Annotated in this window: 46 protein-coding genes and 4 pseudogenes (1 of these 50 running past the window's edge); 31 read left to right on the forward strand and 19 right to left on the reverse strand. The window is 69.5% G+C overall.

From position 1 onward, the window contains the following. The first annotated feature begins 22 nt into the window (after positions 1-22). Positions 23-1780: a PucR family transcriptional regulator gene (locus AAW13_RS30995; protein ID WP_071659738.1), complete on the forward strand. Its 1758-nt coding sequence runs from the start codon at positions 23-25 to the stop codon at positions 1778-1780. A 215-nt stretch (positions 1781-1995) separates the two neighbouring features. Beyond that, positions 1996-2376 carry a DUF2267 domain-containing protein gene (locus tag AAW13_RS31000; protein WP_046734309.1) on the forward strand — a complete coding sequence of 127 codons (381 nt, stop codon included), beginning with the start codon at positions 1996-1998 and terminating at the stop codon, positions 2374-2376. A gap of 31 nt (positions 2377-2407) precedes the next feature. Here the strand turns inward: AAW13_RS31000 and AAW13_RS31005 are convergent, their stop codons facing one another. Then, positions 2408-3298 (reverse strand): LysR family transcriptional regulator, encoded by an 891-nt coding sequence (locus tag AAW13_RS31005; RefSeq protein WP_046734308.1) that lies wholly within the window; start codon positions 3296-3298, stop codon positions 2408-2410. A 224-nt stretch (positions 3299-3522) separates the two neighbouring features. On the opposite strand from AAW13_RS31005, the gene AAW13_RS31010 reads away from it, so the two are divergent. The 3 genes from AAW13_RS31010 (at position 3523) to AAW13_RS31020 (ending at position 6282) form a co-directional block, all read left to right on the forward strand. Further along, positions 3523-4716: an MFS transporter gene (locus AAW13_RS31010; protein ID WP_046734307.1), complete on the forward strand. Its 1194-nt coding sequence runs from the start codon at positions 3523-3525 to the stop codon at positions 4714-4716. 98 nt (positions 4717-4814) lie between these two features. Continuing rightward, positions 4815-5660: an aldo/keto reductase gene (locus tag AAW13_RS31015; RefSeq protein ID WP_046734306.1), complete on the forward strand. Its 846-nt coding sequence runs from the start codon at positions 4815-4817 to the stop codon at positions 5658-5660. Between the two features lie 13 nt (positions 5661-5673). Further along, on the forward strand, positions 5674-6282 hold the full coding sequence (locus AAW13_RS31020) for an NADPH-dependent FMN reductase (RefSeq protein WP_046734305.1): 609 nt from the start codon (positions 5674-5676) through the stop codon (positions 6280-6282). A 41-nt stretch (positions 6283-6323) separates the two neighbouring features. Here AAW13_RS31020 and AAW13_RS31025 read toward each other — a convergent pair whose 3' ends face one another. Both AAW13_RS31025 and AAW13_RS31030 read right to left on the reverse strand, forming a co-directional pair. Further along, entirely contained in the window at positions 6324-7379 is a 1056-nt protein-coding gene (locus AAW13_RS31025) for an LLM class oxidoreductase (protein WP_046734304.1), read from the reverse strand. Positions 7380-7621: 242 nt separating this feature from the next. Beyond that, positions 7622-7999, reverse strand: a complete 378-nt coding sequence (locus tag AAW13_RS31030) for a DUF2267 domain-containing protein (protein WP_046734303.1) — start codon at positions 7997-7999, stop codon at positions 7622-7624. A gap of 410 nt (positions 8000-8409) precedes the next feature. On the opposite strand from AAW13_RS31030, the gene AAW13_RS31035 reads away from it, so the two are divergent. Further along, the gene (locus AAW13_RS31035; protein ID WP_046734302.1) at positions 8410-8859 is read left to right on the forward strand and encodes a DUF1931 family protein; all 450 of its coding nucleotides are present in this window, start codon (positions 8410-8412) and stop codon (positions 8857-8859) included. 126 nt (positions 8860-8985) lie between these two features. Then, a complete protein-coding gene (locus AAW13_RS31040; protein WP_046734301.1) occupies positions 8986-9552 on the forward strand; it encodes a type 1 glutamine amidotransferase domain-containing protein in 567 nt (188 codons plus the stop codon). Positions 9553-9692: 140 nt separating this feature from the next. On the opposite strand, the gene uvrA is transcribed toward AAW13_RS31040, so the two are convergent. Beyond that, complete coding sequence (gene uvrA / locus AAW13_RS31045; RefSeq protein ID WP_046734300.1) at positions 9693-12161, reverse strand: excinuclease ABC subunit UvrA; 2469 nt, start codon at positions 12159-12161, stop codon at positions 9693-9695. Between the two features lie 367 nt (positions 12162-12528). Here uvrA and AAW13_RS31050 point away from each other — a divergent pair, with 367 nt between their 5' ends. The 5 genes from AAW13_RS31050 to AAW13_RS44360 all read left to right on the forward strand — a co-directional run bounded on the left by AAW13_RS31050 (position 12529) and on the right by AAW13_RS44360 (position 20145). Next, the gene (locus AAW13_RS31050; RefSeq protein ID WP_206306297.1) at positions 12529-13650 is read left to right on the forward strand and encodes a hypothetical protein; all 1122 of its coding nucleotides are present in this window, start codon (positions 12529-12531) and stop codon (positions 13648-13650) included. Positions 13651-13949: 299 nt separating this feature from the next. Further along, complete coding sequence (locus AAW13_RS31055; protein WP_046734299.1) at positions 13950-15125, forward strand: glutathione-independent formaldehyde dehydrogenase; 1176 nt, start codon at positions 13950-13952, stop codon at positions 15123-15125. A 307-nt stretch (positions 15126-15432) separates the two neighbouring features. Next, the gene (locus AAW13_RS31060; protein ID WP_046734298.1) at positions 15433-17610 is read left to right on the forward strand and encodes an FUSC family protein; all 2178 of its coding nucleotides are present in this window, start codon (positions 15433-15435) and stop codon (positions 17608-17610) included. A 632-nt stretch (positions 17611-18242) separates the two neighbouring features. Beyond that, positions 18243-18701 (forward strand): hypothetical protein, encoded by a 459-nt coding sequence (locus AAW13_RS45650; RefSeq protein WP_143145050.1) that lies wholly within the window; start codon positions 18243-18245, stop codon positions 18699-18701. A 490-nt stretch (positions 18702-19191) separates the two neighbouring features. Continuing rightward, positions 19192-20145, forward strand: a complete 954-nt coding sequence (locus AAW13_RS44360; RefSeq protein ID WP_052768756.1) for an SMI1/KNR4 family protein — start codon at positions 19192-19194, stop codon at positions 20143-20145. A gap of 71 nt (positions 20146-20216) precedes the next feature. Here the strand turns inward: AAW13_RS44360 and AAW13_RS31070 are convergent, their stop codons facing one another. Next, positions 20217-21374 (reverse strand): hypothetical protein, encoded by a 1158-nt coding sequence (locus tag AAW13_RS31070; protein WP_143145051.1) that lies wholly within the window; start codon positions 21372-21374, stop codon positions 20217-20219. Between the two features lie 153 nt (positions 21375-21527). Beyond that, a complete protein-coding gene (locus AAW13_RS31075; RefSeq protein ID WP_046734296.1) occupies positions 21528-22175 on the reverse strand; it encodes a hypothetical protein in 648 nt (215 codons plus the stop codon). Positions 22176-22839: 664 nt separating this feature from the next. Here AAW13_RS31075 and AAW13_RS31080 point away from each other — a divergent pair. After that, a complete protein-coding gene (locus tag AAW13_RS31080; RefSeq protein ID WP_046734295.1) occupies positions 22840-23109 on the forward strand; it encodes a ribosomal protein L7/L12 in 270 nt (89 codons plus the stop codon). Positions 23110-23519: 410 nt separating this feature from the next. On the opposite strand, the gene AAW13_RS31085 is transcribed toward AAW13_RS31080, so the two are convergent. After that, entirely contained in the window at positions 23520-27272 is a 3753-nt protein-coding gene (locus AAW13_RS31085) for an nSTAND1 domain-containing NTPase (RefSeq protein ID WP_052768755.1), read from the reverse strand. A gap of 314 nt (positions 27273-27586) precedes the next feature. On the opposite strand from AAW13_RS31085, the gene AAW13_RS46095 reads away from it, so the two are divergent. From AAW13_RS46095 to AAW13_RS31120, 8 genes and pseudogenes are all read left to right on the forward strand, one after another. After that, the gene (locus AAW13_RS46095; protein ID WP_167391751.1) at positions 27587-27733 is read left to right on the forward strand and encodes a hypothetical protein; all 147 of its coding nucleotides are present in this window, start codon (positions 27587-27589) and stop codon (positions 27731-27733) included. Between the two features lie 8 nt (positions 27734-27741). Next, on the forward strand, positions 27742-28743 hold the full coding sequence (locus AAW13_RS31090; protein ID WP_079179037.1) for a peptidoglycan-binding protein: 1002 nt from the start codon (positions 27742-27744) through the stop codon (positions 28741-28743). A gap of 43 nt (positions 28744-28786) precedes the next feature. Continuing rightward, entirely contained in the window at positions 28787-29191 is a 405-nt protein-coding gene (locus AAW13_RS31095; RefSeq protein WP_046734293.1) for a hypothetical protein, read from the forward strand. An 86-nt stretch (positions 29192-29277) separates the two neighbouring features. After that, positions 29278-29898, forward strand: a complete 621-nt coding sequence (locus tag AAW13_RS31100; RefSeq protein WP_046734292.1) for a hypothetical protein — start codon at positions 29278-29280, stop codon at positions 29896-29898. Between the two features lie 392 nt (positions 29899-30290). Beyond that, positions 30291-30889 (forward strand): annotated as a pseudogene (locus tag AAW13_RS31105) (helicase associated domain-containing protein); the annotation flags it as partial. Positions 30890-31134: 245 nt separating this feature from the next. Beyond that, on the forward strand, positions 31135-32250 hold the full coding sequence (locus tag AAW13_RS31110; RefSeq protein WP_046734290.1) for a hypothetical protein: 1116 nt from the start codon (positions 31135-31137) through the stop codon (positions 32248-32250). Between the two features lie 7 nt (positions 32251-32257). After that, a pseudogene (locus AAW13_RS31115) lies at positions 32258-32461 on the forward strand (helicase associated domain-containing protein); the annotation flags it as partial. 238 nt (positions 32462-32699) lie between these two features. After that, the gene (locus AAW13_RS31120; protein WP_046734289.1) at positions 32700-33644 is read left to right on the forward strand and encodes an acyl-CoA--6-aminopenicillanic acid acyltransferase; all 945 of its coding nucleotides are present in this window, start codon (positions 32700-32702) and stop codon (positions 33642-33644) included. Positions 33645-33766: 122 nt separating this feature from the next. On the opposite strand, the gene AAW13_RS47510 is transcribed toward AAW13_RS31120, so the two are convergent. Continuing rightward, positions 33767-33949 carry a hypothetical protein gene (locus tag AAW13_RS47510; RefSeq protein ID WP_046734288.1) on the reverse strand — a complete coding sequence of 61 codons (183 nt, stop codon included), beginning with the start codon at positions 33947-33949 and terminating at the stop codon, positions 33767-33769. 214 nt (positions 33950-34163) lie between these two features. Here AAW13_RS47510 and AAW13_RS31130 point away from each other — a divergent pair, with 214 nt between their 5' ends. The 4 genes from AAW13_RS31130 to AAW13_RS47865 all read left to right on the forward strand — a co-directional run bounded on the left by AAW13_RS31130 (position 34164) and on the right by AAW13_RS47865 (position 36842). Continuing rightward, positions 34164-34676 (forward strand): Mu transposase domain-containing protein, encoded by a 513-nt coding sequence (locus tag AAW13_RS31130; protein WP_240528790.1) that lies wholly within the window; start codon positions 34164-34166, stop codon positions 34674-34676. Positions 34677-34686: 10 nt separating this feature from the next. Next, complete coding sequence (locus AAW13_RS31135) at positions 34687-35082, forward strand: MerR family transcriptional regulator (RefSeq protein WP_046734287.1); 396 nt, start codon at positions 34687-34689, stop codon at positions 35080-35082. Positions 35083-35188: 106 nt separating this feature from the next. Further along, positions 35189-36112, forward strand: coding sequence for an NADP-dependent oxidoreductase (locus AAW13_RS31140; protein WP_107483450.1), 924 nt, complete (start codon positions 35189-35191; stop codon positions 36110-36112). Positions 36113-36563: 451 nt separating this feature from the next. Beyond that, positions 36564-36842, forward strand: coding sequence for a DUF6959 family protein (locus AAW13_RS47865; RefSeq protein ID WP_046734285.1), 279 nt, complete (start codon positions 36564-36566; stop codon positions 36840-36842). A 75-nt stretch (positions 36843-36917) separates the two neighbouring features. On the opposite strand, the gene AAW13_RS44365 is transcribed toward AAW13_RS47865, so the two are convergent. The 3 genes from AAW13_RS44365 to AAW13_RS31160 all read right to left on the reverse strand — a co-directional run bounded on the left by AAW13_RS44365 (position 36918) and on the right by AAW13_RS31160 (position 39047). After that, positions 36918-37130: a hypothetical protein gene (locus AAW13_RS44365; RefSeq protein WP_079179038.1), complete on the reverse strand. Its 213-nt coding sequence runs from the start codon at positions 37128-37130 to the stop codon at positions 36918-36920. 105 nt (positions 37131-37235) lie between these two features. Then, positions 37236-37535, reverse strand: a complete 300-nt coding sequence (locus tag AAW13_RS31155) for a putative quinol monooxygenase (protein ID WP_046734312.1) — start codon at positions 37533-37535, stop codon at positions 37236-37238. Positions 37536-37781: 246 nt separating this feature from the next. Further along, complete coding sequence (locus tag AAW13_RS31160; RefSeq protein WP_079179040.1) at positions 37782-39047, reverse strand: alpha/beta fold hydrolase; 1266 nt, start codon at positions 39045-39047, stop codon at positions 37782-37784. 137 nt (positions 39048-39184) lie between these two features. On the opposite strand from AAW13_RS31160, the gene AAW13_RS31165 reads away from it, so the two are divergent. After that, positions 39185-39802 (forward strand): TetR/AcrR family transcriptional regulator, encoded by a 618-nt coding sequence (locus tag AAW13_RS31165; protein WP_046734282.1) that lies wholly within the window; start codon positions 39185-39187, stop codon positions 39800-39802. A gap of 118 nt (positions 39803-39920) precedes the next feature. Here AAW13_RS31165 and AAW13_RS46105 read toward each other — a convergent pair whose 3' ends face one another. From AAW13_RS46105 to AAW13_RS45160, 3 genes and pseudogenes are all read right to left on the reverse strand, one after another. Beyond that, on the reverse strand, positions 39921-40097 hold the full coding sequence (locus AAW13_RS46105) for a hypothetical protein (protein WP_167391753.1): 177 nt from the start codon (positions 40095-40097) through the stop codon (positions 39921-39923). Positions 40098-40704: 607 nt separating this feature from the next. Next, positions 40705-43011: an ArnT family glycosyltransferase gene (locus AAW13_RS31175; RefSeq protein ID WP_046734280.1), complete on the reverse strand. Its 2307-nt coding sequence runs from the start codon at positions 43009-43011 to the stop codon at positions 40705-40707. A 173-nt stretch (positions 43012-43184) separates the two neighbouring features. After that, a pseudogene (locus tag AAW13_RS45160) lies at positions 43185-43274 on the reverse strand (transcriptional regulator); the annotation flags it as partial. Positions 43275-43526: 252 nt separating this feature from the next. On the opposite strand from AAW13_RS45160, the pseudogene AAW13_RS44375 reads away from it, so the two are divergent. Continuing rightward, positions 43527-44030, forward strand: a pseudogene (locus AAW13_RS44375) (SDR family NAD(P)-dependent oxidoreductase); the annotation flags it as partial. A 256-nt stretch (positions 44031-44286) separates the two neighbouring features. On the opposite strand, the gene AAW13_RS31185 reads toward AAW13_RS44375, so the two are convergent. Beyond that, positions 44287-47736, reverse strand: coding sequence for a glycosyl hydrolase family 95 catalytic domain-containing protein (locus AAW13_RS31185; protein ID WP_167391754.1), 3450 nt, complete (start codon positions 47734-47736; stop codon positions 44287-44289). A 1371-nt stretch (positions 47737-49107) separates the two neighbouring features. On the opposite strand from AAW13_RS31185, the gene AAW13_RS31195 reads away from it, so the two are divergent. After that, positions 49108-49452, forward strand: coding sequence for a hypothetical protein (locus AAW13_RS31195; protein ID WP_046734277.1), 345 nt, complete (start codon positions 49108-49110; stop codon positions 49450-49452). A 73-nt stretch (positions 49453-49525) separates the two neighbouring features. Here the strand turns inward: AAW13_RS31195 and AAW13_RS31200 are convergent, their stop codons facing one another. Further along, a complete protein-coding gene (locus AAW13_RS31200; protein WP_052768752.1) occupies positions 49526-50107 on the reverse strand; it encodes a helix-turn-helix domain-containing protein in 582 nt (193 codons plus the stop codon). A gap of 62 nt (positions 50108-50169) precedes the next feature. Between AAW13_RS31200 and AAW13_RS31205 the strand changes: the two genes are divergently transcribed. Continuing rightward, entirely contained in the window at positions 50170-51081 is a 912-nt protein-coding gene (locus AAW13_RS31205) for an ornithine cyclodeaminase family protein (protein ID WP_167391755.1), read from the forward strand. Further along, a complete protein-coding gene (locus tag AAW13_RS31210) occupies positions 51078-52205 on the forward strand; it encodes an aminotransferase (protein ID WP_046734275.1) in 1128 nt (375 codons plus the stop codon). Before AAW13_RS31205 ends, AAW13_RS31210 begins: the two co-directional genes overlap by 4 nt. A gap of 533 nt (positions 52206-52738) precedes the next feature. On the opposite strand, the gene AAW13_RS31215 is transcribed toward AAW13_RS31210, so the two are convergent. The 3 genes from AAW13_RS31215 to AAW13_RS31230 all read right to left on the reverse strand — a co-directional run bounded on the left by AAW13_RS31215 (position 52739) and on the right by AAW13_RS31230 (position 57072). Continuing rightward, on the reverse strand, positions 52739-52942 hold the full coding sequence (locus AAW13_RS31215) for a DUF4177 domain-containing protein (RefSeq protein ID WP_143145053.1): 204 nt from the start codon (positions 52940-52942) through the stop codon (positions 52739-52741). Positions 52943-53539: 597 nt separating this feature from the next. Further along, entirely contained in the window at positions 53540-55630 is a 2091-nt protein-coding gene (gene ligA, locus AAW13_RS31225) for an NAD-dependent DNA ligase LigA (protein WP_046734523.1), read from the reverse strand. Between the two features lie 455 nt (positions 55631-56085). Further along, on the reverse strand, positions 56086-57072 hold the full coding sequence (locus AAW13_RS31230; protein ID WP_046734520.1) for an alpha/beta fold hydrolase: 987 nt from the start codon (positions 57070-57072) through the stop codon (positions 56086-56088). 143 nt (positions 57073-57215) lie between these two features. Between AAW13_RS31230 and AAW13_RS31235 the strand changes: the two genes are divergently transcribed. After that, positions 57216-57671, forward strand: partial view of a helix-turn-helix domain-containing protein gene (locus tag AAW13_RS31235; protein WP_107483452.1) — the 5' portion only. It continues 150 nt past the right edge of the window; the window shows 456 of its 606 coding nt (coding positions 1-456); it begins with the start codon at positions 57216-57218; its stop codon lies off the right edge, out of view.

Here is a 57671-nt window from a genome sequence, read left to right on the forward strand (position 1 = left end):
GGCCGGCAGTCGGGCGCACCGCCTGCACCACCGTCCCTCCCATCGGAAGGGCAGCCCTCCACGGGGCAGCGCCGGGCGGCGCCCCACGGGCGCACGCGGAGCGCCCCGCCCGCCCGCCCGCACCCCGGCCGACCCCGCCCTCCACGATCTGGTCGCGCTCTCCGGCGCCATGTTCGGCGCTCCGGACGAAGTCGAGATCCTGCGCCTGGCCATGAACCACGTAACCGCCGCGGGGCCGTACAGCGCCGAGGCCGGATACCTCAAGGTGGGCGGCGACCTGGTCCCCAGCCCGAGGAACGGGCAGACGCATGCCTCGGCCGTGGGCAGGAGAGTGCAAGAGCTGGCCGGGCAGGACGGTAACGTGGCCTTCCCTGGCAGGCGCTGGGGCCGGGCCCTGGGGCTACGCGGACCTGCGGGACTCATCGGCTACCTCGTGGTCACGTCCCGCTGCCGGCCCACCGAGGCCGAGCGATACCTGCTCGCCATGCTCGTCCGGCACACCGCCGCCGCACTGTCAGCAGCCTTCGCACACCGCCGCCAACGCGAGGACGCGCGGGAGCTGCACCGGCTGAGGGCGGAACGCGCGGCCCTCCAGGAGCAGCTGATCTCTGTGGTGGCTGAGCTGGCCTACGAGCGAGCCGTTCACGCTGTCATGGCCGACGTCGCTGCCTCGGGTGGCGGCGAGGATGCTGTCACCCGAGCACTGCACACGCTCACTGGACTTCCCGCGCTGGTCGAGGACCGCTTCGGTCGGCTCAGGTCCTGGTCCGGCCCCAGCCGCCCCGTCCCCTATCCCGAACCAGACCCCGTGCACCGGGACGAGATGCTGCACGCCGTCGCCCGTCAGACCGGGCCGGTGCGGATAAAGGACCGGCTGATCACCCTGATCCGCCCGCACGGCGAGATCCTCGGCGTGCTGGCCCTGGTCGATGCCCGGGACGAGGCCGACCAGCACACCGTACTCATGCTGGAACACGCCGCCGCGTCGCTCGCACCGAAGCTGACGCACGTGCGCGATCTGGCCGAAGTGGAGCTCAGACTGCACCGGGAGCTGACCGACGACCTTCTGGCAGGGACGGACGAGACGAGCGCCTACGCCCGGTCCGAGGCAGTCGGACACGACCTGCACCGCACCCACTACATCGTCGTTGTGCAGTGGGCGAACCGGACTGCGGACGATCTCTTCGCGAAGACCGTGAGCCGGGCGGCCACCGCCGTGGGCATGCGCTCGCTGCTGACCCGACGTTCCGGCTACGTCGTCCTCATCGCCGACGGCAGGCCGCACACCCGCGCGTTGTACGAGGCGCTCGCCCGCGAGACCGGGACACGGTCCGGGACGATCGGAGTGAGCGCCCCCTGCGACTCCGTGGACGACATCCCCCGCCGCTACGAGGAGGCGCAGCGCGCCCTGGAGGTGCGCCGCCACTGCCGCGAGCGCTACGGCACGTCGTTCTTCGACGAACTCGGCCTCTACCGGATCCTGGGGCCCGGCAGCGATTACCGGGAACTGGAGACATTCGTACAGGAGTGGCTCGGGCCGCTCATCGACTACGACTCCCGGCACCACGCGACCTTGGTGGAGACCCTCTCCCGGTACTTCGACTGCGGCGGCAACTACGACGAGACCGCCGACTCCCTCGCGATCCACCGCAGCACACTGCGCTACCGGCTCCAGCGCATCCGCGACATCAGCGGCAATGACCTCGCGAACGTCGAGGACCGGCTGAACCTCCAGGTGGCGACCCGGGTGTGGAGGATCGTGCTGGGCGGGCCCGGCTGACGCCTCGCTGGAAGTCATGTGACCAGCACCGCCCGGAGGAGAACGGGGCATCAGATGCCCGCGGTGCGCTCCTGGTGCCGACGCAGCGCGTACGGCCGGCCAGTGCGAAGAGCTCTCACCGCCGTCCGTGGGCGGGCGCGGGCCGGGTCGGCGTGGCAGGCTTGCAGGGGAATCCGCGCCGTTCGTCGCAACACAGCAGCGAAGGAGGACGACGCATGGATGAGCAGGAATTCGTCCGTACCGTCGCCGAGCGCACCGGCCTGAGCCGGCAGGAGGCGGCGGACCTGACCTGGGCCACGCTCGAGACGCTGGCCCACCGGCTCAGCCCTGGTGAGGCCAGGGACCTAGCCACCGAGCTCCCCAAGGGTCTCGCGGAGGCGGTGCGCCGGGGAACCACGGACCGCATCGAGCGCTTCGGCCACTTGGACAGCGTGCTGCGCGTGGCCGAACGCACCATGCTCAAGAGGGAGGAGGCCGACCGCGGCGTGCGAACCGTACTGGCCGTGCTCCGGCAGGCGATCAGCGAGAAGGAGTTCAACGACCTGATGTCGCAGCTCGGCAAGGACTTCTCCCAGGCCCTCGAATCCGCCGGGTGACCCTTCGGCCTCTCCGTGACGGACACCCGCGTCACAGGGCGATGACGTGGAGGTCGACCAGGTCGAGCAGCGCCCTCAGGGCCGAGCTGGGCCGCCGGGTCGACGACGTGCCGAGATGCATGCTCCAGCGGAGCATGGTGTCGTACACGTCCAGGACGTGCAGGCCGGGGGTGCGGGCGACGGTGAACGCGGGCAGGAAGGCGATGCCCAGACCGTGCCGGACCAGTGCCGCTCCCATGTCGATGTCGGGCACTTCCAGTGCCACTCGGCGTACGACGCCGGCCGCCGCGAACGCCCGGTCGACCACCTCGCGGTTGCCGTAGCCCGGCGGGAAGTCCACGAAGGGCTCCCCCGCGAGGTCCGCAAGTGACACCCTTCCCTGCCGCGCGAGCGGATGGGCGGCGCTCACCACCGGGACGAGCGGCACGGTGGCCAGCTCCCGCGCGTCGATCCCGGCGGGCCTGCGTTCGGGCAGCGACAGGAAGGCCACGTCGAGGTCCCCGCTGAGCAGCGCGCGCGCCAGTCCCGCCGAGCCAGCCGTCGCCAGCCGCAGGCGGACATCGATCGCCGCATGTCGCGCGTGCAGCTGGCCGAGGAGCGCAGGGAGGTCCACCACCTCGACCGAGGCCATGGCCCCCACGTTCACCGTGCCGCTCAGTGTGTCCTGTGCGGCACGCACGGCGTCCTGGGCCGCCTGGGCGGCTTGCAGGGTGGCCCGAGCCTCCGGCAGCAGCGCCGCGCCCGCCCCGGTGAGCCGGACCTGCTGCGACGTGCGCTCGAACAGCGCACAGCCGAGCTCGCGCTCCAGGGAGCGGACCGCGGCGGACACCCCCGACTGCACCACGTGCAGCCGGCGGGCGGCACGCGTGAAACTCAGCTCCTCGGCGACGGCGATGAAGTGCTCCAGCTGACGTAGCTCCACACCAGAAGTATCGCTCACATTGCTGGAACTCAGCAAAAACATTCGTTGGCACTGATTCTCCCTGGTGAGGAGAATGGAAAACGTCATCCACTTCCATTCGAGGAGGGGTACTCCTGCCTGCCGTACCGACGTCGCTGAGCCGTCCCACGACCGATGCTTTCCCCGACCTGCCGCCCCGCGTCCCCGCCCGCCGCCGCGCCCCGCACACGACCGGCTTCTGGTTCGTGGCGGTCTCCTTCGCCGTGCTGATGGCCTTCGGTACCGCACCGACCCCGCTGTGGCCGTTGTACGGTGCCCGGGACCACTTCGGCGCGACCACGGTCACGGTGGCGTACGCCTCGATGGTCGTGGGCGCAGCGGCCGCCTTCCTGGGACTGGGACACCTGTCGGACCGGCTCGGCCGGCGCCGCATCATCGTCCCGGCGCTGCTCGTCGGCATCGTCGCGTCGGTCGTACTGATCGTGTGGCGGGACCTGCCGGGGCTGATCGCGGGCAGGGTCCTGAACGGTGTCGGACTGGGGCTGATGGCCTCGACCGCGACGACGTACCTGCACGACCTCCACCGGGAGGCCCGTCCGGACCGGACGGGTTCGGTGCTGCCCGGCATCGTGGCCACCGCCGCCAACCTGGGCGGCCTGGCCTCAGGGCCCCTGGTGGCCGGAGCCGCCGCCGAGTGGCTTCCCACTCCTCTGATCACCGCACAGGCGATCTTCACGCTCGCCATGGCGGTGTGCCTGGCGCTGGTGCTGTGCACCCCGGAGACCGTGGACCGGGAGCTGCCCGCGGCCGAACCGGCCAGGAGGTTCGTCCTGCGCCCCGGCGGCCGGCGGACGTTCGGCGCGGCTGGCGCGCTGGGCGCCTTCGCCTTCGCGATCCTCGGCCTGATCTCGTCACTCGGGGCGAGCGTGCTCCACGGCACCCTGCACACCGACTCGCATTTCGTGGTCGGCCTGGCGGCCTTCCTCATGTTCGGTTCCGCGGCTGCCGCCCAGCTGGTGCTGGGACGCCTCCCGCTGCCCCGGGTCCTGACCGTGGGGGCAGTGGTCTTTCCGGTAGGCCTGGTCCTGTGCGCCGTCGCCCTCTACCACCCGGCGCTCTGGCTCTACCTGGTCGCCGTGTCCCTCTCGGGAGCCGGCTCCGGGCTGCTCTTCAAGGGCGGAGTCGACCGTGCCGGTTCAGTGGCCGAGCCCGCCTCACGCGCGGGGGTCCTCGCCGTGTTCTTCGTCGTCGCATACCTCGGAATGGGCCTGCCCTCCGTGCTGTTCAGCATCGCCCTGCGGCACTTCGCCGTGCAGACCGCGATGATCGGCTTCGCGACGGTCCTCTCCTGCGGCGCCGTCGTGTCGGTGGCCGTCGCTCTGCGCGGTGGCGCACCCGGTCCCGGCGAGCGCTCGGCGCAGTCCGCTCGGCGCTCCTGACCTCACTCTCCGGCTCATCAGACACCTGTTGTCTGGGAGGCGCGGACCTGGGCACCCGGAGCGGGTGCCGCGGATCCGCGGCAGACGGGAGGCCCGAGATGTCCGTGGAATCGGCCAGAACGGTAACGCTCCCCTCCGGTGAGGAGATCGCGGCGCTCGGGCAGGGCACCTGGTATCTGGGCGAGGACCCGGCCCGGCGCGAACAGGAGATCGCCGCGCTGCGGCTGGCCGTGGACCTGGGCATGACCCTCGTCGACACGGCGGAGATGTACGGCGACGGCGCGGCCGAGGAGCTCGTCGGGGAGGCCCTCCGGGGACGCCGGGAGGAGGTCTTCCTCGTCAGCAAGGTGCTGCCCGGAAACGCCGACCAGAAAGGCACCGTCGCCGCCTGCGAGCGCAGCCTGCGGCGGCTCCGTACGGAACGGCTGGACCTGTACCTGCTGCACTGGCGGGGACGGTGGCCGCTCGAGGAGACCCTTGCCGGGTTCACCGACCTGATGGAGGCGGGGAAGATCCGTTACTGGGGTGTGAGCAATCTGGACGTCGCCGACATGGCCGAGCTGACCACCCTCCCCGGTAGTGACGCCGCGGCCGTCGACCAGGTGCTGTACAACCTCTCCCGGCGCGGCATCGAGTGGGATCTGCTCCCCTGGTGCCGCGAGGCGGGGGTGACGGTCATGGCCTACTCCCCGGTCGAGCAGGGGCGGCTCCTGGAGGGCGGGGCACTGGATGCCGTGGCCCGGCCCCTCGGAGCGACGCCCGCCCAGGTGGCACTCGCCTGGGTGCTGGCACAGGGGGTGGCCGCGATCCCGCGTTCCGGATCACCCGACCACGTTCGGGAGAACCGCGGCGCGGTGGACCTCCGCCTTCCCCCCGAGGCGCTCGACGCCCTCGACGAGGCGTTCCCGCCACCCAACGGGCCCACGCCCCTGGAGATGCTCTGAAGGAGTTGACAGGATGACGCGCCCGCTCGTCGTCGGAATGGGAGGGTCGCTGCGCACGCCGTCGACCAGCCTCACCGCACTGTGTGTGGCGGTCGAGGGGGCGGCCGACGCGGGCGCCGGCACCCTGGTGATCGACCTCAAGCGGCTGGCTCTTCCGTTCTACACGTCCGAGCACGGGATCCCTGCGTCCGCCCGTCGGCTCGCGGACACCGTTCAGGCCGCCGACGCCCTGCTGTGGAGCAGCCCGACCTACCACGGGTCGGTCAGCGGCGCGTTCAAGAACGCGGTGGACTGGCTCTCCCTCCTGGCCGACCACGACCCGCCCTACCTCAGCAACAAACCCGTGGGGATGCTGACGACCGCCGGTGGAGTGCAGGGCCTGCAGGCGATCAACGCGATGGAGTTCATCGTGCGGTCGCTGCGCGGCTGGGCCGTGCCGCTGGTGTTCGCGGTCCCGTGGTCCTCCAGGGTCTTCGACGGCGACGGACGCCTTACCGACCAGGCGGTCGGGGACCAGTTGCGGGGCCTCGGCGCGGAGGTGACCAGGGCGGCCCTGCAGTTCCGGGCGGAGGGCACGTGCGACTACGCGCAGCAGTTGCCGTCCGGGGCGGTCCGGGACTGAGCGCGGCCTTGTCACACAGGGGGCGCCGGGGTCGTACTTCCTCAGCGCCCGGTCCGCTCCACGGGCCGCCGGTGTTCCCCGCGCGCCCCGGGACGCCCGGGCGGGAAGTGCGGCAGCACGTGTTCGGCCAGTTCGTCGATCACTTCGGCGACCGGGCGGCGGCTGTGCTTGAAGTTGATCATCAGCTGGTCGATGCCGATGTCCTGCCAGGCCCGCATCATCGCCAGGAACGACTCCCGGCCCACCGAGAATCCCTGGTGGATGCGTCTGGGCAGGGCCAGCGGGTCCTTGGTCAGATCCAGATAGGTGGCCTGTGCGTACGGCTTGAACCCACCGCCGTCGCCCCGGGTCAGCTCCCGCCACCGCTCGATGTTCTCGGCCTGCTGCTGGAGCGGCGGGGTGTAGTACAGCCAGCCGTCCGTGTTGTCGGCGATCCACCGGAGGTCCTGCCTGCCGTGTCCCGTCATCAGTACGGGGATCCGCCGGTACACCGGCTTGGGCAGCAGATCGGTGCCGCGCATCCGGCCGAGCGGCGACTCCACGTGGGGGAAACGGTGCTCGAGGACGATACGGAAGTACTCCAGCGACTGCCGGAACGTCTCGGCCCGGCTGCCCAGGTCCTGGCCGAAGGCCGGGAACTCCACGGGCCGGTCACCGGTGGCCACCCCGAGCAGGAGGCGTCCGCCTGACAGCCGGTCCACCGTGGCGGCCGCCTTGGCGGTGTGCAACGGATGCCGCAGCGGCATGACGATGCTGGCGGTCCCCAGGGTGATCGAGGTGGTGCGGGCACTGAGCTGCCCCAGGTACACCCACGGGTCGAAGACCTGCCCGGCGTCCCCGAAACTCGGGTCCAGCAGCGGCACGTCACGGACCCACACCGAGGCGAAGCCGGCCCGCTCGGCCTGCTGGATCCGCTCGAGATGCCCGGCCAGGCACGGCACGGGCCCGTCGAAGCCCTCGAGGGGCGTGATGGCGCCCACGGTCATCCTGCCGCCGGGATACGCCCTGGCCATGGCCGCGTGCTCGGCGAACGGCAGCTGCGCCCCGCCTTCGACGTCCACGGGTGCGCCGGCTGAAGGAACTGTCGATTGTGTCATGCGATCCTCCGGCGATTTCATGCCGAGTCTGCGTCGGACGTGTGCCGAGGCCGCCCGACCGGAGGTCCTCGCGCATCCCCTCGCCGACGTAGCGCCGACGTTCCAACAGGAGTTCGCTCTGCGCGCCGTGTGGCGGGACGCGGAGCGAACATGGTGCTGTCGTGGGGGAAGGCACGGCGAGGTGATGCGCCGCTGGACGTCGCGGAAGAACAGCCCCCGCGGTACGTCGGTCATGACTCCTTTCAGCCCGGGGCGCCGACGACGGCCTCGAAGTCCCGGGGCAGCTGGGACATCACGTGGCGGAACTCGCCGTCACTGACCGCGTCCCTCAAGGTGCTCAGCTCCGCCCGTACGCCCTCGCGGGCCTCGTCCGGGCTCACCCCTGCGCGCCTGCTCACCCGGTTGATGAACTCGTCGAGTCCGAAGGGCTCGGCCTGCGGAGTGGGTGCGACCAGCGGTTCCTTCAGCTGCTTGGGGAGTTCGGACGCGAGGTCCTCCGCCTCACCCCTGGTGAGCCGCTCGGCCAGGGTTTCCAGGGTGGCACGGGTGAGGGGCTCCGCCTTCTCCGGGGGGACAGGGGCCCGCCGGGTGATGGTGTCGAGGAAGGTGTTGTAGTCCATGAGCCGTTCGCTCTCCGTCGTGCGAGTGGGGATGGCGGGCTGACGCGCGGCGTGGTGCGTGCGCGTCAGCGGAGGCCATCTCCATGCTCCGGCTGTGGGCCGTCACCCTGCCTGCTCCCGGCGGGCGGAAAAGCGGCCGGCTCCATGGGCCTCCGAGCACAAGTGCAGACGGCCTCCGCCACGGGAAAGGGGACACCGGCGCCTGACGGGCGTCAGGGCGCCGTGTTCGTCCAGCGGCGGGGTGATGCCATTTCATGCTGCTCTGCCAGGGCAGGAGGGGGCGTTCTTTTTCGGCCTGGAGTGCGGAGGCGCTCAGCAGGGGGCTCTGCGAATCTCGACCGGTAACAGCCGATGGCGACGCCGGCGGGAGCGAAGGACGCCGTCCGGTTCCCGGTGAGGAGGCGAGAGGCATGACCGTGATGGGTGTGTCGAAGTTCGAGAGGTTCTTCCGCGCCGCCGCGGGCCTCGACGTGGACAAGAACGACCTGAAGCGGTACGGCGACTTCGTCGACGCCAAGCTCTACGACCTGCTGGTAGTCGGCCAGGCATCGGCCAAGGCCAACGGCCGGGACACCGTCGAGCCGTGGGACCTGCCGATCACCAAGGGCCTCCAGGAGAGCGTCCACCGGTTCCGGCGGCTGGACGAGGAGGTCGAGCTGAAGCCGATCCTGGAACAGCTCGCCACGCACCCTCCCCTCGACAGGACACCCACCCAGGAGACCGAAGAGCGCTACCCCGAGATCATCGGCGGTCTCAGCGTCGCCCTCGCCGATACGTTCAAAATCATGTATCCGGACATCAAGAACCCGCAGACCAGCCACTGGGACGGCGTGACCGCGGTGTTCGACCGGCTGCTGTAGCAGTCGCGTCCCGTTGCATGTCACCGGACTCGTCCTCACCCGGACGGCGGGGAGGCGGACCGGCCCTGCCGGGTCTCCCGACCGCTCGCGGCCCGCAACCAGCGACTCGTGAAGGGAGCCTTGACCATGACACAGGAACTCCGGGGGATGCGGGTGGCGATTCTGGCCACCGACGGCGTCGAGCGCGTGGAACTCGACCAGCCGCGCGGTGCGCTGCAGGGAGCAGGGGCGAAGACCGAGATCGTCTCGCTCCACCCCGGCGAGATCCAGGCCCGCCAGTTCGACCTCAACGCGGCCGGAACCTTCCCGGTGGACCGCCTGGTCGCCGACGCCTCCGTCGACGACTACCACGCGCTGCTCCTGCCCGGCGGGGCCATGAACCCCGACCAACTGCGCATGGACCGCGACACGGTGCAGTTCGTCAAGGACTTCATGGCCAGCGGCAAACCGGTCGCATCGATCTGCCACGGTCCGTGGACCCTGGCGGAAGCCGACGCCGTGCGCGGCCGCCGTCTGACGTCCTGGCCCAGCATCCGCACCGATCTGCGCAACGCCGGCGCGGAGGTCGTCGCCGACGAGGAGGTGGTCGTCGACGGGCAGCTGGTCACCAGCCGCGGCCCGGCCGACCTGCCCGCCTTCTGCGCCGCCGTCGTGGAACAGTTCGCCCGGGCGCACCACCCCGTACCCGGCTGACTCGGCGGCCCGACCGCGGGCGCTGCACAGTGGGGCGGGCCCCGCGGCCTGTTCCGTGGTGCCGCGCAGCCGCGTCGAATGCCGCCGCACCCCCGCGCCCCGACCGCGGCTGAATGGTGCTCAGCCCCCCCGCGCTGTCGTCAGGAGCGCGCGAGCCGGGCCGCGAGATAGGGCGCGGTGGCGCTGCGGCGGGCTCTCGCCACCTTGGCCGGCGGGCCCGCCGCGACCACCTGCCCGCCCGCGTCGCCGCCGCCCGGACCGAGGTCGATGACCCAGTCGGCGGTGGCGATCGTGTCCAGGTCGTGTTCGACGAGGACGACCGTGTTGCCGGCGTCGACGAGCCGGTGCAGCTGTCGCAGCAGCAGGGCGATGTCCGCCGGGTGCAGCCCCGCCGTCGGCTCGTCGAGCAGGTAGAGCGCGTGCCCGCGGCGGGCTCGCTGCAGTTCGGTCGCCAGTTTGATGCGTTGCGCCTCACCGCCGCTGAGTTCCGTCGCGGGCTGGCCCAGTCGCAGGTAGCCCAGTCCCACCTCGCGCAACGTCTCCAGACTGCGGGAGGCGGCCGGGACTGCGGACAGGAACTCGGCGGCGGCGTCGACGGACAGCGCGAGTACTTCCGCGATGTTCCTGCCGCGATAGGTGACTTCCAGCGTTTCGGCGTTGTACCGGGCGCCTTCGCAGGCCGGGCACGGGGCGTAGGTGCCGGGCAGGAACAGCAGTTCCACCGCGACGAACCCTTCGCCCTGACAGGTCTCGCACCGTCCCTCGGGCACGTTGAAGGAGAACCGCCCGGCCGAGTAGCCGCGCGCCCTGGCCTCGTCCGTCGCCGCGTACAGCTTGCGCACCGCGTCGAACATCCCGGTGTACGTGGCCAGGTTGGACCGAGGGGTTCGGCCGATGGGCCGTTGGTCGACCCGGACCAGCCGGTCGAACGACTCGACCCCCGAAGCGTCCTGGACGTCGACCTCCAGCCGCGCCTCGTCGGGCTCCTCGGGCACGAGTCCGAGGTGGCCGCGGACGACCTCGGCGAGCACCTGCGTCACCAGCGTCGACTTTCCGGAACCGGACACGCCCGTCACCGCCGTCAGTACGCACAGCGGTACGTCGACGGACACGTCGTGCAGATTGTGGCGGGAGACGCCGCGCAGGTGCAGCCACCCGTGCGGGGTGCGCGGGCGGTGATCGAGCGGCTGGGCGCGCCCGAACAGGTACCGGCCCGTGGCCGACTCCCCGATCCGCTCGAGACCGGCGACCGGGCCGCTGTACAGCACGCGTCCGCCGCCCTCGCCCGCACCGGGGCCGATGTCGACCACCCAGTCCGCCCGCCGTACGACGTCCATGTCGTGCTCCACGACGAACAGCGAGTTGCCCGCCGCCTTGAGTCGGTCCAGCACCTCCAGCAGCGGTTCCGCGTCAGCCGGGTGCAGGCCCGCGGAGGGTTCGTCGAGGACGTAGACGACGCCGAACAGTCCCGAGCGCAGCTGGGTGGCGATCCGCAGGCGCTGCGCCTCGCCGGGTGACAGGGTCGTCGAGCGGCGCCCGAGGCTGAGATATCCGAGGCCCAGGTCGAGCAGTACGTCGATCCGCGCGACCAGATCACCGCAGATCCGGACCGCGACCTCGGTCGTCTCCCCGGTCCGGGCGGTCGAGGTGGTGGCGTCGGCCTCGGACCGCCCCGCGACGGGCCGCAGCAGCGCCACGACCTCGGTGAGCGGCATCGCGTTGATCTCGGCGATGGAACGTCCGGCGAAGGTCACGGCGAGAGCCTCGGGCCGCAGTCCGCTGCCGTGACAGGCAGGGCAGGGCACACTCCTGACGAACCGGAGCGCCCGCTCGCGCATCTTCTCGCTCTTGGAGTCGGCGAGGACGTGCATGACGTGCTTGCGGGCGCTCCAGAACTTGCCCTGGTAGCCCCAGTCGATCCGGTCCTCCTCCGGCTCGATGTACACGGCGGGCTGCTCGTCCGTGTACAGCAGCCAGTCCCGGTCCTTCTTCCTGAGCCTGCGCCACGGCCGGTCGATGTCGATCCCCAGGTTGCTCACGACGCTGCGCAGGTTGGCGCCCTGCCAGGCGCCCGGCCAGGCGGCGATCGCCCCCTCGCGGATGCTCAGCGAGGGGTCCGGGACGAGCAGGTCCTCGGCGACGTCGTGCACGACGCCCAGTCCGTGGCACTCCGGGCAGGCGCCGGCCGCGGTGTTGGGGGAGAACGACTCGGCTTCCAGCCGGGCGGCCCCGGGCGGATAGGTGCCGGCGCGGGAGTACAGGATGCGCAGCAGGTTGGACAGCGTGGTGAGGGTGCCGACCGTCGAGCGCGAGCTGGGCGCCCCGCGTCGCTGCTGAAGGGCCACGGCCGGTGGCAGTCCGGTGATCTTCTGCACGTGCGGTGCGCCGACCTGTTGCAGGAGCCTTCGGGCGTACGGTGCCACGGACTCGAAGTAGCGCCGCTGGGCCTCCGCGTAGAGCGTGCCGAACGCGAGCGAGGACTTGCCCGAACCGGAGACGCCGGTGAAGGCGACCATCGCGTCCCGCGGAACGTCGACATCGATGTTGCGCAGGTTGTTCTCACCGGCGCCCCGGACATGCACGAAGGGGTCGGTCGCGTCCTTGTTCACCGTTCCTGATTACCTGATCGTGCCGGGAACCGCGCGACAGGCGCCGTCACGGGGCCCCGCTCCCGAGGCACATTCCAGAGTGCTTCACCGTCGCCTGCCCCCTGCCTGCGCACTTCCGGGCAGGACACCGAAGCGGGTGTCCGGTGGCGCGGCGTGCGGTGCCGCCCGGGTGGCGCGGAGCTGGTGTTCGCGGTGGCGCATGTAACCGTGTGGCCTGATGGTAGAGCAGGCCCTACGCAGGAGGTCGAGGAGATCTGACTGTACCGATTGCGCCTGCTGGCGGGGGCCTGCGTGTCACGCGGTGTCGGCGTTACTTGGGGGCAGCCTGTGGGCACTCGCGATCGCGGGGTAGCCGACGAGAGGAGTCATGCGGGTGTCGTCTCAGGACGTTACGGTCGTGGCTCTTCTGGCGGATCCGGACGCGCCGACGGAGATCGCGCAGCGCATGGCCCAGATGCTTCCTGATCGACTCGCCGACAGGTCAGGCCCGGGACGACGGTTCGACGTCGTGGTGGTCAGTGAGCCCTTCACCGCGGGGACCGAGGACCTGTCCACCCTGACGCGGCGGATCATGGACCGCGGAAGTGAGGGGAACTGGGACATCGTCGTGGCCCTCACCGACCTTCCGCTGCATTCACACGGGCGCAAGCTCGTAGTGGATCTGAGTCACGAACACGGCCTTGCGCTGCTGTCCCTTCCCACGCTCGGAGGCTTCCGGCTCCAGAAAAGGGCCCGGCAGGCCGTGGAGGAAGCCGTGCTCAGCCTGGCGGGCCCGCGCGCCACCGGGCCTGAGGGGCGTACGGGAAGTCAGCCGCTGCGGGGGCCCTTCATCGGTCGTCTCGTGCCCATCCGTCCGGGCCAGGTCGGTGAGGAGGAGATCGCCGATCTGCGGTACGTCGTCAGTGGGCCGCGCGGCTACCTGAGGGTGCTCGGCGGTATGGTCCGCGCCAACCGGCCGTGGCGGTTGGTGCCGGGTCTGTCCAAGGCGTTGGCGGCCGCGCTCGCCACGGGAGCGGTGGCCACCGTGAACTCCACCATCTGGAACCTGGCCACCTCCCTGAGCACGCCACGTCTGGTGATCGCCATGGTCGGGTCCGTCGCTCTCATGATCGGCTGGCTGATCGTGGACGCGAACCTGTGGCATCGGACGGATGAGGTTTCGCCGGAGGCGAGGAAGCGGACGGCTCTCTACAACGCCTCGACGATCGTCACCTTGGGAATCGGGGTGATCCTCTGCTACGTGGGTTTGGTGGTCATCAACCTGGTGTGGGCGCTGTTCATCCTCAACGACCGGCTGTTCGCCTCCACGACACGGACCCCGCTGCACGCCACGGAGTACTGGACGCTGTCCTGGTTCGTCGCTTCGGTCGCCACGGTGGGCGGCGCGCTGGGATCGGGCCTGGAGAGCGACGAGGCGATCCGGGCGGCCGCCTACTCCAAGCGCGAGCAGGAGCGTCGCAGCATGTTGCGGGACGACCGCGGTGACTGACGGCTGACCTCAGTCGGAGATGTGCAGTCGGTTGGTGGTCGTCCGGGTCCGGAGATTTCGCTATTCGGTCGGCGCGTGGTCGTTTCGCCTCGGGAGCCGACGGGCACCCGCACCGCACGCCGCCGGAGCGCCGGAGCTCCGCCTGGCGGAGCCGGCGGCAACACGACCGTCCCACCTGATCCAGGTGAACGGCCCCACGGAGGCGTGCCGGAGTCCCGGACCCCGTCGCGGCACTTCCGACAGTCGGACTCTCCGCGCCTTCCCCATCACCGCCGTACCGCGACATCAGGGAAGCCATCATGAAAGCAGCGGTATACGAAGGCCCGCGCACGGTCACAGTGAAGGACGTACCGGACGCGAAGATCGAACATCCCTGCGACATCATCGTCAAGATCACCACCACCAACATCTGTGGTTCGGACCTGCACATGTACGAGGGCCGCACCTCGTTCGAGTCCGGCCGCACCCTGGGACACGAGAACATGGGCCAGGTCGTGGAGGTCGGCTCGGCCGTCCGCAAGGTCCAGGTCGGCGAGTACGTGGTCCTGCCCTTCAACATCGCCTGCGGCTTCTGCAAGCAGTGCGAGCAGGGTCTGACCAACTACTGCCTGACCATGCAGCCGGAACCGGCCCTCGCGGGAGCCGCCTACGGATTCGCCGAGATGGGCCCCTACCAGGGCGGCCAGGCGGAGCTGCTGCGCGTGCCCTACGGCGACTTCAACGCGCTGCGTCTGGGCGAGGACGCCGCCGAGCGGCAGACCGACTACGTGATGCTCGCCGACATCTTCCCGACCGGATATCACGCCACCGAGATGGCCCACGTCAAGCCGGGTGACCAGACGATCGTCTTCGGAGCCGGTCCCGTCGGGCTGATGGCGACCTACTCCGCCCTCCTCAAGGGCGCCGGCCGCGTCTGGACGGCCGACCACCAGCCCGACCGGCTGCGCAAGGCGGAGGAGATCGGGGCCATCCCGATCAACACCGCCGAGCAGAACCCGTCGGAGGTCGTCAAGGAGGCCACCCTCGGTCTGGGCGCCGACAACGGCTGCGAATGCGTCGGCTACCAGGCACACGACCCCCAGGGGCACGAGGACGCCAGCCTCACGCTCAACGGACTGATCGACTCGGTCAGGTTCACCGGCGACATCGGCGTGGTGGGCGTGTTCCTGCCCCAGGACCCCGGCGGCGCTGAGGCCCAGGGTGAGCTGGAGGCCCAGGGCAAGGTCCCGATCGACTTCGGCATGATGTGGTTCAAGGGCCAGCGCATGGGGACCGGGCAGGCGCCGGTGAAGAAGTACAACCGGGCCCTGCGGGACCTGATCGCCGGTGGGAAGGCGAAGCCGAGCTTCGTCGTCTCCCACGAGCTCAGCCTGGACGAGGCCCCCACCGCCTACGAGCACTTCGACGCCCGTGACGACGGCTGGACCAAGGTCGTCCTGCACCCCAACGGACACGGCAACGGCCACAAGCGGTAAGAAACCCGGGGCCCCCGTGCCCCCTGTATCCCTGGACCGGTCCGGGGGAGGGGTAGCGATCTGCCCGTCCCCCGGGCGGGACTGGGGCAGTCGCCGCGCTCCGGCCGGAACTGAACCAACAACGATCGCCCGCGCTCCGGCCTGGAGGACGGACGGCGGACAGCGGTGTCCGCAGTGGCAGCACCCCTCCAGCGGCTGCGGCCGCCAGCCGGTGAGCGAGGCCCTGGGAGGCTGCCTTGCCCGACGGCTGCCGCACCTCAACCAGACCGACGCGCCCCGGCAGGGCGTTTCGGCCAGGCGGACACCCGTGACGTGGCTCCGGACCTTCGGGGAGGTCGCACGATCCGGGCTCACGATCGAGGAGACGCGGCTGGAGCCCCTGCTCGCGCTGCGCGCAGCCGCTGGGGTGGCGATCGTCGTCGGGCCGACGCTGTGGCTGGTATCCCCTGCGTATGCCGCGTCCGCCGCTCTCGGCGCCTACTCCGCGGGTGGGGCCACCTTCCAGCGCAGCTGGCGTCCACGCAAGGTGGTCGCGCTCGGCGCGGGCACGGGTCTGGCGCTCAGCACCTTCGTGGGCTACCTGGCGGCGGGGCGACTCGTGACGTTCCTCCCACTGCTGGCCGTATGGGCCTTCGCCGCGGGAATGGCGTGGGCCGTCGGATCGACCGCTGGGATCGTCGCAGCGACGACCGTGGGCAGCATGCTGGTGACCATCACCTTGCCCACGAGCGTCGGGCGAGCCCTGGAGCACGCCGGGATCATCGCACTCGGGGGCGTGACGCAGGCCGTGCTGATCCTGCTGTTCCCGATCCGCCGTTGGGGAGCGCATCGTGACGCGCTCGCCGACGCTCTGGCCGCCGTGGCGGACTACGCCCGCCGGTTGCGGCACGACCCGACCGCCCCGTTCGACCCGGAGTCGTTGATGACGGCCCGGGACGCGGCTGCCGTGACGCCGTCACAGGCCCGCACCCGTCCCCCCGTCCTGCACGGCCCCCGGGGACTCGCCGAGCGCATTCGGCCGGTGGTCGCGGCGCTCGCCGACCCGGACGTGGGCGCCCCGGCGGAGGGACCCGGGCGGGACCGCGCGCGGGAGTTGCTCGACGCGGCCGCCGACGTCCTGGACGCGGCCGCCCGTACGATCCGACGCGGCACTCCCGCAGAGGTGCGGCCCGAGAGCCTCGACGTCCTGTGCGTCGACGAGGAGCATGAGGTACTGGAGGGCCCCGCCCGGCAGGCCGCCGAGCGGCTCGTGGAACTGCTCGGCGAGGCGTTGGAGATCGCCGGGAGCGGCTGCGTGCGCGGGAGGACGCCCACGCCGCCCGGCCCCGCCGGCGCCCAGTTCCTGGTGCGCCCGACCATGCTCCGGCTGGCCCCGGTCGTCGTCCGGGCGGTCCGCCGTGAGCTGCGCCGGGACTCGCCCGTGTTCCGGCACGCCGTCCGCCTGGCGGCCGTGGCCACGCTCGGCTGTCTGATCGCCGCCCGGTTGCCCCTGGGCCACGGCTACTGGGCGCCCATCGCCTCGGTGATGGTGATGCGGCCGGACTTCCACCGGACGTACGCGCGTGCGGTGGCCCGTCTCGCCGGGACCCTGGCGGGGGTCGCACTCGCCACCGGGATGGTGCGGGCCCTGGGCCCGGACGCCCATGTGTCCGGCGCGCTGGCGGTGGTCTCAGCGGGCCTGTCGTACACGCTGAACCGTACCGGCTACGCCTACTCCCAGTGCTTCACCGCCGCGTACGTCGTCTTCCTGCTCGGCATGGGCGGCCAGGCATGGGAGCAGACGGTCCCGGAGCGGGTGGTGCTCACCCTGCTCGGCGGGGCGCTGGCGATGCTGGCGTACGTGGTGTTCCCCGCATGGGAGACACCCCGACTGCCGGGCCGGCTCGCGGACTGGCTCGCCGCCAACGGCCGCTACGCGGCCGCGGTGCTCCGCAACTACGCCGAACCGACCCGGGAGCATCACGCCGACATGCGCCGGGCACTGCTGGAGAGCAGGGAGGCACGTGCCGCCTGGCAGGAGGCATACGACCGGGCAAGGCAGGAACCGGTTCGCCCCAGGGGTCTGACGTCGCGCGAGGCGCAGGAGGCACAGGAGGCGCTCAAGGGGTTCGGCCGGGCAGCGATGCTCATGGAGAGCCACGTCCCGCGGGCCGACAGCCATTTCGTCCCCGAGGCGGAGCGATTCGCCGAGGCCCTGGAGACGGACACCTCGAAGGCAGCAGCCGCCGTGCGCGAGCACAGGAATCCGGACTGGGGACGCGTGGAGGAGGCACTCCACGCGTGGGAGGACGCCACCGCCGGCAACGGGAGCCCGGTCGTGCGGCGCGAAGCGGAACTGCAAAAACAGGCCTTGGACGACCTCGCGACAGCCGTGAGCCGAACCCCCCTGGAACGGGACGTCGGCTCTGCTCGCGAGGAGCAGCGGATGCGGGCCTCCGCGGCGACGGAAGGTGACGGATCAGGACCCGCGCACCGAGATGGCTGACGGAAGCCGGCCACGGGGAGCGCCTCGCCTCCTGAGGCGGCAAGCAGTCTCCCCGCCACGTCGGGCGCCGCCTCACGTACGCCGCTGTCGCCATCACAGGACCGAAACTCCGACACGAACGTCTACTCTGCGCTGTGGGAGTTGTACCTGCACCAGATGTTGCTCGGTTCTGGTTGCAGTGTGGAGGTTGAGCGGCAGGCGGGAACGGGTGGCTACAAGCCCGACTTCCTGGTTACTCGCGGCAACGAGCAGTTCGTCGTCGAGGCGATCTGGAAGGCTCAGAAGCGCGACACTGGGTCTTCCTCGCTGCCACCGCAGTTGAGCGACGCCATCGATCGCTTGCCGAGTCCGAACTTCTTCGTCTCGTGCGAACTCCACAGCGTCGGTACGGTAACGCCGCCGCAGAGACGGCTGAAGTCCGGGCTGACGCGATGGCTTGCAAGCTTGGACCCCGACCAGGTCATCGCCGACCATGAGCGCAAGGTGCCGCTTCCCAGTGATCTTGGCAAGAGGCTGGCTGGTGCCTCACGTTTCAAGCGATCCTCCGCAGCCCAGGCAAACGTGGCAATCCATCCAGCAGGACAATCGGCATCTACCCTTCGGCATGGGCGGGCGAGGACGGAGCGGAGCGAGTGCTCGACGCCGTCACATATAAGGGTGGGAACTACGGTGACCTGGAGCTGCCATTCATCGTGGCAGTAGGCCATGCAGCCGACTTCCCCGAAGATGAGGACATCGAGAGAGCTCTGTACAGGAGTACGGTCGAGTACGCCTACGACAGCGGATCGACCTTCGGCAGAAAGCCCGATGGCTACTGGACTGCCACCTACGACCATGCCCACAGCCGTGTCAGCGGCGTGCTCGTCGTGAACAACCCAGCCCCCTGGACCTGGACGAAAAACACTCCCGTTCTCTGGCAAAGCCCGGATCCCGCCTCGCTTCCTGCCCCCACCTTCCCTACCTGGGCAACCACGCAACTGGCTGGGATCCAGGTCAAGCACCAGCCCGCGCATCGCTCCGTCCACACTGCTCTCGGACTGCCGGAACGCTGGCCGACCGGCGACCCCTTCCCCCGAAGTGACCCGAGATGACGGCAGCTGCACCGTCGGTCTTGACAGCGGCGCTCGTTGGTCGTTTGAGGTGTAGGGCCGCAGGTAGGCCCACTCGTCGAGGAGGGTGCGGTTGAAGCAGGTCATCAACGGAATGGTCTACAAGAGGGAGCATGCACCGCCAACGGATGCACGCCCCGGGCAGACACCCGCGCGTTCCGGGACCCTGCCCGGCTACACCACTTCATGGGACGCGACCCCGTTCACTGGTTCAAAGGCAGGACATGCGACGACTATCTGGCCAGCAGATCGACCGTTGCGGTTGAGGCGTGCGGCACCGCAGGGCGACATGAGCACGCCGGTCTCGATGAGCAGACGGTGCACAAGCCGAATCTTCGGTGCAGTTGGCAGGCAACCGCTTGACACTCAGCTCTGCCGCCGATTGCTCAGTGATCCAGCCACCGAGCTGAATGCCGGGGCCTAGTGTGTAAGGAGCAACGCCCTCCATCCGACCACCAGGGAGCGCCAGGCCGTGAAGGTCGAAATCCAGCCGGACGTACGCGACATCGCCGCCCAGCTCGGGGCAGGAGTCCTCTACGCGCTGAAGGCTGTGGCCGGCCAGTTGGCCGACGACCCGGGTATGGGCCGACCCTCGGCGCTGCCCGGCATCCTGACCGTGACGGTCGACGGTGGCATGTTCGAGGACTGCCCCGACCTGTCTGTCGGTTACATACGCGAGCCGGACCGAGTTGAGATCCGGTTTCTGCGGGCAGCGCCCTCCGCCGGGCCTTCCACGGAAGAGGCCACCGAGCCTTCCACGGACGCCCACGAGCCGGAGGAGCCCGCCGACCCTGCCGCTGCCGCGGTCGCAGTGAGGGAGGTCGCTGATGCCTGGCATCGCATCGCCGCCTGGCTCCAGTCGAACGCCCCTGACTCCTATGCCGCGCTCCGCACCGGCGCCGGCCCGGACGCTGTCGCCGCTCTGGAAGAGGATCTCGGCATCCCGATACCCGTCGAGCTGCGCACCCTGTGGATGCTGACGGGAGGCGACGACGGGGCTGACGGCTGGGGCTGTCTCCCCGGCAACATGGCTCTGATGAACCTGGACGCCGTGGCCTCCCGTTACCGGCTGAAGACGGATGCCCAGGCTCACCAGGACGCCCTCAACGCCAACCGTCCCGAAGAGGAACAGATCACCGTGTGGAGGGCGACCTGGATTCCGGTGGTCGCCCTGGGCCCGGCCGACAGCACCGCGGGTTTGTATCTGGACGCTGCGACCGGCTATATGGGCTCCTGGTCCCGCTACAACGAGCCCCCTGGTGAGGTACTCGACACGTTGGTCACTTACCTGGAAGAGACGGCCGACATGTTCGAGGCCCCTGCCCTCGCCGCGCGGGACAAGCCGGGCCTGATCGGCGGGACGCTGGTATGGCTCAGCAGCATCGACCCGGCTCAGGAAAGTCGGTGGCGGCCTGTGGCCGGCTGACCGACCCCGGAGGGGCCGGCTCTGCGTGTGCCGGCCCCTCCGCGTTCTTGCGCACTCCCCTTCGGACTGGGTCAGCCGACTTTGCTCCACGTGCAGGTGGTTGCGGTAGACGTGCAGTGTTCGTATCCCGGCAGGTTCAGGAAGAATCCGTCGCCGTCCAGGAGCCGCCATGCCGGAGCCGGGTAGCTGCTGAACGCCTCCTCGTTCTGCGTGCTCGAAATCGCTGCGCGCCCGCACCGCTCCGTGCCACTCGGCCCGTTGGTTGCGGTGCGCGTGTCGGCGAGGAGGCCGGAGTTCGCCGAGCCGTCGCCCATCTTGTCTGTGAACAGTTGGGCGCACTTGGTGCCCGACGTCACCAGGTTGACGCTCTGCGGGTAGCCGCCGGACTCGTGGGTCGTTGCCATCGCGTACTCATCGCAGTCGACCGAGCCTACGGATGCGTCGGACGGGTGGATGGTCCAGGCGGAGCCGCTACCGCAGATGACGTTCCGGCTGTTGGCCTGCGTCCACTTGTTGCCGGCGCTGTTGGTGAGGGGGGTGTCCGGGCCCAGGTAGTGCAGGAGTGAGTCCCATCGCTTCGAGCCGGCGTGGTCGGGCATCACCTGTTGCATGTACCAGTAGTAGGCGCCTGCGGCCGGGTACTTGTTGGTGTCCACCGTGTAGGTCGGCTTGAAGTGCGGCAGCACACAGCCCGGCAGCGAGGGCGTCAGATAGTCGTCGCAGCGCGGCGCGATCTCCCTTACCGCCGGAGTTCCGGAGGTCCCGAAGTCCGCGGTCGCGGTCGCGGTGGTGCTGGCGTCCACGTTCGCGGTCACCGACCAACCGAGGTCGATGGTCTCCTTGCCCGTGCCGTTCCAGGTGGTGGCGCGGGTGCCCCACCTGCCGTCGGTGTAGGCGTTCCAGTCGTTTGCGTCCCAGTAGGCGTTGTCACCTGCCGCGTTGTTGAAGTCGTCGGCCCACCGAGTCACCGATGTCACACACGCTGCGCAGGTCGTTTGGGTGTTCCACCGCAGCGTGACGCCCTTCAGCTCCGGCGAGATGGCCACCGGCATGATGCGGATCTGCTGGTCGAACTCCGCGAAGTCGGAACCACCCGCGGCTTTGTTCGGGTACGTCTTGATGCGCTGTTCGAAGTCGAAGGTGGCGGAGCCGATGGTCGTGTCCTCCGTGTCAACGAATACCAGGGTTCCGGACCCGATGCTCTTCATGCACGCGTCGGTGCGGTTCATGTAGTCCGTGCCGACCGGCTCGTCCGAACACCAGGGGACCAGATCCGCCAACGGCGCGTCAGCCGCGACCGCAGCCGCCTCGGCGGAAGACTTGCCGGCCTTGCGGGCCTTGGTCTCTGTCGCCTCGCGCAGCGCCTCGGTGCGCTTGTCGGCTCACGCCTTCGATTCCGCGGTAGGAGGGGACAGCTCGATGCAGACCTTGCGGCCCTCGGCATCGGGCTTGCCACAGGTACGCGCCTGGGTCGCCTCCCGCTTCACCGCGCCATTGGCGTCCAGCGTCGGCAGAGCCGGGCCCGGATCCGTCCGGGTGAACTCGACGTTCTCCTGCGCGACCGGGTCGATCGTCGACGACGCCTGCGGGGCGGGGAACTTCATGTACGGCTCGATACGGAAGTCCGCCCACGCCGACCATGTCGTCTCGTACAGGCTGCCGTCGAAGGCGGAGGTGCGGAACTTGTACAGCACGCCGGGCTTCAGGATGCCGTAAGGCACCGTCACCTTCGCCGTTCCGCCCGAAGCCACGAAGGGCGACACGAGCACGCCGTACCCGCCCGCCCCGTCGAGGTCCACCTGTGCTTTCGGAGTACCGTCCTCGTTCGTGGTGTACACCTGGAACGTCAGGTTCGCGGTATCGCCGTCCGCGTCGGTCACCGTGTTCCGCAGCACCGCCTCCGGCGCGATGACCCGCCAGACCGTGCCCGACTTCGAGAACTTGGGGCCGGCCGACGGAGCCTTACCCGACACCGGCCGCGCACCCCCAGCGGCGATGGCCGCCAGATTCTGCGGACCGGCGGCCGCCACCTCCGCGGGGGAAGCCCCCACACCGGGCGCCGGTGACACGGGAGCTGCTGTCGCAGTGCCTATCCCCGCCAACAACACGAGCACGGCACCCGCAGCGCCATGGCGCCACGACGACCTTCGTAAAAGTCTCACTCCGTCAATCCCCCTCGCAAACCTATGAGTTGCCCATGACTTGGTCATGACAGATGCAACATCAGCACACCCATGCACAAGTCACCGTGATCAAGGTCATGGTTTGCCGAAGGGGAATTCATTCAGGCCAGGGGGTCATCCCCCGGGCCATTGACGCACCATCGGCCGTTTGAACAACCAGCCTTCTGCCCATTTGAGGCTTTTTCACCCCGATTGCATAGCAAGTTGGTTGACTGAGGACGGAATTAAGGAAAATGGGGACCGTGTCCTCCCCGCCGACGCCGGGATGATCCGCTGGGACCCCGCCTACGATCAGAAGCGGTGGTGCCAGTGCTGGATCCCCCAAACGGGTGTACTCATATCGGCGTCGTAATAGGCGGGTTGATGGAGCGCGTCTTCCCCATACCAGGTCGAAGGCCACGTGACCAGGGTTGAGCTCCTCAAACGGATGGGCTACGGGCGGGCCAACCTCGAACTGCTCCGCAGACGCATCCTGGCATGATCGCCGAGCCTCGCCATATGCTGCGGACTGATGGAGGGATCGGACACGGTGAGCGAATCGTTCTTGCTGGTCTGCGACGACCTGCCGCACACAGTAGTTCTGACTGACTCTGGCCCCCGGGCCATTGAGATCGTGAAGCTACTTCACAGGCGAACCGGGCTGAGTTTGTGGCACTGCAAGTCCCTCATCAGCGAACTTCCGACGAGCATCCTCGAGAACGTGCCGGAAGAAGTCGCCACCGCCATGGTGGCCGAACTCCGCGAAGTCGGTGCCCGCGCCCATACCGAAGTGAATCATTAGGGCTTCGGCGCCCGACCGTCACAAGATCTTCGCCAGAGCCTAATTAGGCTCTGGCGAAGATCTTGTGATCGGGCCCGTGACGGCAAGGTTGCCTGACAAGGTGTCAGGTGTGCACTTGCGGAACCTTGAGGTACTCCTCCCTCATCTGGCAGGTGTGGTCGTCAAGTTCGTCCAGCAGTCGGCGGCCCGGATCGTCCCGCACGCCCACGTGCGGGCGGCCAGGGAAATATGTCCGCACTGCTCTCAGCCATCAGGACGGGCCCACGGGTGTCAATCCCTCGCAGCGTGGAGACGAGCTATGCGGCCAGTCCCTCGGTGAGGGTGGCTCGGTAGAGCGCGGGCCGAACGGCCGCCACCGTCGCGCTGTACGGGCCGGCGGCGGCGATCCTGCGCTTCCTTCTGGCGCCCCATCAGCAGATGTTGCGGTAGGGCAGTTCCGGGACGTAGTCATCCCACTCGGTGTGAGTGAACCCGTGCCCGGCACGGCGGCAGATTCGCGCCGCGAGGGAGGGCAGGTCGTTGGGATAGGCGTACAGCGGCACGTACATGCCTGACGTGCGCAACGTTTCGCCGTCCTCGTCGAATCCCACGGAGAGGATCGGTTCGTCGGCCGTGGGCAGCGCCGAGCCCAGCCGTTGGCCGGAAGGGACGTCCCACAGCTGGAGGGTGCCGTCGTCGCCTCCTACGGCGAGGGTGCGGCTGTCGGAAGAGAAGGCCAGGGACCGAACGGTTGCGCCGGAGTCCTGCCGGGCGTCGGTGAAACTGCCGGCCAGTACCGCGAGGCGATGCGTGGCTTCGCCGTCCCAGAGGGTCACCCGGCCGGACTGGTCGCCGGCGGCCAGGTAGCGGCCGTCCGGACTGAAGGCGAGTGCCGCGGTCGCGTCCGGTGCGAGGCGTCGGCCGGTGAGGCGCCGCGCTGACGGATCGCCGAAGTGTCCGTCCGAGGTGGCGATGTACGTGCCGTCGGGGCGGACGGCGACTATGTCTCCTCCCCCGGTGAACGGCCTTCCGATTCTGACACCGTGTTCGATGTCCCAGGACTCGATGTGGTAGCTGTCCGTCAGCCGGGAGATCAGCAGCGTTCGGCCGTCCGGGCCGAGAGCGATGGCGCTCACGACGCCCCGGGCGTTGGTGGGGCGGCCCAGGTCGACGGTCGCGCGGATGCGGCGGGCGCGTACGTCCCACACACCGGCCCGCTGTGTGGTGCGGGAGTCCTCGCCGGTGCTGGCCGTGTAGGCGAAGGTGCTGCCGTCGCTGCTGAAGGCCATCAGCTCTCCGCAGTCCTGAGGACCGTCTCCCGGCTCGTCCGGGTTCGCGGGGCACTGTATGCCCGGCAGGTCCGCCTGGGTGCGGCCGGTGCGGGCGTCCGTCAGGCGGAAGCGGCTCATGTGTCCGCTGCGCCAGGTGGTGGCCAGCGTCCGGCCGTCCGGGCTGAACTGGGCCTGTTGCCGTTGTTCGTCACGCCAACCAGGGGCGGTGGCGTCGCGCACCGACAGAGTGCGCACCGTGGTTCCCGTGACGGAGTCCTCTCCGGACTGTGTCATGTAGCGGATCGTGTGGCCGTCCGGATCCACGCCGAGAGGCCCCAGGAGACCCAGACGTTGGTCGCCGCCGGAGGGCAGCGAGTAGCGGAAGACGGGGCCGGACGCGTCTGCCGACAGCCGCCACAGCCGGATCTCCTGGTCATTGGCGGTCGCCAGGAAACGGCCGTCCTGGCTGAAGGACATGTCCGCGATGTCGGCGTAGCCGACCCCGGCGTCGTCACCGAAGCTGGTGGGGATGTCGTAGCCCTTGTGCGGGCCGGAGGCGTCGGGTCGGAGGTTCCACAGACGCAGTCCTCCCTCGGGCATGGCCGCGACGATCTGGTGGCTGTCGGGGCTGAAGAGGGCGGAGCACCCCATATCGGTGCCCTTGGGTCCGCCGGGCGTGGGAAGGACACGGTGCCGAACCAGATCCCGCACCTGCATCGGCCGACCCGTCTCACATACGGTGGCCAGGCGGTGGTCGGGGCTGATGGTCACGTCCTGGACGTTCCGGCCCTGCCGCTCGAACAGCAGCCGGTGCCGTCGCCAGTCCCATACCTGGACGCGGTTGATGTCGCCGGAGCTGTCGGTGACCTCGAACGTGTGCCCGCCGGGGTCGAACCCCCCGGAGCTGACGGTGTGCAGGGGGATGGCTGCCCCGGCGTACCTGCCCGCGACGATGTCCCATACGCGAGCGTCTGTGCCCAGCATCAGGAGGTAGCGCCCGTCGGGGCTCACGTCGTCCACGTCGTACATGTCGTTCTCCCCCAGACCGCGGAAAGTGCCGATCCTGCGGTGCGTCCTGACGTCCCAGCGCACCACGCGTTCGCCACTGGTGGCGACCAGGGTGCGGGTGTCGGGGGTCATGAAGTACTGGCTGACGTCGTCGCCGGAGGGCGCGAAAGTGTCCTGTTCCTTCTGGGCGAGGGCGCCGATGAGGCCCGAGCGCGTCTCGAGCGTGTCGGCGATCCGCCAGGCGGCGACGCTGAGGCGCAGGGCCGTGACCGGGTCGGTGTAGCGCAGGCTGTCCGCGAGGGCGGCGACCCTGCGGGCGGTCGCCTGGGTGCGCTGCACGGTGCTGGTCCGGTTCTGCTGCCAGGCGATCACTCCTGCTGTCAGGGCCAGCGCGACCAGGACGGACACCACGGTGGCCAGGATGCGCGGGCGAGCGCGCTCGCGGCGCCGGGCCTGGAGGCTTGCGGCGAGGAACGCGCCCTCCGGGGCCGTCAGGACCGCTTCCCGCTCCTGGGCGGGGATCGCCTCTTCCGCGGCGGCCAGGAGCGTGCCCCGGTACAGCGCACCGGGATCGCGGTCCAGCGCCTTCCAGGCAGCGGCGGCCTCCGTCAGCCGTCGATGGGCACGCAGCCGCTCACGATCGGTGTCGATCCAACTCCGAAGACGAGGCCAGGCACTGATGAGTGCCTCGTGAGCGAGGTCGACCTGCTCGCCGTCCAGAGTGAGCAGTCGGGCACGGGCCAGCTGCTCGATGACCGTCGTGGTGTCGGTGGCCTCGCCGAAGCCGAACTCCTCGCGGCGGACGGGTCTGCGGGTGTCGGGTGCGCCGTCTCCCGGGGTGACCAGGCGCAGCAGGATCCGACGCGCGAGGCCGGCCTGGTCCGGCGTGAACCGGTCGTAGATGTCTTCGGCGGTGCGGGTGATGGCACCGTGCAGGCCGCCGAGGGACTCATAGGCCTCGAGAGTGAGAGCCCGGCCCTTGCGGCGCCGCCAGGTTTCCAGCAGTGCATGCGACATGAGCGGCAGGGCCCCGGGTTCCCCTTCGACCTCGTTGAGAATGCGCGTCGTCAGTCCGCGTTCCACGATCAGCCCTGTGGCCTGTGCGGGTTTGACGATGGCCTGGCGTAGTTCGTCGCCGCTCATCGGCCCGGCGAGCACGGTCCCGTCCTGCAAGGCGGCGGTCAACCGAGGGTGTTCGGCGCAGCGGCCGAGGAAGTCGGCGCGTACGGCGATGACGACGCGCAGTCTGCTCCCGGGATCGGTGACGGTCAGGAGGCGGTCGATGAACCGGTCGCGCTCGTCCGGGTCGTGGCAGAGGGTGTAGAGCTCCTCGAACTGGTCCACGATCAGCCACGTGTCCCCGTTGCCGTCCTTCGGGGTCAGCCGCTGCTCATGAGTGCGCAGGGGGTGGTCGCCAGGGGTGAGGACGCGCAGCGCGGCCGGCTGTGGGCCGGCCGGGTCAGGGGTGCGGAGGCGGGGAATGAGGCCGGCCCGCAGGAGTGAGGACTTGCCACTGCCCGAGGGGCCGAACACGGCGGTGAACCGGCGGGAGCGGGTCAGCTCGGCCAGGCGGTCGGTGAGCTCGTCGCGGCCGAAGAACAGAGTGGTGTCGCCCGGCTCGAACCGGGCCAGACCCCGGTACGGAGGCTCGACGTCCTCCTCTTCGGCGCGGGGTTCCGCCGCCGCTTCGGCGGCCGCCTGCCGCCAACGCTCCTCCCACTCCTGCGGATCGCCGCCGCAGGCACGGACGTAGGCGAGGACGACGGGCAGGGTCGGCAACCGCTCGCCGCCGGCGGCCTGCGACAGGGTGCTCGTCCCGTGGCCCGCGCGCTGCGCCATCACCCGGTAGGTCGGGCTCCCGGCCTCCGCCCGGAGTTTGCGTAACTCGGCCGCGAACCGCGCCACCGGCCCAGTGGTGGGATCGAGTGGGCTCTCAGGACGTCCCGCCATCACCGGCTCACCCCTCCAGCCGCCCGCTTCCCCCGTGGACGCGGCGCGAGGCCGGACAACGTACGCAACCTCGTGGCAGGAGCGCAATCCGATGGCGTCTGCTTCGGCCACTGCCGCAGCGCCTGGCCGTGGCCTGCGGCGCGGCCATTGTTCAGGGCGGCGAAACCGGCTGCCCATTCAATTCCCGGCCCGCTGGACTCGGTGATGCACGGCGGTCGCACCGAACCGGCGCGGCCCACCACCCGAGCGAACAGACAAGGAGCCGGCACATGAGCGAGAACGACCAGACGCCGCCCTACCCGCAGGGCGGCGCGGGGGTCTTCGACATCGACCCCGACCAGACCGGCGTCAGCCAGGACCCCGCCCACGAGGTCACCTCCGACCTCGATGCGCTCCCCGACGACATGGAGCTCTGACACCTGCCATGGGAACCGCGAACGCAATGATCGCCGCCGCCCGCAAGCTGCTGGGCACCACCGAGCACCCGCCCGGCTCGAACCACAACCTCATCACCTCGTGGTACGGCTTCTCCGGCCCGTGGTGCGACATGTCCATCAGCTACGAGGCCGCGCACTCCGACAACCTCAAGGCCGTCATGGGCAAGTTCGCCCTCACCACCGCCCACGCCCGCGCCTTCCAGAGCCACGGCGGCTGGCACTACGGTCTGGGCGGCATCCGCCCCGGCGACGTAGTCTTCTTCGACTTCTCCGGAGGCCGCTCCATCAGCGGCATCGACCACGTCGGCCTGGTGGAGGCCGTCCACTCCAACGGCACCATCACCACCCTGGAGGGCAACACCTCCGACGCCTTCCGCCGCCGGGTCCGCGGCCGCGCCTGCGTGGTCGGCTACGGCCGCCCCGCCTACGACGGTGCGGCCCCGATGCCCAGCCACGACGGCATCCTGCGCAAGGGCTCCACCGGCCAGGCGGTCAAGACCCTGCAAAAGGACCTGAACACCGTACAGAAGGCCGGCCTCACCGTCGACGGCCAGTTCGGCGCCGCCACCGACAAGGCCCTGCGCACCTTCCAGTCCCGGCACAAGCTGACCGTGGACGGAGAGTACGGGCCCCACACCGCCGCCGTGATGAAGGCCGCCCTCGCCGGCCACAGCGGCGTCATCAAGCCCAGGGCCCTCGTCGCGGCCCCCGCACCCCTCGCCGTGGACGGCCAGTTCGGGCCCGCCACCTGCGCCGCCCTGCAACGCGCCCTCAACAGCAGGACGGCGGCCGGGCTGGACGTCGACGGCGCCTTCGGCCCGCTGACCGTCACGGCCCTTCAGACCTACCTGCGGGTCACTGCCGACGGCGTCACCGGACCCGACACCGTCACCGCCCTCAACAAGCACCTCGGGCTCACTCCCCAGGACACCTGGGACACCAGCACCACCACCCAGCTCCAGAAGGCCCTCAACGCCAACGCCTTCTGACCGGGCCCAGACAGCACCCCATCCATCAACCCAGGGAGATCACATGCGCCATGCCAGGCACGCCGCCATCGCGGTCGCCGCAGTCACGCTCAGTTGGGGCGTCGTCGCCGCGGCTCCCGCCCCCGCCGGCCACGGCCCGGCCAGCAACCTCTCCGCGTCCTCCTGCAACGGGCCGCTGCACACCTACCGCGACGCCGGCTACCGGGGCGGCTGGAAGAAGTTCTGCTCCTCCGACAAGGACCTGTCCAACAACAAGTTCGACAACGGGTCGAAGGTGGACGAGCAGATCACCTCGGTGAAGAACACCGGCGGCTGCTACTGGAGCCTGTTCCGCAAGAAGAACTTCCACGGCGTGAGCACGCGCTCCTACCCGCACACCAAGGACGCGAACCTGAGCAACGACGCGGTCGGAAACGACGCGGCCCGCTCGCTCAGGCAGGAGTGCTGAGCGCTTTGCAACTGTGCGATCCGCGGTTGCCCCGCCGTCACCGTGCGGCGGGGCGCCGCTCTCTTCGACACCCCAGGAGGCCAGCCATGCGTCACCGCCGCATCGCCGCTCTCGCCGCCGTACTTGCCGCCATCGTCCTCGCGCTGGCCTGCCTGCACCAGCTGCCCACCGTGTCCGGCAGCCGCCGCTCGCCTCCCCCGGCCGTACCCGTGCCCGCGGCCGACCAGGAGGCGAAATCCCTGCTCCTCCCCGTCGACGCCTACACCCTCGACACACCGCAGACGGCATTGATCCTGTCCGCGGAGGACCGGCTCACCGCCGCGTGCATGGCGCGCCTGCACCTGAGATGGCCCCAACTGACCCGCCACCCCTCGCCGTTCACCCCGAACCGACTGCGGTACGGTCCCATCGAGCCCCAAGTCGCCGCGCGATACGGGTATCACGAGCTTCCCGACCCCGACCTGTCCCGGCGCGAGCAGCAGAGCGCCGAACGCGACGCCGGGCTCAGCCCCCGCCAACGAGCAGCCGCTTACGGCACCCCGCACCGGCCGGGTTGCCGTTCCCAGGCCCACACACGTCTGCTGGCACAGGTGCCGGACGTCCCCTGGGACCTGCTCAACCAGATCACCACCACCAGCTACGGCCTCGCACGCCGGTCGCACGCGGTCACCAGCGCCGGCCGTCGCTGGAACACCTGCATGCGCTGACGTGGTTTCCACTATCCCGACCCGGCAACCGCAGCCGACGATCCCCGCTGGAACACCAGGTTCGCGAGCCGCGCCGAAATCGCCACCGCCCGGGCCGACGTCACATGCAAACAGCTCACCGGCCTGGTCCGGACCTGGTGGCGGACCGAGACCGCGCTACAGAACGAAGCCATTGCCCGGCACGTCCACCAGTTCCGCGCCATCGCCGCCGCCCGCAGCCGGTACCTGACCCGGGCCCGGCAAGTCCTCACCATCACGTCGGCAGCTGACTCAGCCGGGCTCTTCCGAGACCCGGCTCTCCCCTCCACTCACGACGGAGCCAACCATCATGAACTCATCCACCCACCCTGACCAGCCACGGCCATCCCCGCCCGAACCTGGCCTATCAGGTACTCCGCAGGAAGGGCGGCCTCGGGAAGGATCCCGAGCGCGCCGCGGTGCGGGCGGCACAGCTGGCGGCGATCGACCCGGACTGGGACTGCCCGTGGCCGCTCGACTGGCAGCGCCACTACCGCGTCCTCGCCGACCTGGTCGACGCCGAAGGCGTCCTGCCGGCCATCCAGCCGGGTGTCCTGTTCGAAGGCGACGACCTGGGCCGATGGCTCCAGCGGCAACGCGAGGCGAGCACCTGGGCGCAGCTGGCCACCGAGCAGCAGGAGCGCCTCTCCAGGCTGGGCGTCACACCGCTTGAGGCGCCGTCCCCCGCCCCGGCGGCTGCGCGGTCGACAAGGACCCGAGCAAGGCCCAACAGGCGTTCCAGCGAGGCGTACAGGCCCTCGCGCAATGGGGGGAGCGGGAAGGCGCAGACCCTCCGGTGCCGCGCGGAGCCGGCGAGCAGATCACCGTCGACGGCGAGAGGGAGCCGGTGACCGTGAAGCTGTGCGTACGGGTATCGAACACCCGCACGAGGCGCGACAAGCTCAGCACCGAACAGCTGGACGCCCTGCGGGAGCTGGGCATGGAGTGGGCGGCAGTGGAAGGCGCGGTGTGATGACCGGGCGCGACGGAGAGCAGCGTGTGCGGGACGCCGTACGGCGGCACGTCCGCACCGCGCTTTCACGGAGGCGGAGAAGGCCGTTTCGTTCGTGCTGTCCGACCCCGGAGTGCAGGAGGCGACTACAGCTTGGCCCCAACCGCCATCCCCGACAAATTAACGGCCGCACCCACTAGCGCAATCACCTTGTCTACCATCACCCTTCTTGCTGTTGGCGGACAATCCGTCACAGGGGGGATGCAATGGGTCTGTTCAAGACGTTCCAGTTACTCGCGTACGAGGTGCCGACGGGTGCCTATGACGGGACGAACGTGCTGTCTGCCTGGGATGCGGGGCCCCGCCCGGTCTTCCAGGGCGGGAGGGTCGGCACCCCGGACCCGCGCCACCCCGGTGCCGCGAACCCCGCTGAGCTGGCCGACGCGCACTCGCGCCTGGACCGGTTCGCCTCCGTCGTGGAGCGGACCTACGTGGACGGCGGCGAGGCGAGGCGGTGGGGCATCAAGGGGATTCTGAAGATCTTCACGGCACCGGAGTTCTACTTCCGCCCCGCGCTCCCCGCGCAGGCCTACGCCTACAGCGAGCCCCAGGCGCAGGTGATCATGTCGGAGCTGGAGCGCATGTTCCGGCACGAGGTCTTCGCGGACTGGGTATTCGTCTGCGGCACCGTGGTCCACTTCAAACAGCTGTCGACCGGCCCCGTCTACTTCAACACCGCGGTGGTCGTCTTCGGCGGACCGCAGGGCAGAACCTTCCGGTTGGAGAAACAGGACGCGTCGGGGATCGACGGGGTGCCCATCGCCCTCACGCCCGGCCAGCACCCGGCGATGGGGCCACGGATCAACGGCTACAGCGATCGGCGGAACCACATCATCGAGGCCCATGGGACGGAACTGGGTCTGGAGATCTGCCTGGAGCACCACGGCACCTACCGGGTGCTGCGAAAAGTCCTTCAGGACCGGAGCAAATTCGAGCCGCAGAAGCCACCAGGCGTGCCACTCCACATCCTGACCGCGGGCGGCATGCCGCCGAACAACGACTCGATAGGCGCCCTGACCAACGGTTACCTGCTGCGCGTGGACGGGGTCGCGGGGCCGCCCTCTTCCCTGCTGAAGGTGATCCGGTGGCGCAGCGGTCAGGTGGGGGGCGCGACGCCGTCGACCGAGGGGGCCACCGCGGAGACGCAAGCGGTCCAGCCCAGCCAGGGACTGTCGATAGCGATACCGCACGGCCTCCACGTGCCCGCACCGCCGGTGAAGACCGCTGCGGATCCGCTCCCGGCCCAACCCTGGGGCGTGTCCGTGCCCTTGCAGCAGATCAACGTCTATCCGACGGGGGACATCGTCAGTGGACAGAACTGAGCTCCGGTCCGCCCTCGCCCAGTGCGTGGAGCGGGAAGGCGCAGACCGTCCGGTGCCGCGCGGAGCCAGCGAACAGATCACCGTCGACGGCGAGACGGAGCCGGTGACCGTGAAGCTGGGCGTATGGGTCTCCAACACCAAGACCCGCCGCGACAAGCTCGCCCAGGACCAGCTGGCCGCACTGCGAGAACTGGGCATGGAGTGGACGTAGGACCGTCTTGAGCGACTGACCGGCCGATTCAACGGCCGGTCGTTGTCATGAGCTGTCACGAGGCACGCCGCAACCAGGCCCGCGGATTCACCGGCGGTCAGCAGCCGGACGCGGCGGGCCGGGACCTGAGAGGTGGGGCAGGTCAAACCTGTCACCCGAACCTGCATCAGACCCAATTACCTGCGAAATTAGCTAGGTTGCCGTCACCTGACCTGACGTCCACAAGGGAACGGCAGCCATGAGCCAACAGCAGAAGACCTTCCGGGCTATCGAGGTCGGCGACGGGAGCGACGGGCGATGGGCCACCCATACACAGGCCCTGTGGCCGCTCGCGGAGGGGTGGATGACCGAGGAGAGCCGGACGTCAGAGGGCGCGGGCCGTGCTCGGAAGCTGTTCGAGGCGCACATGCCGGAGCTGGTTCCAGTTCTCGACCGCCTCGCCGGTCAGCTCGACCGGCCCGAAGGGGCAACCTTCCTCACCCTCGCCGCCCTGCGACCGTTCTTCTCGGGCTGCACCCAGATCGGCGGCAGTGGCACCCTGCTACGCAACTACGACTTCAGCCCCGATGAGTGTGAGGGCACCATTGTCTCCTCCCACTTCCTCCGACCGGTGATCGGCATGCAGGATGCCGCCTGGGGCTTGCTGGACGGGATGAACGACGCCGGGCTCGCGGTGTCACTCACCTTCGGGGGGCGATTCGTCCATGGCCCCGGCTTCGCCATTCTGATCGTCCTGCGCTACTTGTTGGAGACGTGTGACACCGTTGACGAGGCACTCGGCAGACTGCGGTCCATACCGATCGCGATCCCGCAGAACGTCACTCTCGTCGACTCCGAGCAGGCAGTGACCGTGTTCGTGGGACCGGACATTCCGATGACTGGGGCAGCGGATGCCTGCGCTGCCAACCACCAGCACTTGCCGGTCCCCGACGAGCAGGAGCGGTTCTCCCGGACCCAAGAGCGGCTGAAGGCTATTCGTGCAGCGGGTACGGACGTGGCGGCGATGCTGAAGCGACCGCTGTATCAATCCGCGTACGACGAGGGATTGGGAACGGTCTACACCGCCCGTTACCGGCCGTCCGAGGGCCGTGTGACCTACTACTGGCCAGGCGAGTCCTGGGAACAGTCCTTTGATGGCTTTGCCCCTGGATCCCGCACCGTGACCATCGGCCAAGCCAGCTGAGAGGTCCTCGCGGCCTCGAGCCCGACGAACGGTCGTACGGTGGACGCATCGGCAGGGACGGGGTGCCCCGGCTGCCCAGCCGCAAACGAGCCCGCACGCCGGCCAAGAAGACCGCCGCGCCCTCACCAGCGGAACAACCCTCGCTGATCGAACTGATCCGCCAACACCTCGCTGACCAGAGCGAACCACGCTCCACCGTCCAGATCACCGCCGCCCTCAACCAGGCTCATCCCGAACGTGGCGTCAAGAACACCGTCGTACGCACCACCGTCGAAAACCTCGTCGCCAAGGGTCAGGCCCAGCACACCAAGCGGGGACGCTCCGTGTACTTCACACTCTGTGAACGTTCGCGATATTCCCCAGCTCGACGCGTCGTCAAAGAACGTCTTGCCAGCTTCTCAGACATAACGGGAGGCTTGACATCGAGACCCGCATATCAGAGGTGTTCCGCGGAGCAAGGTCCGCTACGACAACCTGAAGTCTGCGGTCGCCCAGGTTCTGGGGCTCAGCCGGGCTCGGGTGGAGACGGACCGCTGGATCGCGTTCCGCTCCCACTTCGGTATCGAGAGTTTCCACCGCCGGCCCGGCATCGAAGGCGCCGACGAGAAGGGCGGGGTCGAGGGGCAGATCGGCTACTTCCGCCGCAATCACTTCACGCCTGTCCCGGAAGTGGCCTCGGTCGCTGAGCTGAACGAGCTGGTCGATCAGTGGGACCGCCACGACGGGCGCCGGCGCATCGGGGCGAGGCCGCGGACGATCGACGAGTACTTCGCCGTCGAACAGCCGCTGCTGGCGCTTCTGCCGGACGAGCCGTTCGAGGCTGGCCGCCTGTTCACGCCACGGGTGGATCGCTACAGCCAGATCACGGTCCGCACCAACCGCCACTCGGTCCCGGTCCGCTTGATCGGCAGGAAAGTCCGGGTCATGCTGCACGCCTCTCACCGGGACCGGGATGACGACGTTGCGGCCGTGGGGGTGTCCGCGAGCGTCCATGACTCGCCGGCGGTCTGGACTTGGAGTACGCGAGCGTAGGCTCTCAGGGATGCGGATAGGCGAGTTGTCCAAGCGCACGGGCGTGAGTCCGCGCTCACTGCGGTACTACGAAGAGCAGGGCCTGCTGACCAGCTCACGCTCCGACGCGGGGCAGCGTCACTATTCCGATGCTGCGGTCCAGCGCGTGTCGCTCATCCGACAGCTGTTCGACGCCGGTATGTCCAGCCGGGTGATCGCGACTGTGCTGCCGTGTGTGGACGTCCCGGCTGACCTGGGCGTCGCTGAGGAGACGTTCATGGCGATGATGCGCGAGCGCGACCGGATCGACGCCGACATCGCGCACCTCGTCGAGACCCGGGATGCACTCGACGTGCTGATCAAGGCCAACAGACGGCACCGGGCGGAGCTGTCCACGACCCCGGAACCGGTGGAACAGTCGGCCTGATGCCGTGACCTGCACCACAGTGGCTTGCCCCTTACATCGGTGTCAGAGGTGAGGATGGCGACAACGCCCGGAATCACCGGGTCGGTTGTACGAGAGGCGGCGGAAGATGGGGCAGGCGTGGGGTTTCGGCAGGTATGGCGGGCCTGAGGTGCAGGAGTTCTTCGATCGTCCCGATCCCCTCCCCGGTCGCGGTGAGGTACTGGTCCGAGTCACTGTGGCCGGTGTGAACCCCCTTGACCACCTTCTGCGTTCGGGTCTGGTCGACGGGCTCGACGGCGGGCGTCCGTTTCCCCGCGTGCTGGGCATGGAGGCGGCGGGAACGGTTCTCGCGCGGGGCGAGGACGTCGACGGGCTCGAGGTGGGTGACGCGGTCTTCGGCTTCGCACTCACGGGTGGCGGCACCTACGCCGAGACGACGGTGCTGTCCGCGCCGAACACCGCGCGCATCCCGGCGGGTCTGTCCGCGACCGTGGCGGCGACGCTGCCGGTGGCCGGGACGACCGCGGTGGACGTGCTCGACCAGCTCGGCCTCCCGGCCGGTGCCACGCTTCTGGTCAACGGCGTCGGGGGCGGGGTCGGCCTCGCCGTCGCCCGGCTGGCTGTCGGGCGCGAGCTGCGTGTGATCGGCACCGGGAGTACCGCCAAACGCGAGCACGCCGAGGCCATCGGGGTGCGGTTCATCGATTACACGGCCGGGGATGTCGTCTCCGCGGCACGCGAGCTGGTTCCGGACGGCTTCGACGGGATCGTCGACCTGGTCGGAGGCGCCTCGCTGCGGACGGTCGCCCCGCTGGCCCAGGATCCCCGCAACGTCATCGCTGTGGGTGACATGTCTGTGCCCGATCTCGGTGGGCGTTTCGTCGAGCGTCGCGTCGACCGCGAGAACCTGGAGCGGTCGGCCCGGCTGGCCCTCGATGGACTCCTCGCACCCGTGATCACCGCGGTCCACTCGTTCTCCGACGCCCCGGCCGCCCTCGCCACCGTCGAGAACGGTCACACCTCGGGCAAGGTCGTCATCAAGGTGGCATGAGGAGTGCGTGATTCGCACGGCGTCGACCTACAGGGCGATGCCAGCGGCCGGCGCACTCATCCACGGCTTGGCGCTCACTGGACTTCCCCAGTTTGTCGAGGCCTGGACCAAGCCTCCCGTCCGAACCCGTCCGAGCCGAACCCGGTTCTCGACATCATGGCGGCGGCCTCCGTCTGGCCGTCCTCGCCTACTGGGTGACGGTGGTCGAGGGCCGCGCCGGAGAGCATACGTTCCAGTGGCCGGGCCGCGACTACTACCAGGTACGCTCGGCCGGAGCATGGAGCCTGTCCACCACGTGACGAAGCCCGGACCGCGATCCACTGCCCGAATCGGCAGCTGCCCCGGCCGACTGTGGCGCTCAGGGTCGCCAACCGAAGGGTTCTGGCCGCGCTTCCGTGATGACTACGCCTGGAGACGCGAGACGCGGTCAGGTCTGAGGTTGGGTGACCACATGCAACGTGTAGAGGCTGAGCTGTTCACGGACCCCGGGAACGATGCGGTCGTCCGTCTGCCCCAGCATAACTTTCCTGGCGTGCTGATCCAGGGAGACTCCCTGTCGATCGTCCGCGCAGACGTCGCCCACATCGTTGAAGCATGCGACCAGGGCCGCGTCGGTGAAGCCCGCGAGGCCGCGGCCATCCTCCTTTCCAACCTTGACGAGCTGCTGGCTCGCTACACGGCGGCTCTGAAGGCTCACGACATCCCCATCCCCTTCTACCAGGCTCCCTGATCGTCCAGTTGCAGCACGTCGTATCCGACAACATGCGCTGAGGAGCGGAGATTTCAGGGACGTTCCGCCAGGGGATCACGCCTTCATGAAGGTGGAGATGCTCGAAGACGTCCTCTTCCCGGGCCTGGACCTCGTGGTGCAGCGGAGCGTGTCCAGGGGCAGGCCGGTCTCGCGGGCGATGCGCGTGTTGGAGCGCCCGCGTACGGCATGCGGCATGCGGCATGCGGCATGCAGCACCACCGTCGCGCGCATCCGCAGCCGATACTCGGTCTTGTTGCCGTAGGCCATCTTCTTCAGCCGCTCGCGCTCGGCGGCGCGCAGGACTAACGGGCGGGCAGCGGCAGCGGCAGCGGCAAGGCATGCAGGCCGATCGGGAGCGGCACGCAGCCGCGGTTAGATACCGAGACCGCCCGCGACGCACGTCTCCTGACGAGTGAACTCACCTGTCAGCAGCGGCATGACCTTGCTGATGGAAGCCTTCGCCTCGGGCAACTGCAACGACGCGTCGTGATGCTCTTTGCTCTCCCACACCTCGCTCACCCATACGGTGTCTTCGTCGGTGGCCGATTCGGTCACGACGTAGAGATGGCATCCCGCTTTACGCAGACCGTCAGCGCCGGCGACCAGTACGGCGACCACCTCCGCGCGGTGACCGGGTTTGACCTTCATCGAGCCGATGTAGCCGTAGCGCATGTCACTCCCCTTGAGCCACGAACGAGACGCACCCAGGAGAGTATCGGACACATGTTCGAAGTTGCAGGAGTGCTGCGGACCCCCCGCCTCTTGGACGAAGGCCGCCCACTCCATGAACGCCAATCTACGACCGACTTCTGACCAACCATCACGCACGACACCAGATCGCCCTTGGCTGTACTTCGCACAGGGCCCGGGCAGCTTCGAGGGTTCGCCCGCCGTTGCTGGTGACGCGCTACAACGTCTTCACTTGTGGTCGTGCAGGAAGGCAGGGATCTCGTCGCGGGTCGGGTAGTTCGGCAGGGGGGTTGGTTTGTCCTGAAGGAAGGCGGTGATGACGGCGGCAGCTCGGTCGTTGTTGTCGTCCAGGTCGTTCCACATGTGGTGTCCGACTCCGGGCATGTACTGCGTGCGCTGGATGGCGGGGTCTTCGGCAAGGACGGTGGTCTCCCATTGACGAAGCTGGGAGGAACACTCGGCGATCATCAGCATCGCGGGAGTCCGGGAGCGCCTCAGCTTCGAAGCGATGGAGGGGGAGTCCTTGACCGTCTGCTGGATGCGGATGCTGGCGGCGGGGCTGAAGGAGAAGTTCTGTGCGGTGTCCTCGGCGGGGATGCGGTGCGCGTCGCGAGCGCAGTAGGCGGATGCGGTGTCGCTGCCGAGGTCTGCGGCGGTGAAGGCATTGTCGCCTTCGGCCTGTCCGATCAGGCCGGTGTCGGGGGTGAGGAGTCCGAGTCGCATGAGGCCGAACGCCACGGCGTACCGGGGGACGTGCGTCGATCGCGGTCCGGACATGGCCGGCGCGAGGCCGTGCGCGGATTTTCGGCCCTGGTGCCCGGTGATGTGTGCGGTGGGGCCGTCCATGGGGCCGGGCTCGGCGATGATCGCCCGGTGCAGGCGGGCGGCGACGCTCGGGGCAGCCAGGGCTCGGGTGAGCACGGCCCCACCCGAGGAGAATCCGAGGATGTCGACCTTGCCCCTGTCCAGGCGGTCGACGAAGGCGGCGAGGTCACGGACCGACCTGGAGATCGTGTACTGGCTCATGGGCAGCAGGTCGCTTCGTCCGCCGCCGGCCTGTTCATAGGCGTAGACGTCGTAACCCTGGCGTGCCAGGAGTTGCAGGAACCGATGGTCGAGCACCGAGATGCCACGGACCGGTCCGCCGTTGAGGTACACGAGCGGGATGGGATGCCGGGTGCCGGGGTTCGCGGGCCGGTAGTGGTACACCGCGACCCGGCTGCCTGTGGCCAGGCTCCAGTGCTCCGTGGCCACGAAGGGTAGGGCGGGCGGGTATCGCCGGGCCGTCGGCACGGTCGGGATACAGACCGTCGCCGTCAATGCCGCCGCGACGACCACCGGCAGGAACGGCACGAGCCGCGCCGGCCAAGTGCGGCGCCGACCCAGCCACATCGCCAGGACAGCCCCGGCGCCAAGGGCCGTCAACCACGCGGCGAGCCCCGAGCCTGCCCCGTCTGTGAGGGCGATCAGTGCGAGAAAGACGACGACCAGCATCGTGACGGCGGCCAGGGCCAGCAGTAAGCGTCCGGTGAAGCGGACGAGGCGTATGGCGGACGTGGGCACAGCAGACCTCCGACGGTTTCAGAACGCCGTTTCAAAACGACGTTATCAAAGAAGGTAGGCTGCTGATCGTGGGTAGGCCCAGAACAAACGACGAGGCCGTCAAAGAGCGGCTTGTTGAGTGCGCGACCGAGATGCTCGCCACCCGTCCGCGGGAGTCGCTCACGGTCCGCGCCGTGGCCGCCGCTGCCGAGGCGTCGACGACGGCGGTGTACTCCTTGTTCGGCGGTAAGGACGGCCTGATCGGTGCGGTGCGCGACAGAGCCGTCGCCGGCCTGTTCCAGCACCTGTCGGCAGTGCAGACCTCCGCAGACCCTCTCGCCGACCTCTACGCGCTGGCCGTCGCCTACCGTCACTGGGGGCGAGGGCACAGCTACCTGTACACGGTGCTGTTCGGTGGCGTGCAGTCCTTCGACCCGTCGGGGGAGGCCGGTGCCAGCGACCCGATCCGTCCGCTCCTCGCGGCGATCGATCGCGCCCTGACGGCAGCCGTCCTCGTCGGCGACGCAACGGCGATCGCCCTGTCGATCTGGGCCGCCCTGCACGGGCTGGTGACTCTTGAACTGGCCGGGGCCCTGGACGCCACCGTAGCCGAGGCCGCGTTCCGCTCGTCGACTTACGCCACGCTGCGCGGATGGACGACCCCGGAGGTGTTCCGCAGTCTTCGCCAAGCAGAACTCGCTCGGTGACAGCATCCGCGCCGGTATCCGGGCTCTGCCGATCCTGGCTGAAGCAGTGGTGCGGGGTCGGTGAAAACCGGCACGCCAAGGGCGACCAGCTGCGGCCGGCCATCGGTCGGAGCCCGTTTCACGCTGTCGGCTTGGCCATCGCGGCGTCAAAGCTGACCTGAAGTCCTCCGGCTTCGCCGAGCCGGCCGTTGGCGCGGGCCTCGCGGATGCGCTCGCGGAGGTTCTGGATGATCTCCAGGAGGCGGGATCGCTGACGCGGATCCATCTGGAGGACCGGGGCAACGGATGCAAGCACGCCCACGCTTGCAGGGGGTTCCGTAGGGTCGCCCCCAGGTGCCCAGCGACACCTTGCGGAGCTCGAAGTGCTGCTGCAAGTCGCGCCACTCCTGCTCGGTGGGCTCACCGTACTCGTCCTGCGGTCGATCCGCCCCGCGCGGTCGAGGAAGCCGCGGTGGGTCCGCCCCAGGTCGTCCTGGAAGACCGCAAGGTGCGCCTGAGTGGTGGTCAGCGTCCCGTGTCCGAGATTGCGGGCGGCGGTTGGACGGGTAGGCCGCCGGTGACGGCCTCGGGGATGAACATCCGGCGGAAGTCGTACGGCGTGCAGGTCAGCGGCTGCCCTGCCTGGTCGCGCAGGCCCGTGGCTTCCAGCGTCCGGTCGAGCCGGTGCTCGACCGCGGCCTCGCTCAGAGCCAGCTGACCGCTCGCCCTGCCTGCGACGGCTTCCCGGCCGGCGGCCTTGTCCGGGCCTGCCCTTGCTGCTCGTCGGCCTCTGCCTCGCCGCCCCGCCGATGCCCACAGCGACACGACGGACAGCGTCCAGTGGACCATCCCCGCCCAGGCGGGCGGCGCCAGTCAGCGCTGGATGCTGCCGTCGGCTTGAAGCGGCCGTAACGGCCGTCCCGTCACTGACCGGTGCCGCACCGGTAGAGGTTCGGGGCGGTGGTGTCGGTGATCTCGGTGGTTTCCGTGCTGCCGTAGGCGGACGCGGGCACCCGGGTGCAGGAGGCCTGGACCCAGGTGGTGATCTGCGCCGTGTCCGTGGTCGTCGTGGGCCCGCTGCCGCCGAAGAAGGCGCCGGTACCCCGGTCGCCGCCGACCAGGACGTAGTGCAGCTTGCCGGAAGCCACGAGTTGTCGGAACTGCGCCTCGGTAGGGAAGGGCACCTGGCCGCTGAAGCCGCCCATCGGCAGGACGTGGGCGCCGGCGCCGAGGATGTACGGGGAGGCGGAGTTCCACCCCGTGGTCGCGAAGACGTACTCGGCCGAGCCCTGGTGCAGGGTGGTGTAGTGCAGCAGCTGCGACTGGACCGCGGTGAGCCGGCCGTCGGCCTCAAGGCCGCCGAAACCGGCGAAGCCGGCGAAACCGCTGCGGGCGGCGGCTTTTGTCCCCGTCCCGGCACGCATCGTGCCGGCGCCCCAGAGCAGTTCGCCGCGCCGACCGCTGGCCGACGTCACCGAACCGTGGCCGCGGTCCGTGCCGGACGGACCGACCGCACCCATGCCGGTGCTGCCGTACGAGGGGTTGAAGACCTGTACGGCCCACGCGCCCGGCGTGATCAGCAGCGCTGCCAGGGCCGCCGCCAGCCCGGCGAGAGCGAGTCGGCCGCCGGACGGCGTGCGCACGGAACGGGCCAGCGCCAGCAGGACGACGGCGGCGAGCCCCAGCACGCCCACCAAGGGTGCCAGCCACGGAAGGAAGGAGGGGAACTGGGCTGCGAGGTACACGCTCCAGGCAGCCGTCGCCGCCACCGCGCCCGGCAGCACCCAGGCCCGACGACCGCCGACCCGGAAGGCACGCCACATCTGCACGACGCCGCCACCGGTGAGCGCCGCGAGCGGGACGGCAATCACACCCATGTAGTACGTATGACCGCCGACGCTGCCCGCGCTGAAAACCAGGAAGTACATGGCCAGCCAGGTACCCCACAACAGGAATCCGGCTCGGATGCCGTCGGTGCGCGGCCGGCCCCGGCGCCACAGCAGACCGCAGATGACGGCGGCGGCGCCGATCGGGTAGAGCCAGCCGGTCTGCGAGGCGAGGGACGTACCGAACATCTTCGACCAGCCGTTCTGACCACCACCAGCACCGCCGCCCTGCCGCGCGGCAGCCGCCCGCGTACCCGTGAACCGGCCCTGGGCGGTCTGCGCGCTCTGGGCGTCCTGCGCGCCGGCTGTGCCGGTGCCATGGTGGGCGGCGGTACCGGTACCGGTACCGGACGACGTGCCGGCACGGTGCCGCGGTCCGGTGCCGGCCGTACCGTAGGCGCGGTCCGTGCTCCCGGCGGTGGCCTGCCGTCCGTGGTGGCCGCCACCGCCGCCCTGCGTCGCACTCACGCTGCCGGTGGCGGCCGCGCTGACACCGAGCGAGGAGAAGCGGTTCAGGAAGTTGTAACCGACCACCATGCTGAACGCGGAGTCGTTGGTGGTTCCGTCCACGTAGGGCCGGTCCCTCGCGGGGGTGAGGCTGACAGCGAGCATCCAGGACGCCGACACCGCGGTCATCACCACGGCGGCCACGCCGAGGTGCGCCAGCCGCTTGCGCAGCGCGGGGGGCGCCGACACCAGATGGACAAGGGCGAGCGCCGGAAGCACCACCCACGCCTCCAGCATCTTGGCCTGGAAGCCGACTCCGACCCATACGCCGGAGAGCACCAGCGGGCGCAGTCGGCCGTCCCGGGCGGCTCGCTGGGCGGCCTCCGCGGCCAGCAGCATGCACAGCGTGAAGGCCGGGTCCTCGACCGAGGTGCGGAAGAGCCCCACGGCCACCGGCGTCAGCAGGAACGCCGCGTCGGCGATCAGCGCCGCGTCGACCCCGGACCATCGGCGCACCAGCCGGTGCAGCACCAGCAGGCTGGCCACCCCTTCGACCACTTGAGGAAGAGTCAGCGCCCAGGGATGGAATCCGAAGAACCGCGCGGAGAGCGCCTGCGGCCAGAGGAATCCCGGCAATTTATCGAGAGTGATGGAATTTCCCGGGTCAAAAGAGCCGAAGAGGAAAGCCTTCCAGCTCTCCGTCATACTCCGGGCAGCATTCGCGTAGAAGGTGTGGTACTGGCTGTGATCGATCCCCCAGGTGTAGAACACGGCGGCGAGCGCCGTGATGACCAGCAGCGCAGGGCGCGCGTACGCCGGCTGGTCAACGGGAGACCGCCACGGCGCACGACGACCGACGCGCATGGGTGTGGCCGGGTCGAGAACAGTCGTAGACATGCACAGCAGTGTTCGACACAACGCGCGTCCGCAACGCCCGTGCAGCCCGGTTCAAGAAGATTCTCATGAGAATCAGGAGATCCCTTTAACGGATCCTGACGGGACTTCAGACTATGAAGATCTGTTCATTGCCTGCCGTATAAAATCCGCGTTCGTCAGGGTGTCTTCGAGAAGTTCTTGTCCCGGCCCCGTTCCAGGCGCAGGCAGGAGCCGGAGCTGATCCCGGCGAGCAGGGCGACGTCCTCACGGCGCAGGCCGGGCACGAAGGTGGCTGCCGAGCCGATTACCGGTTCCCCCGTCCTTCACACCGGCACCGTGATGCGGTGCGCGGGTCCCAGAGGGGGCTTGGCAGGACCAGGGAAGACGGCGGCTCTCCCCCACCCGGCGGGTGCCGTCGAGACTGCGCTTCGAAAGAGACAGAGAGCGTCGCCGTGTGCGCCGCGCCCCTGAACGTCGGCGACGCCCTGGACCGAGACGCTCTGGGCCGAGACGCTCTGGGCCGAAGGGAAGACCTCGTGGATCTCTCCAGCCACACCGTTCTCATCCTCGGCGCGATCTCGGGTATCGGGCGAGTGCCGGCCCGGCGGTTCGCTGCGGCGGGCAGCACCGTGGCCGTTGGCTGCCGCAGCCTTGAGGCACTCTCGGAACTCGCCGAAGAAGGCTTCGGCACGATCAGTATCGGTGCCACCGACCGCGCCTCCGTCGCGGCTGCCCGTGACGCCACGCTCGCCCGGTCCCCCGAGCTGGACACCGTGGTGACGATGTAGGGCGGCATGCTCTTGGGCGGCCTCCGCGCGCCCCGCGCACCTCGAGGCGGCGCAGACGACGATCGGCACCAACCTGCTCGGCACCATCCGGGTCATCGACGCCTTCACTTCGCATCCGGTCCGGCGGGGTGCCGGCGTCGTCGAGCTCGTCCCCCGGCCGTCGCCACGACCGGGCAGGAAAAGGTGAACCCGCACGCGTTGCCGCCCGACGACTTCCCCACCGCGGTCATGAACCCCCTGAGCATGCTCCCCAACCGCCAGCGCTGACGCCTCCCTTCCCTCCGGTCGGCCGCCTGCACCGCTCATTTCATCGGACCGCCGGGGCGGCCACGATCAGCCCCGCGCCCTGGACACCAACCCCGCCACCCGAACCACCCCGCCCTCAGGCTCCTCGCACCCGACACGAGCCCGGATGACGGGGCAGAGAAGAACGGGAGGGGCTGGTCGAACAGCGAAGTGCTGCCCCACCAGCCCCGGCTGCGGTGGGCAGGGATTAAATCTTCGGCGGTCACTTCGAGTCACTGGCGATAGTCGCGCCCAGGCCGGCCCTGTCCGGCAGGGTGACGGCGAGGGCCGGGTCGATCGCCTTGATTGCTTCGTTCAGCGCGAGCGCCGCGAAGTAGGCGGTGTCCTCGCTGATGTTCACCGACGAATAGCCGGAGTAACGCGCCTTCACGCCCATGGCGTTGACGTACGCCATCTGGAAGCGTTCCTGTAGTCCTTCCCAGTCCCGGCTGGTCGAGACCCGCGTGAAGCCGCCGCCTCCGGTGGTGTCGCCCGAATACGCCGAGACCTTCCTCGCCGCGGTCAGCACCGACGCCAACGGGTCGTACCCGCTGAAGTCCGCTCCTGATGAGGTCACCTTCACGGTGGTCGTGACCGGTGGCAGGCTCGGGTCGGCCATACTGGTACCGGTGATGGTCACCGTGCCCGCCCCGCGCGCGACCACGAGCCCGTTCTTGTCGACCATCGCCACGTTCTGGTCGCTCGACCGCCAGGCGATCCGCCGGTCGTAGGCATTGGCCGGCGACACCGAAGCAGTGAGCTGCATCCGGTTCGTGCCGGTCACCTTGCCCTTGTCGGCACCGGTGGACGCCGGCCCGTAGACCGTCGCCTCCGGCGGGCTGAGCAGGTGCAGTCCGGTCGGGACCGTGGACACGTCGGCGACCTTGACGTGGACGGTCTGACGTACCCCGTCGGCGGACAAGCCGCCGTGTTCGACAGCGTGCGCGGTGATCGTCACGTCCGCGACCTTGCCGCCGCCGGTGCCGACCGCCTGGAGCGTCGCCGTCCTGCCGGACCCGGTCACCGTCACGACGCGGCTGTTCGAGGACTTCCACACCACGGTGTCGCCCGGCTTGCCGCCCTCGAGCGCGGCCGTGACGGTGCCGGTGCCCGCAGAGGCGTGGCGGTGCGCGCTGTCGTAGACCAGCGTCGTCGAGTACGTGGACAGCGAGATTCCGGTGACGGTGTGGGCGTGGTCGGTGGTGTCGACCATGACCATGTACCGCTTGCCCTGTCCGGCGTCGAACACGAGCTTGCCGCCCCGCACGTCGTAGTCGACGCGCTCGCCCAGTGTGCTGTCGGCGTTGACCAGCCGGATGACGGGACGGCCGGCGGCCCACGGGTCGACCAGCGCGATCTTCCCGTCCCGCTTGCTGGTGAGGTCCACGTAGGACACCGTGCCCGTGTCCGCGTCGAACGCGCTCGACACCTCGACGTCGCCCTTCGCGCCCAGCCGCTCGTAGCTCACCGACTGGGTCCGGTCCCAGTTGGGGAACACCGACAGGGTCGTCGGCATCCGGGGCGTGGTGCTGCTCTGTAGCAGCATGGCGTCGACGCCCTCCATCGCGCCGACGGTCTCGACCGCGCCACCGCTGCCGTAGTAGGTCAGGTTGCTGGTACGCACCTTGGCCTTGAGCGCCGTCTTGAACTTCGCCAGCAGGTCCGCGGCCGGCCAGCCCGCGTGCGCCGCGATCGGGAACACCTTGGGGAAGCCGTTGTTCTGGCTGCTCCAGCCGGCGAACCCGGTGGCCGCCCAGGAGTTCATGTACTCGAGCGTGTTGCGGACCTTGCCGAGGAGTTCCGGGTCGCCGTCGAGCTGCTGCACGTTCTCGAAGGGGAAGACCACGCCCTCGAGTTCGACCGGCTGGTCGCCCGGCTCGATCATGTCGACGTGCGCCTGGTTCGGCGACTGGTAGTCGGTGGCCGTCAGTGTCGGGACGAAGTCGTCGTTGTTGTTCGCGGAGAAGACGCCCTGGGGCAGCTCGGCCTGAGGGAACGCCGTGTGGTCCGCCAAGTCCTTCCACCGTGCGACGGTGCCCTGGGCTTCGCCCATCTCCCGGGCATGCGAGGAGAGGAACTTCGACAGGTACTTGATGGCGCCGATGTCGAGATCGGGGTTGATGTCGGCGGCGTCGCCCTCGTGGATCGAGGAGCCGATCACCGAGTAGTGGTACTGCCCGTTCCCGTCGTCCTGCTTCAGCACGTAGGAGCTGTAGAAGTCGAGCAGCTGCTTGAGATACGGATAGAGCACCGTGCGCAGGTACTGATCATCCAATGTGTATTCATAGTAGGAGAGCATGTTGATCGCGGCGAAGAAGCCGTTCGACTTCTGGTCCGTGGACCCTGAGCTGAACCCGTAGACCGGCACGGACGCCTTCGGGTTCAGCGCCGGCCGGTCGCTCGCCAGCAGGTGGAAAGGCGACAACGTCCGCACGTGCACCGCGCCGTCGTGTCCCTGCGCGGCGGCGTTGTTCTGTTGCCACGGCAGGTCGTAGGCGATGACCCGGTCGAACGGCACTTCGGTGTCGATGCGGTTGCTCGAGCCGGCCGCGTAGTACTGCGCCTGCTGGTTGTAGTTGAGGAAGTACCGGCCACCCCAGCCCACGTTGTCGGCGGGTACCCACTCGCCGTACATCGAGCCCGGCAGGTTCTGCGGATTCACCTTCCCGTTCGCGCTCGTCGGCCGGTTGGAGCTGCCGAGCACGTACAGCGATCCGTAGTAGTACTGGGCGACCTCCGGATCGGCGAACTGGACGTAGCTGCGCAGCCAGTAGTCCTTCCACCATGCCCGGTGCTCAGCCCTGAGCCGGTCGACGGCGCTCTGCGACGCATACGCGCGCACCCCGTCCACGGCGTCCTTCTGCACGTCCGTGACGCTCTTGATCGTGTTGTAGTCGCCGCTGCTGCTGCTCAGGTAGGTGACCAGGGACGTGGTCGCGCCCGGCGCGACGGTGACGTTCCCTGATTCGCCCAGCGAGTTGTAGTACTTGCCCTTGTTGCTGTCGTAGTAGTCGTTCGCCTCGATCTGCTCGCGGGGGTTCACGAGCCCGGAGCCGACGACGCTCGTCGCGGTCGCCATCCGGCTGCGATAGCCGCTCGTGTTGGTGGTGGTGCTGTCCCGCGTCGTCCACAGGACCGGACCGGGCTGCGAGGAGTCCACTCCCCCGGTGTACGGGTAGGTCTGCTGCGCATCGGTGAGATCGGTCGCGCCCGAGTTCGCGTACGCCATCGCCGGGACCCACTGCTTGATCCTCAGCGTCACCGGCCCGGTTCCGTTGTTGCGGATCTCGGTGACGAAGACGTTCGCGGTGTCGGCGGTCCAGGAGTTCAGCTGGAGCGGCGCGTCGGCACCTTCGTCGTCCTTGAGCTCCATGTCCGTGGTGACCTGGGCGTTGAGGATGTCCTGCTTCATCGAGAACGCGCTCGCCGCGTCGGTACCCGCCGCGGTGGTCGGCCAGACGTCCAGCCCGCCGCCGGAGAGAATGCCCGCGTTGTCCTTGACCGAGCTGCCCTGCGCGTGCAGCGTGCCCCAGAAGTCGTTCTTGCCGAAGTAGAACTGCTGCGAGGTGTCGGACACGCCCGCAGCGACGGCACCGATGTCGCCGTTGCCCATGAGCTGGCCGGTCGTGTAGCTGCCCTTGTCCACGTCGCCGATCCTCAGAGGCGACGTCACCGAACCGGAGATCCCGGACAGGATCCTCTGGACCTGGGACCAGTCATCCTGGCGGAGATGGTCGAGTACCGCTGACGGCACCGTGAAACCGTGGTGGCCGGATGAACCGACGTCCGCGGCGGACGCGGGGGCGGCTGCGAGAGCCCCGACCATCGCGAGCGCGGGTATGACCGCTAGATGACGCCTCACATCAGCTCTCCTTGGCCATCAACACTTCACGAGCGGCGGCTACCGATGTCTGGCTACGAGGCCGTCAGCCGAGAGTATGGAGAGGAGATCCGATCTCTGTCAACGAATCAAGCCCGAATGCACGGCAGTTGAGGCCTTCAGCAGAGACGCTCCGACCAAGGATCCGATGTATACGACCAAGGGGTGATCGTGGGCAAACCCGCCCCCTGCGCACCTCGCATCAACGCGGCACAGCCACAACAGCCTTGGAACTCCCGACGAAATGATCTTTGAGGGGGTTGGATCGCTCCGGGATTGATGATCTGGGGGTGCGGGGCGGCACGGTCGAAGCCGTCGCAGGTGAGGCGGGCGGTGAAGGAGGCCGGCAGGGATGTGCGGGAGGAGGCTCGTGAGACGGGGAGGGCGTGGTCCAGAACGCGGTCTGCGAAGTGAACAGCTTCGTCCGCGGCACGCGGGTGCTGATGGCGGACGGTTCCACCAAGCCGATCGAGTAAGTGAAGGAGGACGTGGTCATACGGGAGACACCGGAGATCGGGGGGTTCGCCGCGGAAGTGGCGCGTATCGACGACAGATTCAGGCGGCTCCTCGACACCGGGTACGAGATCCCTGGTGGCACGGCGTGGTGGGACGGTCGAATCCCCCCTCGGCGGGCGAGGAAATGGCCCGAGATGTGAAGGAACACTTCGGGATCGAGCTGCCGATCTCCTGAGCTTTGAGCGCGCCGCCGTTGGGTAACTCGAGCGGGCACGCCGGGCCCCAGCCGACAGCCGATCGACCGGGGCCTCGCAGCGGCAGTCGCCGGCCGGACGGCTCGACGAAACCGACCAAGAGGGCGAAGGCCGGCGACAGGAGCGTCGCGACCGTCCCCCGGACGGGACAGAGCCTCGTCAGACGGCGGCGGCGAAACCAGCCGCTCGGCACGCTGCCGGTCCCGCTGGGCGGCATGCCGGAGCGCTGCCGCCTTGCGTTCTTCGGCGGCGATCCACCGGTCGATCTCCGCGAGCGACCGTTCCGCCTGCTGCTGCACGACCCGGCGCGCGAAGTACAGCAGGTCAAGACGGCTATTTTCGCTCGCAGGTTCGAGTCTAATTCGGTGACCTGCGGTGATCCCGTCGGGTCATCGTCGCAGCGTCCCACCAGTAGCCGGACGGTGCCCGACCGGGGCGCGGGTAGAGCCCCTGGGTGCACGGCCGCTCCGGTCCGGTGCTGCTCGGGGTCACGTACTACGGCTACTACGCGTTGGTCATCGCGCTCCGGGCGGCCACCGCCGCCCGGACGGGCCGGTGGCCGAAGGCCTGGCACCGCTACCTCGCCCCGCACCTGCGCCCCCGCCAGGCCGCACCGTCCGCTCCCCTGGCCACACCGGGCGAGGATGCGGCCGGCTGGCCCCGGCTACGGGCTGCCGGAGCTGGTGCGGCGGCCGACACCCCGCGGAACCCGTGGGCGTACCGCACGGCCGACGTCGCCGTCGGCCCGGAGGCGGTGGGCACGTCCGTGGTCGCGGTCGGCCCCGCCGCTTCCATGTGAGCGAGGAGAAGTAGCAGAAGAGGGTCACCGACGCCGACCGCCGGCCCTGTCCCGTCGGGGCAAGCCGACGGCGTCAGGCGCCGCTGACCACCCGCATGAAGAATGCCGGTTCGGTGTGCTCGTTGAGGTAGGCGTACTGCTGGTCGCTGGGGATGGTGGCGCTCTGCCCCGGCCCCACTACCCGCGGTCCGGTTTCCAGCACGAGAGTGAGACGGCCGGCGAGGACGTGATGGATCTCCTGTGCGCCGGGCCGGTCGGGTTCGGCGTCGTAACGGCCGCCTGGGGCGAGGGTCCAGCGCCACAGTTCGGCGCGCGGGTTCTCGGTAGCGGCCAGCAGGAGGGCGGTGCTGCCGTCCGCGGCCTCCCATACGAGCGTGCCTTCGGCTTCCGTGCCGGGGGCGCCGTTCTGTGGCAGGGCAAGGGCGGCGAAGTCGGTGCCGAGGGCACGGGCGACGCGGTCGACGGTGGCGAGGCTGGGGTTGGCCTGGCCGAGTTCGATGTCAGTGAGCATGCGCCGGCTGAGTTTGGCGGCGTCGGCGAGTTGCTGGACGCCCCAGCCTCGGTGTTTGCGCAGCGTACGAATGCGTGTGCCGATGCGGGTGACGAACTCCTGCGTGGCCTGGCCGTCTACGTCTGGGGCGTTCTCACGACTCATGGTGAGAACTATAGTGCGCAAAAATGTTGCCACCGAGCCGAGTGAGCAATATATTGCTCATCATGCGTGTGATCAGCTCTCCCCGCGTCTCCGAGCAGGCCGTTCTCGCAGCTCTCCGCGACGCCTTCGGGGCTCCCAGCCTCAGCACGGCACCGACTCCGGGCCAGTTCACGGTCGACCTGCCCGGTGGCGGTGACGTCATCCACTACCCGGCCGTCCTGCCCCATGCCGATGTGTACTCGGTCAAAATCTCGCCGTACCTGCCCGACCCCGCCGGTACCGCCGTGGTCACGGCGTGGACGATGCTCGTGAGCCTGGCCACGGGGAAGCCCCTCGCGCTGCTGGACGCCTCCGAGCTGACCGTCGAGCGGACCGCGGCCACCACCGTGCTCGCCGCCGACCTGCTCCTGCCACCCGGCGCCCGCACCGCGGCCGTCATCGGCTATGGGCGCATCGGCCGTGCGCACGCCCGCTACCTGCGCCACCTGCGCCCCGGCATGACCGTCCGCGCCTTCTCCCCGCAGGGCGTCGGCGAGGCCGACGACCGCGTCCAGGCCGCGGCGAACCTTGAGGACGCGGTGACGGGTGCGGACCTGGTGATGCTGTGCACCTCGGCCGCCGACGATGTGATCGACCCCCGCACCCTGCCCGCCGGCACGGTCGTCACCTCGATCTCCACCAACGCCCCCGGCGCCCGCGAGATCCCGCCCGCCGCCGTCAAGGCCCTCGACGTCTACGTCGACGCGCACACCACCCTGCACGTCGCCGCCGACCTGACCCGCGCCGCCGCCGAAGGCTGGGACCCCGCCGCCGTACGCGGCGACCTGGCCGGCCTCGTGGCCGGCCGCGCCCAGGGCCCGAGCGGCGCGCGGCCGGTGTACTTCCGGTCCGTGGGACTGGGCATCGAGGACGCGGCCGTCGCCTGGGCCGCCCTGCACAACGACAACGCCATGCCGAAGGGACAGCCCCAGTGAAGATCCGCCCGTTCGCCGTCGAGCAGTGGATGAACGACCACGAGGAGACCTGCCGCTACAACCTCGCCGAAACCTGCGTCCGCTCCCTGACCACCGGCGAGTTGCTGCGGATGTCCGGGCGGCGGGGCGAGATCCTCGCCGAACTCGACGCCACCCCGCTGACCTATGGTCCCATCCCCGGCAGCCCCCGCCTGCGCGGCCTCGTCGCCGGCCTCTACGACGGCCAGGGCCCGGACAACGTCCTGATCACCCACGGCGCGATCGGCGCGAACGCCCTCGTGCACGCCACCCTCGTCGAACCCGCCGACCACGTCGTGGCCGTCGTCCCCACCTATCAGCAGCACTACTCCATCCCCGACAGCTACGGCGCCCGCGTCACCCAACTGCCGTTGCGCGAGGAGAACGGCTGGCTGCCCGACCTCGACGAACTCGACCGCCTGGTCTCGGCCGACACCAAGCTCATCGCCGTCAACAACCCCAACAACCCCACCGGCGCCCTCCTCGGCGAAGCCGCACTGGCCCGCATCGCCAAGATCGCCGAACGGGTCGGGGCGTGGGTGCTGTGCGACGAGGTCTACCGGGGCGTCGACCAGGACGGCAACGGCTTCACCGTCTCGATCGCCGATCTGTACGAGCGCGGCATCTCCACCGGCAGCATGTCCAAGCCCTTCTCCCTGGCCGGCCTGCGTCTGGGCTGGATCGTCGGTCCCGCCCGCCTGCTCACCGAGGCAGCCACCCACCGGGACTACACCACCATCAGCGTCGGACGCGTCGACGACCTCCTGGCCTGCGTCGCCCTGGAGAACAAGGACGCCATCCTCGCCCGCTCCCACCAGATCACCCGCACCAACCTCGCCATCCTCGACGAGTGGGTCACCGGCCGCGACGACATCACCTACGTCAGACCGGCCTCGGGCACCACCGCGCTCCTGCGCTACAGCGCTCCGATCGGTTCCTACGAGTTCTGCACCCGCCTCCTTCAGGAGACCGGCGTCATGCTCACCCCCGGCGCCGCCTTCGACATCGAGCACACCATCCGCATCGGCTTCGCCGACGACACCGCCACCCTGCGCACCGGCCTGGAACTGGTCGGCCAGTTCCTCGACCACCTCGCCCAGGACTGACTCACCGGCAAGAGGGGCGGGGCAAGCGACCGGAGGACGCTTGCCCCGCCCCTCACGCGCATGTCCCGCACTGCCACCCCCAACTGCGCACCCTCTCCACGTCATGGGGTCGCTGCGTGAGGGATCGAGCAGCGTGCAGACGGCCTCTCACCGAACTCGGATTCCCATCACCGAATGACCCAGCGCAGCCCGAAGCGCCAGTTCAAAGAAGTGACCGCCGTCCTGCCTTCCTCGACGGCGATCCACCGATCGATCTTCGTCCTCGCGAACGTGGAGGAGCCCATGGGAACCAGGGGCAAGCACAGCACAGCCACATGCGGCCTGCTTCACCGTGCCGATCGCAGCATGATCCGCCAAGAGTCTGATGTGGCAGGCGTCCGCCGGGTGTGGGTCGAGGGTACCGAGCGTGATCGCCTGCCGGCGTCCTCCGGTTCGAGGTCGACGGGCGTGTGGTGTCCATCAGGCTCGTACGCCGTCCCGGCAGCAGGCCGAACACCTTCCTGGGTCGGGCGCTGCGGCTGGGCCGCTGAGCTCTACCGACGTCGCGGCCGTCTGAAGGTGAACGTCAGGCTCGTCACCCACTGACCGTCCTTGGTTCTTTCGTTCGGGGCGTGGCTCACAAGCTGCCAGCCCTCCGCGCCGTACTGCGCGAGCAGCGCGTTGACCTGCGGATCGGAGCTTTCGTCTATGAAGGGATTCCCCTTGAAGTAGACGAACTTGTGGTCCCAGATCTCCATGTCGTCACTCTGCCCGGCCTGATCCGTGCCGTCCAAGAGGCTGACGGCGATCGGCCGGGCTCACGCCGGCGAGGAGACGGCCCGCGCGCGGATCCTGGCCGGCCCCCCAGGATCGGCCTTCGCCGCTGTACCCGTGTGGCGTCGTCCGTCCCGCACCGGTCCATGTCGCGCACCAGGTCGTCGAAGGAGAGTGCGCTGCCCAGCAGGTCGGCGAGGACTCGCGGGCCGGGCCGGCGATATCCGGACGCCACGTCCGGATATCGCCGCCAGGTCCGCCAGCAACGGCCCGTCCCCGCCGTACACCACCGGGACGTCCGCCAGGACGGCGACCGGCAGCACGGGACCGCCGTCGGGGACGGGCGACGGGATGTTCCTCCCTCTCCTCAAGCAGCTGGTCCCATCTGCTGTCCTCCACCATGCGCAGTCGCACCCCCATGCCCCCGAGGGCGAGTCCGTCGTCTTCCCGGACGCCCCGGTCTCGTCGAGGGACTCGCCCCACGGAGCCCTGCCGTGCTCGCAGCACGTGCGGGCCATCAGCACCTCACCGGGTGCCGGCTGAGGAAGTTCGGGGTCCGACGTGTCTCTCCCGCGGCGGTGTCAGATGAGGAAGTCGGCGACGAGAGCGGCGAACTCGTCGGGTGTGGCGAGGCGGACGCCGAGGTCCTCGGCTTTGGCGCGCTTGGACCCGGCGTTGTCACCCGCCACCACCAGCGTGGTTTTCTTGGACACGCTGGAGGTGGAGCGGCCGCCGGCTCGCTCGATGAGTTCGTTCATCTGGTTGCGGCTGAGCTGTTCCAGAGGCCCGGTCATCGCGCCGGTGACCACGACGGTCATCCCGGTGAGCGGGCCGGCTGCCTGGGTGGAGGCTACGGTCGTGCCCTCGGTGCCGGTCTCTGCGGCGGCCGGCACGAACGTGGCGCCGGGCTCGGTCATGTTCACCCCGGCCGCGGTGAGTCTGTCGATCAGCGGGGCGAGTTCGGCCAGTTCAGCGACGATGGACAGCGCCTTCTCGGGACCGATGCCCTCGACCTGCTGAAGAGCCTCGACGTCCGCGGCCCGGATGGTGTCCATGGTCGCAAAGTGCCGGGCGATCCGCCGGGACATGGACCGGCCCGTGCCGCGGACACCGAGGGCGCACAGCACCCGCGACAACGGCTGTGTCCGGGCCGCGGCCAAAGCGGCGAGCAGGTTGTCGGTGCTGGTGTCCCCCATGCGCTCCAGACCGAGAAGCTGTTCGCGGGTGAGGGTGAACAGGTCGGCGAGATCAGTCACCAGGCCCGCCTCGACGAGCTGGACGACGCGGGTGGCGCCCAGGCCTTCGATGTCGAGCTGATCGCGACCGGCGGCGTAGGAGAGGGAGGCGACCAGGTGGCAGTTGCGGCCCTGCTCGCAACGCCAGCGTTCCTGGCTGATGTCGATGCCGGACCCGCACCGAGGGCACACCTGCGGGAACACGATCGGCTGCTCGGCGCCGGTGCGCAGGTGTGCGACGGGCGCCTCGATGCGCGGGATGACATCGCCGGCACGGTGGACCATGACGTGGTCGCCCAGACGCAGCTGGCGTCGGGTGATGTCGGCCGGGTTGTGCAGGGTGGCGTAGGTGATGGTGGAGCCGTCGATCTCGACCGGTTCCAGGACCGCGCGCGGGGCGATGATGCCTGTGCGGCCCACATTCCACTCCACTTCCAGCAGCCGGGTGATCTTCTCCACGGCGGGCAGCTTGTAGGCGATCGCCCAGCGCGGGGCCCGTGATCCGGAGCCGGCAGCCTGCCGATCGGCGGCGAGGTCGGCCTTGATGACGATGCCGTCGATCCCGAACGGCAGGTCGGAACGCAGCGCGGCGACCTCCTTGACACGGGCGAGCACCTCGTCAGTGGTGGCGGCGGTGATGCCGGGCACCAGGGTGGTGACGGTCGTGTTCACACCCAGATCGGCGGCCAGGGCCATCAGCTCGCTGTGCGCGAGGGCGGTCAGCCGTTCGGCCAGGACACCTTCGGTGCCAGGCAGCGGCAGCAGGCTGTAGCCGAAGAACGTCATCGGCGCCGTGTAGGCCCGGTCCCTGGCACGCAGCGTGCCCGCCGCGGCGTTACGCGGGTTGGCGAACGGCTGCCCGCCGTGTGCGGCGCGCAGTTCGTTGGCATGCTCGAACTGAGCGGTGGTCATGAGCACTTCGCCACGTACCTCCACCGTGACCGGCTCGGCCAGCTCATCCGGGAGACCCTCTACGGTGCCGATCGCGTGCGAGACGTCCTCCCCCGCGATCCCGTCCCCCCGGGTGATCAGCCGGGTCAGCCGGCCCCGGGTGTAACGGGCGGCGACGGCCAGCCCGTCGAGCTTCGGCTCAACGCTGAAGCGTTCCGCCTCATGACCGAGCCGGCGGGCCAGCGAGGCCGCCCAGGCGGCGAACTGTTCCGGCGAGAACACGTTGTCCAGGCTCAGCATCGCCACCGTGTGTGGCACATCGCCCTCGGCCGCACCACCGGCGACCTTCCCGGTCGGAGAGCCGGACAGCACCTGGTCAGGGTGATCAGCCTCCCACGCGGCGATTCCTCGCACGAGCCGGTCGTACGCGTCGTCATCCAGGCGCGAGGTGCCGCCCGCGTAGTAGGCGGCAGCGGCCTTCACCGCGTCCTCGACCGCCAGCGCGTAGGCGGCGGCATCCACAATCTCCACAACGGGTGTCGTCATGCCCGCCATCGTGCCTGCCACCACTGACATTGATGTTGGGAGGCGGTTCTGGCGGTCCAGGAACCCGATCAGTCGCGTCTCCGAACGCTGGAGCCGCTCCCGTTGTTCAGAGGGAAGGGATGCGAGGGCATCGGCCAGAACCCGCTTCCGCGGGACATGGACCATGTTCCCGGAGTAGATCCTGCAAGTCGAGCACCAGGCGAACCCGATGCACCGCTCGAACATGGGGGACTCGGGCGGATAGAAGCGGTACTGGTACGAGCGGACGGGCGTCCCACATGCGGCGCAGATCCGGCGGTCTCCACGCGGAACGGACCAGCTGCTCCCGACCTTGAGCCAGTGTTGCCGCCCGGCTGGTGCTCTTCAAATCGTCATGTCCAGCATTCTCTCCCACCGCGCCTGCCCGACATAGCCATCTGAGCAGGTCTCGGCTAGTCCCGGTCGCGCCTGGCGGTTCAACCCGTGAGGGTGTCGAGCCAGCCGGTCAGCAGACGGTTGACCTCCTCGGGGCGTTCCTGCTGGATCCAGTGGCCGCAGCCCTCTACGAGGTAGGAGGCGGTCAGGCCGGGGAGGGTGGTGGGGAAGGCGTCGATGGCGTCGGACATCCAGGTGGTGGAGGCGTCCAGGGCGCCGCCGATGAACAGGGACGGCTGCTTGATCGGGGCTCCGCGGTGGGGGGCGAGGTCCTCCCAGTCGCGGTCCACGTTGCGGTAGCGGTTGAGGGCGCCCGTCAGACCCGTGCGCTCGAACTCTCCGGCGTAGACGTCGAGGTCGTCCTCGGCCAGCCAGGCCGGAAGGACGCCGGCGGGGAAACGGTCACGTAGCCGGCCGCCGTGGGCGACGAAGTGCGGGTCGGGCTCGCCCTGAGTGGGCATGGTGTCGGCGGACAGGGCGGCGTAGAAGCCCGCGAGCCAGCCTCGCACGTCAGGCTCGATCTCCGTCTCGGCGCGGCCGGGCTCCTGGAAGTAGGAGACGTAGAACTCCTGCTCGGGGCCGCCGATCTGGCCGAAGATGTCGCTGGGGCGGGGGCCGCCGGGTGGCGCGTACGGGACGCTCAGCAGGGCGACGGCCCGGAAGACCTCGGGGTGGAGCAGGGCGGAGACGGCGGCGATGTTGGAGCCCCAGTCGTGGCCGACGACCACCGCGTTCTCCTCTCCGAGGGCGTGCACGAGGGCGACGTTGTCCTCCACCAGGTGCAGCATCCGATAGGCATCGGTCTCCGCAGGCTTGGAGGAGCGGCCGTAGCCGCGCACGTCGAGCGCCACCGCCCGGTAGCCGGCCGCGGCGAGGGCCGGGAGCTGGCGGCGCCAGGAGTACCAGGACTCGGGGAAGCCGTGCACGAGCAGGACCAGCGGGCCGGTGCCCTGCTCGACCAGGTGAAGGCGCCCGGCCGGGCCCTCGACGGTGCGGTGCCGGAGTGCGGCGGACGGCTCGGGCTGCATGGGGCTTCTCCTCGGTGCGTAGGTGGATGCCGGTACGCATCGATCATGCGGCGCAGCGACCGTCCACCGCGATTACCGTTGCCAGTCTGGCAAACTTGCAGGACAGGATGGTGCAGCGGCACGTCCGGAAGGGGGCGGAGCAGGTGACAGGCGACGACGTGGCCGACACGCTGGCGGCGATGGGCCCCCGGCTGCGGGCCGCACGCGAACACCGCGGCTCCACGCTCACCGGCGTCAGCTGCGCGACCGGCATCGCCCCGAGCACGTTGTCGCGGATCGAGACCAGCCGACGCAAGCCCACCCTGGAAGTGGTGCTGAAGTTGGCCAAGGAGTACGGCGTCTCCCTGGACGAGCTGGCCGGCACCGCTCCCGCCGCCGAGCCCCGCGCCTCCGCGCTCCAGCGTTTCGGCGACGACAAGGCGGTGCTGCCACTGACCCGGTACGTCGGGGGGCTGCACGCCCACAAACACGTCCTGCCCGCCGTCCAGGAGCCGCCCGCACGGCCCCGGCAGGTCTCCCACGACGGCTGGGAATGGCTGTGCGTCCTGTACGGGCGGCTTTGGCTCGCGCTCGGCGACCAGGACCTCGTCCTGAGTGCC

The sequence above is a fragment of the Streptomyces humi genome, assembly GCF_001005085.2.
Classification (GTDB): Bacteria; Actinomycetota; Actinomycetes; order Streptomycetales; family Streptomycetaceae; genus Streptomyces; species Streptomyces humi.

Excerpts from the sequence above, each read along its gene's own strand:
- AAW13_RS31030 (WP_046734303.1), bottom strand. The coding sequence starts at position 7,999 with ATGGACTACAACACCTTCCTCGACACCATCACCCGGCGGGCCCCTGTC.
- AAW13_RS31200 (WP_052768752.1), bottom strand. The coding sequence starts at position 50,107 with ATGAGTCGTGAGAACGCCCCAGACGTAGACGGCCAGGCCACGCAGGAG.
- AAW13_RS31020 (WP_046734305.1), top strand. The coding sequence starts at position 5,674 with ATGACGCGCCCGCTCGTCGTCGGAATGGGAGGGTCGCTGCGCACGCCG.
- AAW13_RS31055 (WP_046734299.1), top strand. The coding sequence starts at position 13,950 with ATGAAAGCAGCGGTATACGAAGGCCCGCGCACGGTCACAGTGAAGGAC.
- AAW13_RS31015 (WP_046734306.1), top strand. The coding sequence starts at position 4,815 with ATGTCCGTGGAATCGGCCAGAACGGTAACGCTCCCCTCCGGTGAGGAG.
- AAW13_RS46095 (WP_167391751.1), top strand. The coding sequence starts at position 27,587 with ATGAGCGAGAACGACCAGACGCCGCCCTACCCGCAGGGCGGCGCGGGG.
- AAW13_RS31025 (WP_046734304.1), bottom strand. The coding sequence starts at position 7,379 with ATGACACAATCGACAGTTCCTTCAGCCGGCGCACCCGTGGACGTCGAA.
- AAW13_RS31160 (WP_079179040.1), bottom strand. The coding sequence starts at position 39,047 with ATGCTGGTCGTCGTCTTTCTCGCACTGATCGCCCTCACAGACGGGGCA.
- AAW13_RS31155 (WP_046734312.1), bottom strand. The coding sequence starts at position 37,535 with ATGCGCTACGGCTACATCGGCTCGATGAAGGTCAAACCCGGTCACCGC.
- AAW13_RS31040 (WP_046734301.1), top strand. The coding sequence starts at position 8,986 with ATGACACAGGAACTCCGGGGGATGCGGGTGGCGATTCTGGCCACCGAC.
- AAW13_RS31230 (WP_046734520.1), bottom strand. The coding sequence starts at position 57,072 with ATGCAGCCCGAGCCGTCCGCCGCACTCCGGCACCGCACCGTCGAGGGC.
- AAW13_RS31070 (WP_143145051.1), bottom strand. The coding sequence starts at position 21,374 with ATGAACCGCACCGACGCGTGCATGAAGAGCATCGGGTCCGGAACCCTG.
- AAW13_RS31140 (WP_107483450.1), top strand. The coding sequence starts at position 35,189 with ATGGGGCAGGCGTGGGGTTTCGGCAGGTATGGCGGGCCTGAGGTGCAG.
- AAW13_RS31175 (WP_046734280.1), bottom strand. The coding sequence starts at position 43,011 with ATGTCTACGACTGTTCTCGACCCGGCCACACCCATGCGCGTCGGTCGT.
- AAW13_RS31120 (WP_046734289.1), top strand. The coding sequence starts at position 32,700 with ATGAGCCAACAGCAGAAGACCTTCCGGGCTATCGAGGTCGGCGACGGG.
- AAW13_RS47865 (WP_046734285.1), top strand. The coding sequence starts at position 36,564 with ATGCAACGTGTAGAGGCTGAGCTGTTCACGGACCCCGGGAACGATGCG.
- AAW13_RS31080 (WP_046734295.1), top strand. The coding sequence starts at position 22,840 with ATGGAGGGATCGGACACGGTGAGCGAATCGTTCTTGCTGGTCTGCGAC.
- AAW13_RS31095 (WP_046734293.1), top strand. The coding sequence starts at position 28,787 with ATGCGCCATGCCAGGCACGCCGCCATCGCGGTCGCCGCAGTCACGCTC.
- AAW13_RS31215 (WP_143145053.1), bottom strand. The coding sequence starts at position 52,942 with ATGGAGATCTGGGACCACAAGTTCGTCTACTTCAAGGGGAATCCCTTC.
- AAW13_RS44365 (WP_079179038.1), bottom strand. The coding sequence starts at position 37,130 with ATGGCCTACGGCAACAAGACCGAGTATCGGCTGCGGATGCGCGCGACG.
- AAW13_RS31000 (WP_046734309.1), top strand. The coding sequence starts at position 1,996 with ATGGATGAGCAGGAATTCGTCCGTACCGTCGCCGAGCGCACCGGCCTG.
- ligA (WP_046734523.1), bottom strand. The coding sequence starts at position 55,630 with ATGACGACACCCGTTGTGGAGATTGTGGATGCCGCCGCCTACGCGCTG.
- AAW13_RS31050 (WP_206306297.1), top strand. The coding sequence starts at position 12,529 with ATGCGGGTGTCGTCTCAGGACGTTACGGTCGTGGCTCTTCTGGCGGAT.
- AAW13_RS31035 (WP_046734302.1), top strand. The coding sequence starts at position 8,410 with ATGACCGTGATGGGTGTGTCGAAGTTCGAGAGGTTCTTCCGCGCCGCC.
- AAW13_RS31090 (WP_079179037.1), top strand. The coding sequence starts at position 27,742 with ATGGGAACCGCGAACGCAATGATCGCCGCCGCCCGCAAGCTGCTGGGC.
- AAW13_RS31100 (WP_046734292.1), top strand. The coding sequence starts at position 29,278 with ATGCGTCACCGCCGCATCGCCGCTCTCGCCGCCGTACTTGCCGCCATC.
- AAW13_RS31135 (WP_046734287.1), top strand. The coding sequence starts at position 34,687 with ATGCGGATAGGCGAGTTGTCCAAGCGCACGGGCGTGAGTCCGCGCTCA.
- AAW13_RS31110 (WP_046734290.1), top strand. The coding sequence starts at position 31,135 with ATGGGTCTGTTCAAGACGTTCCAGTTACTCGCGTACGAGGTGCCGACG.
- AAW13_RS31205 (WP_167391755.1), top strand. The coding sequence starts at position 50,170 with ATGCGTGTGATCAGCTCTCCCCGCGTCTCCGAGCAGGCCGTTCTCGCA.